This is a genomic window from Microbacterium sp. FW305-3-2-15-F-LB2 (genome assembly GCF_058787255.1).
The window spans coordinates 3,316,049-3,371,980 of the sequence record NZ_JBYSZO010000001.1; the positions used below are offsets into that span (position 1 = coordinate 3,316,049).

Consider the following 55,932-nt stretch of genomic DNA (forward strand, 5'->3'; position numbering starts at 1 on the left):
CCCGCGATCTCGCCGGCTTCCTTCGTCGCCTGACGCTCGGCGTCGTTGAAGTACGCGGGCACCGTGATGACGGCATCCGTCACGCTGTCGCCCAGGTACTCCTCGGCGTCGCGCTTGAGCTTCTGGAGGATGCGCGCGGAGATCTCCTGCGGCGTCCACTTCTTGCCGTCGACGTCGAACGTCCAGGTCGTGCCCATGTGACGCTTGACGGACGAAACGGTGCGGTCGACGTTCGTGACGGCCTGGCGCTTGGCGGTCTCGCCGACGAGCACCTCGCCGTCCTTCGTGAACGCGACGACCGAGGGGGTCGTGCGGAAGCCCTCAGCGTTGGCGATGACCTTCGGCTCGCCACCCTCGAGCACGCTCACGACGGAGTTGGTCGTCCCGAGGTCGATTCCCACTGCACGTGGCATATGTGTCTCCTTGATCATGAGCCGGGCGGATGCCACGACTCGGGCTTGGTGCAAAGTCTGCTGCGCGGGTTGAGCCGCGATGACTCAAGGCTAGCGCAGGGCGTTTCGGGCGTCAAGGAGACTTGATATGAATCGGCTCAACTTCTGCAGTCGACCGGGTGCCCGCCCGCGGCGCCGCGCGCTCGGCCGGTCGGTCGGTCGGTCGGTCGGTCGGTCGAGGCCCCTCGTCCCACTTATGACGGAACATGTCCCACCTGTTGTCGTATGGGAGCGCTCCAAACCGCAATAAGTGGGACGCGGTCGGGGTGGGGGACGCGGGCGGGGGGGGGGGACGCGGTCCGGGGGGCGAGGGCGCGCCTCGCGGGCGCGGCGCGGTCTGCGCACACGCCGACGCCCCCGCGACAGGAGAGGTCGCGAGGGCGTCGGAGGGATGCCGTGGGCTCAGTCGCGATCGCGATCGCGCCGCTGCGGCCGGTCGCTGCGCTTCGCGGAACGGCCGCCCTGGTCGAGGCGCAGGTCGATGAGGACGCCCGAGATGCGGGTGTCGGTGAGGCGGTTCAGCGTGTCACGCGACAGGTCGGCCGGAAGCTCGACGAGCGAGAAGTCCTGGCGGATCTGGATCGCGCCGAAGTCGTTGCGGCGCAGACCGCCCTCGTTCGCCAGGGCGCCGACGATCTGACGCGGCTCCACACGCTGCCGACGACCCACCGCGATGCGGTACGTCGCAAAGCGTCCGTCGCGTTCCCGCCGCGGCCCGCCGTCGCGGTCACCGTCGCGGGACGCGCCCCCACCGTCACGGGAGGGACGCTCCCGGTCGCGGTCGAAGCGCGGCTGCGAGAACGTCTCCTCCTGGAGGAGCAGCGGGGTGTCGCCCTGGGCCACCACGGCGAGCGCCGCGGCCACGTCGGCCTCGGGCACGTCGTGATGCTCGACGTAGTGCGCCACGACGTCGCGGAACGTCGCGATCGCGGCGGTGTCCTCGAGAGCGGCAGTGATCGCGTCGTCGAAGCGGGTGAGGCGCGTGGCGTTGACGTCGTCGACGCTCGGCAGCGACATCTCGGTGAGCGGCTGCCGCGTGGCCTTCTCGATCGCGGTGAGCATGCGCCGCTCGCGCGGGGTCACGAAGCTGATGGCATCCCCGGATCGGCCCGCGCGGCCGGTACGGCCGATGCGGTGCACGTACGACTCGGTGTCGATCGGCAGGTCGTAGTTCACGACGTGGCTGATGCGGTCGACGTCGAGGCCGCGGGCGGCGACGTCGGTCGCGACGAGGATGTCGAGCTTGCCCGACTTGAGCTGGTTGACGGTGCGCTCGCGCTGCACCTGGGCGACGTCGCCATTGATCGCGGCGGCGGTGTACCCGCGGGCGCGCAGCTTCTCGGCGACCGTCTCGGTCTCGTTCTTGGTGCGCGTGAAGACGATCATGCCCTCGAAGTTCTCGACCTCGAGGATGCGGGTGAGGGCGTCGATCTTCTGCTGGTACGACACGATGAGGTACCGCTGCGTGATGTTCGCCGAGGTCGTGGTCTTGGTCTTGACCGTGATCTCTTCCGGGTCATGGAGGTACTGGGCCGAGATGCGACGGATCTGCGCCGGCATCGTGGCAGAGAAGAGCGCGACCTGCTTGTCGGCCGGGGTGTCGGCGAGGATCGTCTCGACGTCCTCCGCGAAGCCCATCTTCAGCATCTCGTCGGCCTCGTCGAGCACGAGGTACTTCAGCTCGCTGAGGTCGAGCGTGCCCTTGTCGAGGTGGTCCATGATGCGACCGGGGGTGCCCACGACGATGTCGACGCCACGGCGGAGGGCCGACAGCTGCTGCCCGTAGCCCTGACCGCCGTAGACGGGGAGCACCGAGACGCCCTTGATGTGCGCCGCGTACTTCTCGAACGCCTCGCACACCTGCAGCGCGAGCTCGCGGGTCGGGGCGAGCACGAGGGCCTGCGGGTTCTTGTGGCCGGTCTCCATCTGCGACAGCACGGGCAGGGCGAAGGCCGCCGTCTTACCGGTACCGGTCTGGGCGAGGCCGACGACGTCGCGACCCTGCAGAAGGACGGGGATGGTGGCGGCCTGAATGGCCGACGGGGTCTCGTAGCCGACGTCCTTGAGGGCCTTGAGCACAGCGGCATCCAGTCCCAGATCGGCGAACGTGAGCTGCTCGGGGAGGGTGTCCGACTCGGCGGAGGGGACGGGGGTTTCGGATGCCATGACTCCACGGTAGCCCGCCCGCCCGGGAAACCCCCCGTTCGCGGCGGGTCGAGGGTCTACCCTGAGCGGACGCGCCGACGGCGGCGCGCCCGCGCGCGAGGTCTCCGCGCGTTCACCGAAGGGTCCTAACGTGAGCGACATGTCGTCTCCCGGCGCCGCGCCCGCGGCATCCGTCCCCTCCACCGATGGCCGACGCCCGGTCCTGGCCTGGGCCCTGTGGGACTGGGGGTCGGCGGCGTTCAACGCGGTCGTCACGACGTTCGTGTTCAGCACGTATCTGGCGAGCACGTACTTCGTCGATCCCGCGATCGTGGCCGCGGCCGGCGAGGACGACCGCAACCCGGAACTGGTGAGAGCCCTCGCCGACAACGCCAGCATCGTCGGCACCGCCCTGATGATCGCGGGCATCGCCGTCGCCCTCCTCGCCCCCGTGCTCGGACAGCGCAGCGACGGCACCGGGCGGCGCAAGCTGTGGCTCGGCGTGAACACGGGGGTGATCGTGCTCGCGATGGTCGCGATGGTGTTCGTCGAGGGCACCCCGGCGTACCTGATCCTCGGCGCGACCCTGCTCGCCGTCGGAAACGTGTTCTTCGAGTTCGCGAGCGTCAACTACTACGCGATGCTGTCGCAGGTCTCGACCCGCGAGAACATCGGCCGGGTCTCGGGCTTCGGCTGGGGCATGGGGTACGTCGGCGGCATCGTCCTGCTGCTCCTGCTTCTCGTGCTGTTCATCCAGGGGTTCGGGAACCCGGATGCCGCGGGCCTCCTCGCCGTGCCGAAGGACGGCGGGCTGAATGTGCGGCTGGCGATCCTGGCATCCGCGGTCTGGTTCGGGGTGTTCGCGATCCCGGTGCTGGTGCGGGTGCCCGAGATCCCGGCGCAGAGCCGGCAGGTGCGGGTCGGGTTCTTCGCGTCGTACGTGCTGCTGTGGGGGACGCTGCGGTCGCTCTGGCGCGACAGCCGGCCGGTGCTGCTGTTCCTCGTCGCGAGCGCGGTGTTCCGTGACGGACTCGCCGGGGTCTTCACGTTCGGCGCCATCATCGCGGCCCAGGTGTTCGGATTCTCTTCGACCGAGGTGCTGTACTTCGCGGTCGCCGCGAACGTCGTCGCGGGGATCAGCACGATGCTCTCGGGACGCCTCGACGACCGGTTCGGCCCGAAGCGCGTGATCGTGTTCTCGCTCGTGGGGCTCATCGTGCTGGGCAGCGTGATCCTGTTCATCGGCACGTCGCAGGTCGCGTTCTGGGTGGCCGGCCTCGGCCTCGGAATCTTCGTCGGCCCCGTTCAGTCGGCCAGCCGCACCTACCTCTCGCGGGCGACGCCGGAGGGTCGCGAGGGCGAGATCTTCGGGCTCTACGCGACGACGGGCCGCGCGGTGTCGTTCCTCGCACCCGGCCTGTTCGCGCTGTTCGTCGGGCTCACGGGCGATACCCGCCTCGGCATCCTCGGCATCGTGCTGATCCTCGCCGTGGGGCTGGCGCTCATGATCCCGGTGCAGAACCGCCCGGCCGCGATCCGCTGACGCGGCTGCGCCGCGGCCCGGCCGCGCGGGCGCCGGGCGCCGGGCGGGTGCGGGCGCCGAGGCGGGCGCCGGTGCGGGTGCGGGGGCCGGGCGGCGAGGCGGGTGCCGAGCGGGCGGCGAGGCGGCCCGAACTCCTGAGATTCGGCGCCTCGCCGAGCACGCAACGCCGCAATTCCCACGAGCAGGCCACGCAAACCGATATTTCTCAGGAGTTCGGCGCAGCGGAACGATGTGAGACGGGATGCCGTCGGCTCAGTCCTGCGGCCAGGCGTCGGCGAACTTCGCGAGGAGGCGCGCGAAGTCGGCGCGCTCGGCGTCGGTGAACGACTCCAGCGCGGAGCGCACGGCATCCCTTCGCCGACCCCGCAGGCTGGAGACGAGGCGCTCCCCCTCGGCGGTGAGGCGCACGCGCAGGCGCCGGGCATCGTCGGGGTCGGGCTCGCGCTCGACCAGCCGCATCTGCACGCCCTGTTGAACCAGGCGCGAGGCGCGGGGCTGGTCGACGCCGACCGCATCGGCGATCTCGCTGACCGACAGCGGACCGCCCGCCGCGAGGAGGGCGTCGAGCATACGCAGCCGGGCGACACCGGCGAACCGCCCCGAGCCGGGGTCGGCCCAGGGCGGGCCCCCGGGGAATCCGTGCGGACCGTGCCCGCGGTGCTCGTGCGGGTGGGGGCCGCCGAAGCCTCCGCCGAACGGGGGACGGGGACGCCGTCCGCGGATCTTCGCGAGGGCGGCGGCGATCTCGTCGGCGGGGTCGGCGGTCATGAGCCGATTTTACATGTCTCTTGACAAGCATTCGGAATACATGTCACAGTACATTCGTTGTCACATGACATGCAACGGCGGATCTCCCGCCCACGAAAGGAACCCCCCATGAACACCTCCACACCTCTGGATCCCCGCAGCCTCGCCCATCGCCTCACGACGGTCGGCCACGCGCTGCACCATCGCCTGTTCGCGCAGCTGCGCGACGGCGACCTCCACCCGAAGGCCGTCCTGGTGCTCCGCGCCATCGACGGCCGCATCGACGCCCCGTGGATCACCGAGCGCCTCGCCCGCGGCGGCAAGCGCCTCACCGGCCTGGCCGACCGCGGCTGGATCGAGCGCACCGACGACGGCTGGGCGCTGACCGCCGAGGGCCGCGCGGTCCTCGATCGAGTGGATGCCGATCGCGCGACGATCCTCGCCGACGTCCCGGCCGAAGAACTCGAACGTCTCGTCGCCGCCCTCGACACCGTGTCGGCCGCACTCGGCATCGACGAGACCGAACACCAGGGCTTCGGCCCCGGGATGCGCGGATCCGGTCGGGGCGCCCGCGGATTCGGACCCGGCTTCGGCCCCGGCGCGGGCTTCGGGCCGTTCGGGCGCGGGTTCGGCCCCGGCGCCGGCTTCGGGCCGTTCGGCCCCGGCGTGCGCGGCGGGTTCGGCCCGGATGCGCACGGCTTCGGTCCGAGCGGGCGCGGCCAGCACGACACCGATGCCGAGCGCCACGGCGGGCACGGTGAGCACGAAGGCCACGGCCACCACACGCACGGCGACGCCGACCACCACGGTGAGCACGAAGGCCACGGCCACCACACGCACCGCGACGCCGACCACCACGGTGCGCACGAAGGCCACGGCCACCACACGCACGGCGACGCCGACCGCCAGGGTGCGCACGAAGGCCGCGGCCACGGCCGCGGGTGCGACCCGCGTCGCGGCGGGCACGGACACCACCGCGGTCACGACGACCGCCGGGCGGCGCAGCGTGCCTACGAGCGCGGCTTCGACGCCGGTTTCAGCCGCGGCCGTGAGTCGTCGGCATCCGGTGAGCCCACGGCATCCGAGTGATGTCCGATAAACGCTCGCCCTCGCGAGAAACGCTCATACGCGGCGTTTCTCGCGAGGAACGGCGTTTCTCGCACGGTAACAGCCGTGTCAGCGCCCGGCGGAACCCGCGTCGATCGTGCCCACGTCGGTGCGGTGGAAGTTGAGCGCCGAACGCGACGCGGTCGGGCCGCGCTGACCCTGATACCGATTGCCGTAAGGCCCCGAGCCGTAGGGGTTCTCGGCGGGCGACGTCAGGCGGAAGTAGCAGACCTGCCCGATCTTCATGCCGGGCCACAGCTTGATCGGCAGCGTCGCGACGTTCGAGAGCTCCAGTGTGACGTGCCCGGTGAATCCCGGGTCGATGAACCCGGCGGTGGAGTGGGTGAGCAGCCCCAGCCGCCCCAGCGACGACTTGCCCTCGAGACGGGCGGCCACGTCATCCGGCAGGGTCACTCGCTCGAAGGTCGACCCCAGGGCGAATTCGCCCGGGTGCAGGATGAACGGCTCGTCGGGCTCGACCTCGATGAGCCGCGTGAGCTCGGGCTGATCTTCGGCCGGGTCGATGAACGGGTACTTGTGGTTGTCGAACAGCCGGAAGTAGCGGTCGAGCCGCACGTCGACGCTCGAGGGCTGCACCATGGCCGGATCGAAGGGGTCGAGCCCCAGGCGTCCGTCGGCGAGTTCGGCTCGGATGTCGCGGTCGGAGAGCAGCACGCGCCCAGCCTAGGGCGTGCGCACCGCGCGGCACCTGCCCGATCCGTGAGATGACACGATCCGCGCGAACGCCCACGATCGGGACGACCAGAACGTGTGCGCTCGCACGGAACGGGTGATATCGGCATCCACAGGGCATCTCGGCCGCCCGCATGGAACACGGATGCCACGGGCGACGCTGTTATGCTGGCGGAAGTGCCGTCAGGCGCTCGGGGCTGTAGTTCAATGGCAGAACTTCTGCTTCCCAAGCAGACAGCGCGGGTTCGATTCCCGTCAGCCCCTCCAAAGATCCGACAGGTCGGCTCCGTCGACGGGTGAGCCCGCGCAGCCACGTCCTTCCCCGGCGTTCAGTTGATGCCCCTGCACCGCGGGCAGCGCACCGAGACGGCGTTCCAGCCGGGCTTGCCCCAGAAGGCGCGGGCGCAGTGGCGGCAACGATGCGCGGCGGTGTACTCACCCGCGCGGGACTCGGATGCGGTGACGGTGTCCATGGTGTTCCCTTCGTCGACTCGATATCCGCTCTACCGATCCCCACCGATCCCCACCGATACCGCCGGGATCGGTTGAACGTTCTGGACCGCGTCGCAGACGGTCCAGGAAGAGGGACGGATGGCATCCGACGAAGTCACCACCTGGCTGGAAGGGCTTCTGACCGAACGGTTCGCGACCTTCGACCGGTCCCCGAACAGCCGAACGCTCGACGAGCTGTACATCCTCGTCGGCACGGCGAAAATCGCCGGACTCGACGATCGGTACGACGAGTATCGGGCGGAGCTCGTCCGCATCCGATCGCGCGTGCCGTCCGCCGCGGCACCGGAAGTCGCCCCGTCGCCGTCCGTCAGCGCCCCGCCGTCGCCGCGCAACGAGGACATTCGCGACGCCCTCCGCCGTCGAGTACGGGGCCAGGATGCCGCGATCGACCGGGTCGTCGATCGCCTGGCCGTGCGCCGGGCGGGGCTGAGCCTGCGGCCGCAGCGGCCGGCCGGGGTGTTTCTGTTCGCGGGGCCCACCGGCGTGGGGAAGACGGAGCTGGCGACCCAGCTCGCCATCGCCGAGTTCGGCACGGTCGACGCACTCATTCGCCTCGACATGAGCGAGTACGCCAACAGGGAGTTCGGGCTGTCACGTCTGGTGGGCTCCGCGTCCGGTTACTCCGGTCACAACGAGCCCGGCGGGTGGCTCACTACGCGCGTCATCGCCCGACCGCGCAGCGTGCTCCTCCTGGATGAGATCGAGAAGGCCGATCCGCTCCTGTGGAACACCTTCCTCCAGGTCTTCGACGCCGGCAGACTCACCGACGGTCGGGGGCAGACCGCGGATTTCGCCGAGACGACAGTCATCCTGACCTCGAACCTCGGTGTCCGCGAGTCCGCGACGCGGTCCGCAGGGTTCGGCGAACCGGCCACGACCCCGAAGATGCGGCAGCTCGCCGCGATCGAGGCCGCGCTTCCCCCTGAACTCCGCAACCGCATCGACGAGGTCATCGTCTTCGATCCGCTCCCGCTCGACACGATCGCCGAAATCGCGACCGCCGAGATCGACGCCCTCCTCGCGCGCATCTCGAGGCACGGGTGGCGGGTGACGGTCGACCCCGAGGTTCCGCGCTGGCTCGCCGAGACCGGGTTCCACCCCGACCTCGGCGCCCGCCACCTCCACCGAGTCATCGAACGCGACTTCCTCGGCCTGCTGGCGTCGCAGCAGGAGCGGGTCGTGCGTGTCGCTCTGGGCCTGGACGGGCTGATCGCGATCCCGCGGGGATGAGCAACACACGAACCGGCGTGGGCGCCTCCCCTGGGCATACCCACGCCGGTCGGTGACACGACGAGCTTCAGATCCCGCGGAGCGCGATCACGCGACCGCTCCTTCCGGCTCCATGGAGTGTCCCCTCGGCGCGGAGTCATCCGGCCGGGCCACGGGCATCCCGTCGGGCCCCTCGAAGCGGCGGCCCCACCCGGTGAGGACGGAGAACGCGATCACGGCCGTCAATGCGAAGGGGTAGAAGCACGTGAGGAAGATGCTCGTGGACGAGAGCGTGACCACGCCCTCCCCGTACCCTTGCGTGAGCTGGCTGGCGATCAAGAGGAAGATGCTCCCGATCGGCATGACGGACCCGATGCCCAGGGTGAAGCAGTCCATGACGTTCGCGCGGCGATAGGGATGCAGCTGCGCGACAGCGCCGACGCGGTCGGCGACGGGGCCGTACAAGAGCATCGCCGGGCTGTTCACGCCCGCGAAGATCGCGCCGGTGAGGGCGCTTCCCACGCCGATGATCAGCTCGGCCCCGAGCGGTGTGCGCGCCAGAGGCGACCGCGTGACCAGAGTCACGATGGAGTCGAACACCCCCGCCCCCTGCATCACGCCGATCATCCCGAAGATGATGATCCCGAGGCCCATCATGGGCAGCATGCTCTGCAGACCTGTCACGAGGAAGCCGCCGACGGCGCCCTCGGCGTTCGGGGCGATGATGTCCGCCGGGGTCATGAGGCCCGTGGCGAGACCGAGCACGATGCCGAGCACGATGCCGACCGTCGCGGCGAGGAAGAGGTCGCGCTTCCAGTACGCGACGATCAGCAGCGCTGCCACGGGGATGGCCATGACCAGGTTGAGCGGGTTCCCCGCGACGATGTCGGCACCGCCGGATCCGCTCTGCGAGGCCCGGACGACACCGAGCACCAGGAAGAGCACCGCGCTGATGAGAGCGGCGGGCAACGCGTAGCGGGTGCGCGCCCGCACCACGCCGCCGATGTCGGCGACGCCGCTGCGACGGCGGTACCGCTGCGTGGAGGCGGAGACGATCGTGGTGTCGGAGATGGGAGCGAGGTTGTCTCCGAACAACCCGCCGGACACGATGGCCCCCGCCAGGAGGAGCGGATCGGCTCCGAGCAGGACCCCGGCCGGGTAGAAGATCGGAAACGCGGTGAACATCGTTCCGAGCGAAGAACCCGTCGCCATGGAGACGACGCACACGATGATGAACGTGACCGCCACGAACACCCCGCCCCCGATCCCGACGCTCTGCGCGAGCCAGATGAAACCGGATGCCACATCCACCTGCGTGATGAGCGCCGAGACGAGCCCGATCGCGAGGAACAAGACCAGCAGACTCACGGACGTCGGGGAGGAGATGCCCTTGACGACCCACTCCCAATAGCGGCCGTACGAGCGCGAGAGGGGGGCGGCGAGGAACAGACCGACAAGCCCCGACACTGTCAGAGCGTTGACGTCGAATACCCCGAAGACCATGAAGAAGAGGACGACACCCACCAGGAATGTCGCCGGAGCCACGAGAGCCCCGAGGATGCCGATGGAGAAGGTGAGGGGCCCGGGAGCCCCGTCAGCGGGAACGAACGCCGCGTCGTGGTCGGGTGGGACGGGGCGGGGGTGATCGCGCAATTCGGACACAGTGGAACTCCTAACGTTGGTGAGGCCGGGTGGTGCTCTTCGAACGATGGGTGGAGCGGGGTTTCGCGACGTTCAGGCGGACGGGCTGTCCAGCCTGAGGCCACGGCGGAGTGCCTCGATGAGGCCGTCCATGACGCGGGCGCTGCTCTCGGCGAGAGGTGCCAGTTCCACGGAGCCGTGGAAGGTGCCCGGATGACAGTGCAGTTCGACGCGAACGCCGGCCCGTAAGAGGCGCACGGCGAAGTCGATGTGGGAGTCTCGAATGGGGTCGAACTCCATCGCGGCGATGTACGTCGAGGGCAGTCCGCTCAGCGAGCGCGCACGCGCGGGCACCGCATAGGGCGAGACATCGGGATCGTCCGGGCCGGCGTAGTCGGGGCCCAGATACGCGTTCCACACCCGTTCCGCCGTGTCGTCCCCTCCGAAGGGCTGGTCGGGGGACTCTTCGCCCCCCTGCCATCGATCGTCCGTCGCGGGACTCAGCAACAGCTGGAACAAGATTGCCGGCCCCCCTTCGTCTCGCGCCCTCAGCGCGGTGCCGGCCGCGAGCCCCCCGCCCGCGCTGGACCCGGCAACCGCGATGCGCGAGGGGTCGATCCCGAGCGTGGCCGCGTGAGCGAACACGTACGTCAGCGCCGCGAAGCAGTCATCGAGGGGCGCGGGATACGGGGCCTCGGGCGCGAGCCGGTAGTCGACGTTCGCGACGGTGATCCCCAGACGTCGCACGACCTCCAGGCAGAAGTAGTCGAAGTCCTCCGAGCGGCCCAGAACGAAGCCACCCCCGTGCATCGCGATGAGGACCGGGGTCGTGCCCTCGACGCCCGTCGGCCGCATCAACCGCAGCGAACCCGCCGCCCGGTCGTCCTCCGAGGGAAGGGCGACCCTCGTCACGTCCACTCCCTCGTACGACAACGCGGCGTGCAGCGGGGCGAGCAGCGCATCGCTGACCGCGCGCGCCCCGGCGACATCGGCGATGTCGAGGCGGGGGAGCAGGGCGGCGACGCACGCCACGTCCGGATCCATGGTCGAGGCATCCATACTTCTTTCCTTTCTTAATCTGCAACAATGTGCCAATGGACCGCGTCGATCTCGCAATAATCGAGCAGCTCCGCCAGAACTGCCGACAGACCAACACCGAGCTGGCGGATGCCGTCGGGCTGACGCCCTCGCCGTGCCTCCGTCGCGTTCGGCGCCTCGAGGAGGCCGGCGTCATCACCGGTTATCACGCGAGCTTCAACCCGGACGCCGTGGGTCGAGGTTTCGAGGTGCTCGTGGGCATCGAGCTCCAGGATCAATCCCTCGAGAACGCGGTCCGCTTCGAGGCCGAGCTGGTTGCCCACCCGGAAGTCATCGAGGCGAGGCGGATGTTCGGCTCACCCGACTTCGAGGTCGTCATCGCGACGGAGAACCTCGCCGCCTACGAGCACTTCCTCACGTCGAAGCTGCTTCGCCTGCCCGGGATCGGCCAGGTGAAGTCCCGCTTCCCGATGCTGCGCTTGAAGTCACGGACGGGATAGGCCCCGCCTCTCCAGAGTCGACATGAGCGGTCGTCACGTCGTCTCCCGTGCGGCCGTCAACGACTCGTCCAGGATCTCCAGTCCGAGATCCAGATCCTCCACGCTGGTCGTGAGCGGCGGGGCGATCCGAAGGATGCTGTTCACCCCGCGCATCTGAGCGATGTTCAGGTGCAGGCCGCGCTTGAGGCATTCCGCGGTGACGGTGGTCCCGAACTCGTCCGCGGGCTCTTTCGTCTGGCGGTCGGTCACGAGCTCGACGCCTTGGAAGAGTCCGCGACCACGGAGGTCGCCGATGTGTTCGTGCCGCGCTGCCAGTTCGACGAGACCGGCGCGGAGTCGCGCACCCTTCTCGCGCGCGACGAGGTCGTACTGCTCGTCTCGCAGGACGTTCACGACAGTGAGACCGACCGCGGCGGCGAGAGGGTCGGACACGTGCGTCGTGGTGAACATGAAACGACGCTCGGCGCACACGGCCTCGATCTCTTCGCTCGTGATCACGGCCGAGACGGGGAGACCCGCCCCCAACGTCTTCGAGATCGTCAGGATGTCGGGAGCGACACCCTGATGCTGGAATGCGTACCAGTCGCCGGTGCGGCACAACCCTGTCTGGGCCTCGTCGAGGATCAACAGCATCCCGCGCTCATCGCACTTTCGGCGGAGCGCCGCGAAGTAGCCGTCGGGCGGCACGATAAGACCGCCCGTTCCCAGGATCGGCTCGGCGATGAACGCGGCCAGGCTGCCGACGGATTGACGGTCGACCATCGCGAATCCGAAGTCCAGTTCCCCCTGCCAGTCGTGCTCGCCGTCGGCATTCCGGAACACCGACCGGTAGGGGTTCGGCGTGGGGATGATGAGGTTCCCCGGCGCGATCGGACCGTAACCGGCGCGAGAGAGGCTGTAGGTCGCCGCCCCCGCCGCGTGGGTGGAGCCGTGGTACGACTGATCGAACGAGACGATCTCGTGCTTGCCGGTGTACAGCTTGGCCATCTTGATGGCCGCCTCGTTGGACTCCCCGCCCGTGCTGAGCACCATCGTCTTGCTGAGGGTCGGGGGCAGCGTCTCGGCGAGCGCCTGCGCCAAGTCGACGACGGGGCGGGTGATCATGCCGCTGAACAGGTGATCGAGAGTGGAGATCGACCGGGTCACGGTCTCGACGACGGCGGGGTGGGAATGCCCGAGGAGCGAACTCATCTGACCGGACGTGAAGTCCAGGATGTCGCGCCCGTCCTCATCGAAGAGGTGGCTGCCCTCTGCCCGGTCGATGACGGTCGGCAGGAATCCGGCCGGGCCGTATCGGACGAGGTGGCGTCGAGCGGTGTCCCAAAAGCCCTCCGGATGCCGCGATGCGCTGACAGCGGGTGGCGTCGGGGATGTCATGGTCATGCGTGCGTTCCTCCGGTTTCGGTGTGATCGCCACGCTAGGGAGGAGGGCGCACAACGCGATTGCGATGTTGGGAGTGATCGCATGCCGGAACGCAATTTTCGTGCCGAGTAACGGCACTCTAAGCAATGATCCACTCAGGAAACACGCCGTTCACGCAAGAGTAACGCCGTCGAATCGAGCGAACGGCGAACCGGAGAGCGAACGCCCTGCACATCCCCTCAGTGATGAGTCGGGTGCCGGCGCTCGAGCGCGGCGCCCTCGACATCCACGTTCGGGATGACGCGATCAAGCCAACGCGGCAGCCACCAGGCGGACCGGCCGAGCAGGTGCATGACGGCTGGCATCAGCAGCATGCGGACGACGAACGCGTCGAAGAGGACTCCCGCCGCGAGGCCGAGACCCATGGACTTGATGATCACCGACTCGCTCGTGATGAAGCCGCTGAACACGGCGATCATGATGATCGCCGCGGCGATCACGACCGTACGACCGGCGCGGAATCCTTGCGCCACGGCCAATCGCGCGGGCGACCCGTGCACGAACGCCTCACGCATACCGGTTGCGAGGAAGAGCTGGTAGTCCATGGCGAGCCCGAACAGGATGCCCACCAGGATGACCGGCAGGAAGCTGAGGATCGGTCCCGGCTGATGGATGCCGAGCAGGTCGCTGAACCATCCCCACTGGAAGACCGCGGTCACCGCGCCATAGGTCGCGAACAGCGACAGCACGAAGCCTCCGGTCGCGATGACCGGGACCAGGATCGAGCGGAAGACCATCACCATGATGAGGAACGACAGTCCGACGACGACCGCGAGGTAGAGCGGCAGGACGGCGGCCAGACCCTCGGAGATGTCGATGTTGATCGCTGCCTGGCCGGCGACGCCGAGAGCGATATCCCCGTCGACCGGCGGGAGCGAACGGAGATCCCGCACGAGACGCTCGGTCGACTGGCTGTTGGGGCCTTCGCTCGGGATGACCTGGAAGGCGGCGAGGCGGGAATCGTCGGAGACCGCGACGGGGGCGACCGCCACGACATCGTCCTGCGCGGCCAGGCGGCGGACGACCTCGAGCTGCGCGTCCTGAACCTCGCCGTCATCGAGACCCTCGGGGAGAGCCGCGGTGACGAGGAGCGGTCCGTTGACTCCCTCACCGAATGCACTCTCTGTGACCGTGTAGGCGCGGTAGGCGGTGGAATCCTCCGCTTCCGAGCCACCGTCCGGAAGTCCGAGCCGCATCGACAGCGACGGGATGGCGACCACCAGCAGGGCGGCGACCGTCACGATGACCGTCACGACCGCCCGGATGCCGGACATGGGCCGCACGCGCGACCGCGACGTCTCGGCCGTCTCCGCTGCCCGCGCGGCACGTGCACGCGCCCTCTTGCTCAGCACCCGAGAACCGGCGAGGCCGAGGAACGCCGGGATGAGCGATACCGCGATGAGGACCGCGATCGCGACGCTGATCGCGCCGGCGGTTCCCATGAGTCCGAGGAACGGGATGCCCGTGATGTTCAGCGCCAGCAGCGCGACGATCACTGTGGTGCCGGCGAACACGACGGCATTGCCCGCCGTACCGTTGGCGAGCCCGATCGACTCCACCACGTCGGCCCCCTGGAGCAGCTGACGCCGATGGCGATAGAGGATGAAGAGTGCGTAGTCGATGCCGACGGCGAGGCCGAGCATGACACCCAGGATCGGCGTGACGGACGCCATCTGGATCACGCCCGAGAACGACAGCGTGGCCATCGCGCCGATGGCCACACCCACGAGCGCGGTGACGATGGGGAACGAGGCGGCCAGTACTGAGCCGAGCACGACGACGAGCACGATCGCGGCGATCGCGACGCCGACGGCCTCACCCACGCCGAGGATCTCGGGAACGCCCTGCGAGATGTCGGTCGAGATGCCCACCTCGACCCCGTCGATCGGGGCCGCCCCGAAGTGGTCGACGACGGCGTCCTTCGATTCCTGCGAGAGCTCGAGCCGAGGCTCGGTGAACGACACGTTCACGATCGCGGTCGACCCGTCCTCGGAGACCACGCGGATGCCGTCGGCGTACGACAGCAGTTCCGCCCCGCGCTCCAGCTCGGTCTCCGACGCTTCGAGAGTCGCCAGGCCCTCCCTCACCTGCTGTTCGCGGGCGTCCAGCTCGGCCTTCCCGGCGTCGATCTGCGCCTGCTGCTGATCGAGCGCCGCCAGCCCCGCAGTACGCCCAGGCTCCGGGGCCGCCTGCAGCTGCGCGCGTGCGGCATCCAGCTGGGCCTGTCCCGCCTCGAGGTCCTGCCGAGCGGCGTCGATCTGCTGCTGGCCGCTTTCGGCCTGCGTGCGCCCCGCCTCGAGTTGCGCGCGCCCGTCCTCCACCTGCTGGCGGCGGTCGGCGAGTTGCTGCGACGTCGCGAACGGGTCGATGACGTCGGCGACGTCGGGCAAGTCCCGCGCCGACTCGACGAGGGAGGTGATCTCACGACGCTGATCGTCGCTGAGGCGGGAGCCGTCGTTGGTCGAGAAGACGATGGTGCCGCTCGCACCGCTGAAGTCGGGCAGCTCATCCTCGAGTTGCGCGATCACGTCGCCCGAGGCCGTGCCGGGGATGTCGAAACTCGACGACAGACCCTTGAACCCGACGAGGAAGCCGCCGACGGTGACGGCGAGGATCAGCGTCCACGCGGCGATGACGACCCATGCGCGGCGTGCCGCGAACGTGCCCAGTCGGTGAAGAAGCTCGGCCATCGGCATCCCTCGGCTCGTAGACTCGGTGGCTCTGCGCCGGGACCATGGAGGGTGCCGGCACGCCGTCGATAAAGTAACACGGACCGTCTCGTCTCAACTGATAGGAAGCTCCATGGCGCAATCCCGCAGTGGACCCGTGCGGAGCGAAGCCGCCCGGCGGTCGATCCTGACCGCTGCCGCGCAGATCTTCGCCGAGCGCGGCTACGACCATCTGACGATCGAGGGCATCGCCGCGCGCGCGGGCGTGGGCAAACAGACGATCTACCGGTGGTGGTCGTCCAAGAGCGACATCGTTGCCGAGTGCCTGCTCGAAGGAGCCTTGCTCCCCGGCCAGCTCTCCCTCCCCGACACCGGCGATATCCGCCACGATCTCACCGCGTGGCTGCGGGCGATCGCCGCGGTCATGGACAGCGAGTCCGGACAACCCCTGATCCGTTCCCTGATCGCGGCCGCGACCGAGAATGCCGAGATCGGGCGTCGCCTGCGTGACAGTCTCGCCGACGCCGACTCTCTCGCGGACCGACTGCGTGTCGCCGCGGGCACGGAACCTAACCTCGCCGCCGAAGCACCGTTCGCGGAACTCTCCGAGGCCCTCGTCGGCGCCATCCTCTTGCGCGTGCTGAGCCGATCGCCGATGGACGACGCGGTCATCGACCGACTGCTCGTCGCGATCCTCGGCCCTGCGGCCGGCTAGCCGACGCGCCGCTGCGTGACCACCGACCGCGCCCGGAACCAGAGGGCCAGTTCGGCGAGCGCGCGAGCCGTCAGGGTCTCGTCTCCGGAGTCGAGGTCGTCGAAGCTGTCACGGAAGCCCGCGGGCGGTGGCGCGGTCGGCGCACCGATCGGCTCGTATCCCATCGTCCAGTCGGCGAACCGGCGCTCCTCGATCGGTTCCGAAACAAGGATCCGTAGGTCACGGTGCCGCGGATCACGGCCGATGCGGTCGATGGCATCCCGAACTGCCGTCTCCGGCCCCTCGAGGACCTGGAGGAACCGGCCCCCGCGGTACAGCAGCATGCCCGAGAGGTCGGTGCCGACGTTGGCGACGCGGCTGGACTCCAGAAGGCGCGCGAGGTCGCCGTCGTCGAACGGCACGGCCGCGGTGCTCGAGTACGTGAGTGAGTAGAGGTTGTCGATCAAGAGAGGACCCCCGATCCGGGAAAGGCATCCCGTACCTGACGGAGCTCGATCTCGGGGGCGGCGGCCGCCGTCGCCTGCGTGTAGGCATGGGTCACGGCCGCCATCGCCGCGACGAGACCGGGAAAGCGCCCGACCGGACGGGAGCGGCCGTTGTAGGCCCAGTAGGTCCCGTCGGCCTCACGGTCGATGTAGCCCAGGAATGCTCCGCGCGCGCTCGCGACGTGGAACCCTTCCTCGACGCGAGACCATACGATCCCGGCCCCGGGGCGATCGTCAGCAGTCATGCGATGTCCTTCCGCCCCGACAGAGGGACCCTCCGAACGTACCGGGGACCGCCGACACCCCGCGCCACTTGACAGACAACCGGGTCAGACCACAGCGGCCCGGATCGCCTCGGCGTCGTCGGTTCCGGATGCCTCGACGATGCGCCCGCGCACGACCCGGTACATCGCGAAAGAAGCGATGCTGACCCGTCGACGCGTCGGCGCCACGTGCCGGAACACTCCCGTGTGCGCGCCGCTTCCGCGGAGGTGGACGGCGAGGCGATCCTCCTCGACGAGCACCTGGATGCGTCGCCACTGCCAATCCGGGAAGCCGCGAAGCAGGTCGGCGTACTCGTCGAGCCACGCGTCCGCGCCGGCGGGGAGATGCGCACGGCGCACGCCCGGGTCGAGGAACTCGCGCAGCGCCTCGGGATCGTGGCGGTTCATCGCGTCGAGGAACTCCTGGAACCACTCGCGCGTCTCCCACTCCTCCACCTCTCGATTATCCGGGCGGTCGGGAGCGTGAGGGGTCACGCGTCACGCATGGCACCGAGCTCTTCCGCAAGACGGCGTGCGCCGCGGACGGCGATCGCGACGCTCGTGAGCGTCGGGTTCATCGTGTTCGCCGTCGGGATGAGGCCGTTGCCGCCGACGAGCAGGTTCTCGAAGCCCCACACCCGCGAGTACGGGTCTGCAACGGAGGTCTCGGGGTCGGTGCCCGCGCGCATCGTCCCCATGAAGTGCAGGCTCGACCCGTTCGGCAGGAGCCGCGGCTCGGCGATGAACGAGCCGAGCGCCGCGCCGGCGCGACGCAGGCGCTCGGTCGCCTCCGCGATCTCGGCATCCTCCCGCTCGGTCAGGGCGTACTCGATCGTGAAGTTCGGCAGACCGCGGTAGTCGAGTTCGTCGTCGCTGAACGTGACGCCGTCCTCGACGCGCGGGAACTTCCGCGTCCCGAACCCCATGTTGATGTACCCCCAGCGGTTCCCCGCGGCGGGGTGGGCGGGGTCGAGCGGGAAGGGCGGCGTCTCGGCGTACATGATCTGCGCCGAGTACGGGTGCTCGGGCTCGGAGAACGGGATGCGATTGACCGCGGCGACCGGGTCGGCGGGGTTCATCGCGCGCCGCGCGAGCTCGGCTTCCAGCTCGTCGTCGGAGACGAGTTCGCTCATGCGCTCCCCGTCGAGCACGACGGTTCCGATGACGACGTGGTGCTCGGTGAGATACCGGCCGAGAGGTGCGGGGCGGATGCCGGAGGCCCAGAGCAGCTGCGGAGAGCGGAACGCGTCGGCGGCGACCACGACCGCGTCGGCCGGCACGAACGCCTCCTCGTGCGTGCGGAGGTCTTCCACGACCACACCTCGCACGCGCGCACCGTCGTGCTCGATGCGCCGCACGAGGGTGAGGTCGCGGAGCTCGAAACGCTCCGCGGTGTCGGTGCCCGGCTCGATGAGCGGGCCCAGCACCGTGTCGGTCCCGGCCCAGCGCATGGTGCCGTCGGGCTGCGGGTCACCCGCGACCGGCAGCGTGCTCACGCCGTAGCCGTCGGGCAACTCGGCCCCGAACTCGCGGTCGAGGAGGGTGCGGATGGCCGCGCCCACGGGCGAGTCCGAGAACGCGGCGCTCTGCTTGTGGAGCAGGTCTTCGGCGGTGGAGATGAGGTCTTCCCACTCGTCGTCGCCGATGAAGTCGAGCTTCTCGCTGAACGCCGGCCGAGGGATCGCGCACGTCCAGTGCGCCCCCTGGCCCCCGACGTTCGTGGCGGCCGCTGCCGCCGGGAAGGTCGGGGCGTGCGCGGAGCCTTCCCCGCCGAAGTCGAGCAGGTGCGTCCCCTGGCGCGCCGTGAACATGCCCTCGACGATCGTGCCCGAGGGGAGGCCGAGCGAGTCGCGGTACTCCCCCGCCTGGGGCCCCTGCGACCGTTCGCGCGCGCGGGCCTTCTCGTCGGGGTCGACGATGTTGCGCACGCTCTCGCCGGGACGCTCGGTGACTTGAGGGCCCGCCTCGAACATGATCACGCGGGCGTGCGGAAGCGACTCCAGCAGCACTCGGGCGTAGGCGGCGCCGATGGGTCCGCTGCCGACGACGGCGATCGTGGGGGTGTCGGACATGTTCTCTCCTTCGAGATCAGGCGGGCTGAGAGATCAGGCGGGCTGACGGTCGACGTCGGACACAGCGGCCAGGGGCGCGGGCGCGTCGTCGGAGAGGCGCCCTCCGGGCAGCAGGAGCGCGAAGACGATCCCGCACGCGTAGACGAGCGCGAGCCCCAGGAACACCGGCGCGAACGTGTCATGGTAGATGACGGCGACGGCGTCCTGCACGTCCGGGGACGCTGCGCGGACCACCGCGGGGGTGAGGGTGTCGGCATCCAGACCGACAGGGAGGGACGCGGCGACGCCGAAGCCGACCACGCCGCCGACGATCGCCGTGCCCACGGCAGAGCCCACCTGGCGCACGAGATTCGTGGTGGCGGTGACCGCCCCGAGGTCGGAGCGGGCGGCCGCGCTCTGGACGACGGCGAAGATCAGGTTCGTGAACGAGCCCGTGCCGATGCCCACCGCGGCCATCACGATCATCGGCACCCACAGCGGCGCCCCGGCGGGCAGCGCGGCCATGGTCGCCAGACCCGCCGCCCCCAGCACGGTGCCGAACACGGGGTAGAAGCGATATCGACCCGAGCGACTCACCAGCCACCCGGTGAGCAGGTTGCTGACGAGCATGCCGAGCACGGTCGCGATCGGGACGAGGCCCGAGACGGTGGCGGTCGTCCGGTACGCCATCTGGATGTAGGTCGGCACGTAGGCGACGATCGCGAACAGGCCCGAACCGACGATGAGCGAGAGTCCGAGGCAGGCGAGGATCGTGCGGTTGCGCAGGATGCGCGGTGGCAGGATCGGCTCGGCCGCCCGCCGTTCGATGGCGATGAGGGCGAGGATGCCGATGACCGCAACCGCCGCGCACGCGAGCGCGGCCGGACGCAGCGCGTCGTCGCCGATCCAGGTCACGGCGAGGACGAGCGCGACGAGCGCGCCGGTGAAGACGACCGATCCGGGGATGTCGAAGCGGGGGTGGGCCCCACCGGGGAGACGCGGCACCGCGATGACGGCGAGCGCGAGAGCCGCCACCCCCACGGGGATGTTGATCCAGAACACCCACGACCATCCCCAGAAGTCGGTGATGAGACCGCCGACGACGGGTCCGACGACGATCGCGACCGGGAAGGCGGTGCCGATGATCGCCAGATAGCGGGGGCGCTGGCGGGGGCTGGTGACGCGGGCGATGATCGTCTGCGACATGAGCTGAAGCCCCGCGGAGCCGAGTCCCTGCACCACGCGGGCGGCGATCAGCCAGCCGAGGTCGGGAGCGAAGCCGCACGCGAGCGAGGCGACGAGGAACAGGCCGAGCGACGCGAGGAACACGCCGCGGGGGCCGACCACGTCGCCGAGTTTGCCGAGGACGGGCAGCATCACGGTGGCGGCCAGGGTGTAGCCGACCATGATCCAGCTCATGTGCTCGAGCGCGCCGAGATCACCGGCGATCGTGGCAAGCGAGGTCGAGACCACCGTGTGGTCGAGGGCGCCGATGAAGGACACCGCGAGCAGGGCCCCGACGAGAACGCGAAGGCGGAGGGGGGAAAGGACAGAAGGAGACACAGTCATCGGAAGAGGCACCCGTGAGACCAGGCGATCGACGCGACCGTGTGTGCCGCTACGGCTCCCTCACCGCGCGAACGGACCGTGCAGGCCCCGACGTCGCATTCAGCATACCCCGACTTATGTTTGTTTTCAACATTAGTGGGGAGCCGGTCGATGTGAACGACCTATGAACAGATCTGCCCCTGGCGAGGCATCTATGGTTCCCTGTGCGCAGAGCACGAGGACCACCGCCACCCCCCGGAGCAGTGGCCCGTCCCGCCCAAGGGGGCAGCCATGACCGACAAGGCCCTGAGCGACAAGGCGTTGGTGTCGCGCATCCGCACTTACATCCTCGTGATGGTTCTGAGCTTCTTCGTTCAGGGGTCATTCCTGGCGAACGCGCTGCAGTCCGATGACCAGGGATCTTGGATCCTCTGGGCGGTCAGTCTCGCCGTCGCCGTCATCCTCATCACGTACGCCTGCATCCGCGTCGTACCCCTCTCCCGCGAGCACCGCCGCCGGACCTGGGGGACGTAAAGGAGGAGCACCCTCCCCGTGGTCAGCGCCCGGCCGCGACTCCCGCGCCCGTCGCGCCCCCGGGGACGACGGAGTCGTGCCGGATCCGCGCCCGCGACCGTTCCCGCGCCCGCGGAACCGCCGGAGCGGACACACGCTCCCCCACGACGTTGACGATCTCGCCGACGCCCTCGATCACCATGCGCACCTCGTCGCCGGGTTCCAGCGGACGCGGGTCGAGGCCGCCGCGGCGGCCCCACAGCTCGCCGAGGCATCCGCCGTTGCCGACCGTCCCGGACCCCAGCACGTCCCCGGGGACCACGACGGAGTTCCGCGCGGCGTACATCACCAGCTCGGGGAACGGCCAGCCCATGTTCGACACGAGGTCGTGCCCGATGAGCTCGCCGTTGACGAACAGCTCCGCGCGCACCGCGAGGAAGCCCTCGGCGTCGAGGAACGGCTCGAGTTCGTCGGCCGTGACGATCCACGGACCGAGCGTCATGGCGAAGTCCTTGCCCTTCGCGGGGCCGAGCCGCACCTTCATCTCCCGAGACTGCAGGTCACGCGCCGACCAGTCGTTCATCACGGTGTACCCGAAGATGTGGGCGGTGGCGGCCTCGGCATCCAGGTTCTCCCCCTCCGAGCCGGGCACGCCGCCGATCACGGCGGCCAGCTCCAGTTCGACGTCGAGCCTCAGCGTCTCGGGGATGGCCACGACATCGCCGGTCCCACGAACCGTGTGCGGATTCGTGAAGTAGAACGTCGGCGCCTCGTACCACTCGGGCACGACTTCGCTCTTGCCGTCGACCGACGCGCTCACGCCCTCGACGTGCTCTTCGAAGGCGACGAAGTCACGGATCGAGGTCGGCACGAGCGGGGCGAGCAGCCGCACCTCGGCCAGCGACCGCGCCGCCGCCGAGTCGCGCCGCGCGAACAGCGCGCGCGCAGACGCTAGCCCCTGCGCGAGAACCTCTGCCACACGCAGCCCGTCCGGGAATGGCACCACGGTCTCGCCGTCCACGAACCCCTCGCCGATGTCGGCGCCGTCGACCCACCGCGCGATCCTCACGCGTGCACCCGCGTGCGCAGCAGCGCCTCGGCGTTGCCGCCGAGGATCGCGGTCACGTCGGCGTCGGCGAGCTCCGCGCCACGGACGAACCCGACGGGGTCGTCGAGCCCCATGTCGAAGGGGAAGTCACTGCCCAGCAGCACCCGGTCGGCCCCGGCCGCCTCGACGAGCCAGCGCAGCGCGCGCTCGTCGTGCACCACCGTGTCGAACCACAGCTTCGAGAGGTAGCTCGAGGGAGCGTGAGCGCAGCCGTGCGCCTCGGGCCGCACCTTCCAGGCGCGGTCCGATCGACCGATGGCCGTGGGCAGGTATCCGCCACCGTGCGCCGCCACCAGGCGGAGTCCCGGATGCCGGTCGAGCACGCCCGCGAAGATCAGGTGCGAGAGCGCGACGGCGTTCTCGGTGGGCTGGCCCACCGTATTCGACAGGTAGAACCGGTCGAGGCGCTCATCGAGAGAGCAGCCGAAGGGGTGCAGGAACACCACCGCGCGCAGCTCCGCCGCCCGGGCCCAGAAGGGTTCGAGCCGGTCGTCGCTGAGCTCGACATCGCCCGCGAACGACGAGATCTCGACGCCCGCGAGCCCGCGACCGAGCACCGCGTCGTCGAGAGCGTCGACCACGAGATGGGGGTGTTGCAGCGGCACGGTACCGAGGCCGACGAGACGGTCGGGCGCCTGGGCGACGTGCTCGGCGATGAGGCGGTTGGCCTCGCCGGTCGCCCACGTCGCGAGGCCCTCGTTCGCCCACGGGTAGAAGTGGTTCGGCGAGGGGCTGACCCACTGCCGATCCACTCCCTGGGTGTCCATGGCGGCCAGGCGCGCCTCGACCGAGGTCAGGCGCGGGAAGCGCTCGCCGATCATGCGGCCCGAGGCCTGCAGGCTCGCCAGGCCGTTACGGCGTAGCTCGAGGTCGGCCGCGGCCTGCACATCGTCGGGTACGCGCCGTTCGACCTCGGCGTGCAGTCCCGGCATGAGCAGGTGGGCGTGGACATCGGTGACGCCGTGCGCCTCGACGGCGCTCATGCGCGGGCCGCCGTGAGCTGCGCGACACCGAACATCAGACCGCCCATGTCGGCGTCGCGGACGCCGTCGAGCTGCCACTGCCCGAGCTGCACCGACGCGTCGACGATGGCCGTTGCCCGCGCCACGCGGCGCTCGTGGAACGCGTCCCACAGCGCCTGGTCCACGGCATCCCGCTCCACCAGCAGCTCGGTGAGCACCGCCGCGTCCTCGAGACCCTGCGCGGCGCCCTGCGCGATCGTCGGCGGGCAGCTGTGCGCGGCATCGCCGATCACGACGACGCGGCCGCGATTCCACGGCGCCTCGACGAGGTGACGGGTGAACCAGGTGTAGTTGGCGTCGGCGCCGGCCTCGATGTCGGCGCGGATGTGATTCCACGGCCCGTCGTACGCACGCGACTGCTCGACCATGATGCGCCGCGCTTCTTCGGGCGACACCTGTGAGCGGTCCTGCGCCGCCTCGACGAGGAACGCGTACATCGTGTCGTCGCCGGTGGGCGTGTACCCCGCGATATACATCGGGCCGCCGTAGTAGAGCTCGCTGCGGTCGACGTCCCGCGGCAGCGACACGAAGGTACGCCAGATGCCCATGCCCGTCTGCTCGGGAGAGACGTGGATGCCGATCATCTCGCGCACCGAGGAATGCAGGCCGTCGGCACCGACGAGGAGGTCGAACGTGCCAGCCGGTTCGCCGTCGATCTCGACCGCGACCCCGTCGTCGGTCTGCGAGAGGCCGGTCACGCGCCGGCCGAAGTGCACGCGCGCGCCGTGCGACTCGGCGGCGGCGAGGAGGATGCGCGCGAGATCGGGGCGCGACATGCCCATCGTCGAGGGGTAGTCGGGCCCGCCGGTCTTGAGGTCGGGGAGGGCGGCGACGACGGGCGCACCGGGGCCGGGGGCGCGGAGGTTGAGACCCTCGAACGCCTTGCCCGCAGCGGCCACCTCGCCCCAGACGCCGAGCTCGTCGAAGACGCGGAGCGCGTTGCCCTGCAGCGTGATGCCCGAGCCGCGCGTGGAGAGCGCCGGCTGGGCATCGTAGAGGTCGACCTCGACACCGGCCCTCGCGAGGAAGATGGCTGATGCCAGGCCCGCGACGCCGGCACCGGCGATCGCGACTTTCTGAACGGCGGTCATGTCAGAACCTCTCTGTTCTTTCAACGGTGATCAAGATCTACAGCAGCGCGACCGGGTTCACCGGCGACCCGACGGCACCGGTGATCGGGAGCGGCGGCGCCGAGAGAAGGAACTCCCAGCGTCCCGCAGATTGGCACGCCTCCGAGAGCGCCTCGAGGTTCCACATCTCGCCGATCGTGAGCCCGAGGTTGGGAATGACGACCTGGTGGAGCGGCTGGAAGGCGGGCACGTCGAACTCGTTCGGCCGCACCTCGAAGCCCCACGTGTCGGTGGCGATCGCGGCGATCTCGGTGCGGTGCAGCCACCCGGCGGTCGTGAGCGACAGCCCGGGCGCGGGTCCTCCCGCGTAGTCGCCCCAGCCGTCGCGACGCACGCGCGCGAATTGGCCGGTGCGGACGAGCACGATGTCACCCCGGCCGACGGTGACTCCCTCGGCGGCTGCGCAGGCGTCGAGGTCGGCGGCGGTGATCGCATAGCCGTCGGCGAGCTCGCCGGTCTCGGGCGCGAGGTGACGGCCGATGTCGAGCAGCACGCCGCGCGACACGATGACGTCGGCGGCGTGCTCGATGCCGGTGACGAGGTCGCCGTCGCTCGTGACGACGTCGCCCGCCCGGCGCCCGTTCCACGCGAATCCGTGGTCGAAGATGTGCCCGAGGCCGTCCCATTGGGTCGAGCACTGCAGGGGCATCGCGATGACGTCGTCGGCGCCGCCGATGCCGTGCGGGAAGCCCTGGTTGCCGCGCTCGGCATCCGTTCCCGTGTCGGTCATCGTGTGCACGGGATTGGTGCGCCGACGCCAGCCCTTTTGCGGCCCGTCCGTGTCGAAGCGCTGCGAGAGCGAGATCGAGCGCCCCTCCCGGACGAGCGCGGCCGCTTCCCGGCGCTTCGCGGCGTCGATGAAGTTGAGGGTGCCGAGCACGTCGTCCTCGCCCCACCGCCCCCAGTTCCGGTAGGCCTCGGCGCGCGCGCCGATCTCTGCCTCCGGGTTCTGCCGGTCGAGGTCGGCCGGGCTCTCCGACGGCGCGCTCACGCCACGTCCTCCGCGACGCAGTGCACGACCTGCGTGCCGAGCGCCCCGATCGTCCCCGTCATGACGTCGCCGTCGCGGAGGAACCTCTTCCAATGCTGGCCGTTGCCGGCCGGGCTGCCGGTGAGCAGCAGGTCGCCGGGCAGCAGCGGATGCGTCTGGGATGCCGCCGACACCAGCGCGGGCACGTCGAAGAGCAGATCGGAGGTGTTGGCATCCTGCATCACCTGTCCGTTGAGCTCGAGGCGCACCGGGGTGTCCGCGGGGTCGACGAACCGCGCGGGCACGAGGAGCGGGCCCGTCGGAAGGAACCCGGGCGCGTTCTTCGCGCTGTACCAGTCGGTGCCGATCTCCTTCATGTCCTTGCGGAACACGAGGTCGCGCGTGGTGATGTCGTTGACGATCGTGTACCCGGCGACGTGGTCGAGCGCCTCCTCGCGCGACACGCGGAACGCCTCGCGCCCGATGACGACCGCGAGCTCGAGCTCCCAGTCGTGCACGTCGCTGTACCCCGGGAGAACGAGCGGCACGTCGTCGCCGACGACGCACGCCGTCAACCCGATGAAGAAGTACGGCTCGCCGCTGCGGGCGCGCTCGTCCATCATGTCGGCGGCGAACGCCCGCGCCTCCTCGGGGGTGCGATCGGTGTTCTGCGTCAGACCCGCCGCCACCAGCTCGATGACGTGCTGGCGGTAGTTGGCGCCGGTCTGCAGCACCTGCCGCGGCTCGACGGGCGCCGTGAGAGTGACCTCCGACAGCGGATGCCACTCCCCCGGCGCCGCGGCGAGCGCTTCGATGCGATCCCAGTCGGGGTCGGCGAGGAACGCGTTCAGGCCACCGCCGAGCTCGTCGTCGGCCAGCGCGCGGATGCGGTCGCCGGCGACGAGGCCGACGCGCACGGCATCCCCGTCTCGGAAACGCGCGAGGGCGAAAGGTGCGGTGGTCATGGTGGTGCTCACTTCTCCCGACGGGGATCGACGCTCAGCCCCGACCCTGGACGGCGTAGGGGTTGAGCAGGGCGTCCTTGATCTCGTCGGGCACACCCTCTTCCGTGGCGCTGGGGCCGTCGGCGGGCGGGAACGACTCGGTCATCGACATCGGCATGGCGCCGTTGCGGTACATGTTGTTCGACCCGAGCGACGGCTTCCAGGTGTTGGCCTCCCAGTCGGGCACGTAGTTGCGGTAGCCGCCGGTGTTCAGCTCGATGCGCAGCGTCGAGGGCTCGCGGTAGTAGAGGAACGTCTGCTCGCCAATGCCGTGGATGTTCGGGCCGTACTCGATCGGGATGCCGTTCTCCATGAGGGTGTCGGCGGCGATGAGCAGCTCCTCGCGGGTGTCCACCCAGAAGGCGTAGTGATTGATGCGTCCGGCGCGGGTCGAGCCGTCGAGCACGACGCCGAGGTCGTGCGACTTCTCGTTCGTCGTCAGCACCGAGAAGACCGAGATCGGGGCCTCATCGAGGACGGTGCGCGCCATGAAGCGGAAGCCGAGCGTGTCGACGTACCACTTCACGAAGGCGTCGACGTCGCTCGTGGCGACGGTGACGTGGTCGAGCTGGCGGGGAGCGCCGGCGATCGAGCTGCGCTTCTCGGGGCGGTCGGGGAAGATCGAGGCCGTGTGGGGCTCGGGGCGGTGACGCTCGACGTCCCAGTGCAGCGTCATGTTGTGGCCGAACGGGCCGGTGAAGCGGTACGCGCGGCCGATGCCGCGTCCCTCGAACCACTCGCCCTGGATGCCGGTCGCCTCGACGCGCTTCGCGGCCTCTTCGAGCGCTTCGGCCGACGAGGTGCGCCAGGCCATGGTCTCGAGCGCGGGCTCGTCGCCGCGGACGACGACGACGGAGTAGGAGTAGTAGTCGCCCCAGCAGCGGAGGTAGACGCGGTCGTCCTCGCGCGCGACTTCGGTCAGACCCACGCGGTTGACGTAGAAGTCCACCGAGGCATCGACATCGGGCGTCGTGATCGCAACGAAGGACAGGTGCGAGAGAAGCTTGATCATCTTCGATCCTTTCGGTGAATCGGGCCGTTCCGACTCTTCTTCCACTATCCGACCGAAGTCCGTATCAGGGAAGCCGATCCTGTGGATGCCGACTATCGACGGGGCTTATTCGACGCCCAGGATGCCGTCGTCGTGGGCCAGCTCCGCGAGATCGCCCGGTCGCGCGCCCGCGATGATGGCATCCCGGAGCCTCCGGAGTGCCACGCGCTCGGCCACCTCCCGCTTCGGAGGCATGAGGCGCCGACCCTCGGCGTCGTCGTACGCGACCTGGATGGTCGACTCCGCGGAATCGATCCGCACCTCTACCCGGCGCGGCCCGAGGACGGTCGCCGTCAGCACGTCGCCGACCCCCGATCCGCCCAGGGCCCGCGTGACCGTGACGCCGACCGACCCCGCGGCGAGGGCGAGGGTGTCGGCGCTCGGGGTCGCGGCGTGGGCGAGGACCTCGAGTGGGCCGCCCGCGAGGACCCTCGCCCAACCGACGGCATCGCGGAAGAGCATCGCCGCCTCGGACGGCGACCCCCATGCGTCGATCACGATGTGCGCCGCGGGGACCGGCGCGAGAGCGGCGACCACGTCGGCGCGCAGTCGACGGCGGGCGACGACGATCGGCACATCCAGCGCGCGCAGCCGCTCGTGGGCTGCAGCGGGAGCGGGCTGCGGCTCGTCCACCACCACCCCGGCGGCATCGGTCAGGCGTTCCACGCGATCCCACCACGCGCCGCGGCCGTCGACGATCCTCAGCACGCCGGTCGCGTCGGCATCCGCCAGTCGCACGAGGGGGGCGAGTTCGGCGACGGCCGCGCGATACGCGGCGAGGTCGGTCCACACCGGCATCGCGCTCATGCGGCCACCCCCGAGCGAATCGCGGCGGCAGCGCCATCGGCCACGGCGATGACGAACGCGGCATCCGCGCGAAGCTCGTCGTACTCCATCGCCGTCTCTCCTCGCAGCAGTGACGCGAGCGCGCGCCATTCGGCGTCGTAGCCGTCGCGCCGGTCGATCGGATACACCGTCTGGATGCCGCGTCCATCGCGGACCGTCGTCCGGGCGCTGCCGGCGTGGACGAACGGCGGAGGGAACTCGACGTCGATGCGCGCGCCGTCGGTTGCGACGTTGACGCGCCATAGCGAGTCCGCACCCTCGGGACCCATCACGGCCGTGACACGGACGAGCGCCTCGGCGGAACGGAGGGCGAGGTCGAACCCGATCGGTGCGACCGCTCGCGCCCACACGACCTCGGTCGCATCGGGAACGAGGTCGCGGACGAGCGGCAGGTCGTGCACGGCCAGTCCGACGACGAGCTGGCGCACGATCCGGGCGTTGAGTTCGACGTCGTCCGGGTCGAGCGGTGACCGGACGGGACCCGGTGCCGTCGGGAGCGGCGCGCCCATCACGAGCTCGTGATAGCGACCGTTCGGGGCGAGGGACAGGGTCACCGACACCGACCGCACCCGGTCGCGCGTGGCGTGGAGGTGGTGAGTGGCACGCGACCACGCGGGATCGAACAGGTGATTGGTCCCCACCACCAGCAGCGCGCCGGCCTCGGCGCACTCGGACACGATCTGCTCCGCTTCGGCGAGGGTGGTGGCGAGAGGCTTCTCGCAGAAGATGGCGCGACGGCCCGCGGCAAGGCTCGCTCGCACGTGCGCGGCGTGGCGCTCGGGCGGACTGCACACCGCCACGACCTCGACGTCGGGGTCGCTCAGCAGGTCCTCGACGCCCGACGAGGACCGGGCGTCGAAGCGTTCGGCGATGGCGGCGGCGCGACCGCTGCCCGCGTCGCTGACGTGCACCACCCGGAAGTCGCCAGCCGTGCGGGCGAGCGTCGGCGCATGCAGAGCCGCGACCCCGGGTCCTGCCCCGATGATGCCCACACCCCAGGTCATGTCGCTCCTTCGCGCCACTTCAGCCCGAATAACGCTGAAGTCCGAGACTAATGAACCATAGATGGCGCGAAACCGGGAGCGGAGAGCCTTCGCTGTGTGAAGATCGAGCATGGCCAACGTCTCCACTCTTCGCTTCGGCGCACAGACCGACGAGGTCACCAGCCTGCTGCGGATCGTCAACATGGTTCGGCTCGGCGAAGCGGTGACGCGTCCCGAGATCGGCCGCGTCACGGGCCTCGGCCGCGGGGTCGTCGCCCAGCGCGTCGACCGCGCCGTCGAGATGGGGTTCCTCGAGGACGCGGAGTACGCACCCTCCTCGGGCGGGCGCGCCCCGCGCACCCTGCGGTTCCGCGCCGAGCGCGGGCGCATCGTCGTGTGCGCGCTCGGCGGATTGCACATCCATGTCGGGCTCACCGACCTCGACGGTGAGATCCGCGCCGAGGCGCACCGCGAGTGGGACATCGCCCGCGGCCCCGACGAGACCCTCGCGGTCGCGACGACCATGGTCGACGATCTGCTCGAGAAGGACGGCGACCCGACCGTCTGGGCGGTCGTGGTGGGAGTCCCCGGTCCCGTCGACTTCGAGACAGGTCGCCCGGTGGCACCGCCGATCATGCCCGGGTGGAACAACTTCGACGTCCGCTCCCGCTTCGAGGAGCGCTACTCGGCCCCGGTCTGGGTCGACAACGACGTCAACATGCTGGCCGCCGGCGAGCGTGCCCGCCGCCGGGAGGACAACCCCGACCTGATCTACTGCAAGGTCGGCACGGGCATCGGCGCCGGACTCGTGTCGCACGGACGCCTGCACCGCGGGGCGAACGGCGCGGCGGGCGACATGGGACACGTCCGCGTCCCGGGGGCGCGGCAGCAGTGCCGGTGCGGGAAGATCGGATGCCTCGAAGCCGTCGCCGGAGGCTGGGCTCTGGTGCGCGACGCGCGGGAGGCCGTCGCGGCGGGCGGCACCGGCGCGATCGCCGACATCGTCGCCTCGGGCGCCGAGCTGAACCCGGAGGACATCTCCCGGGCCGCCGAACGCGGCGACGCCCTGGCGATCTCGCTGATCCAGGCCTCCGCGCGACAGGTCGGGGAGGCCGTGGCCGCCCTGGTGAACATGTTCAATCCGAGCGTCATCGTCGTCGGCGGCGCCGTCGCCGCCGCGGGAGAACTCTTCCTCGCCGAAGTGCGCCACCGCGTGTACGAGCTGTCGCTCCCCCTCGCGACGCGTGACCTCTCGATCGTGACGAGCGTCAACGACCGGCGCGAGCCGCTGCGCGGCGGCGTCGACCTCGCGCGCGAGCAGCTGTTCGAGGCCACTTTTCCCCGGTGGTTCGCCGAGGGGCGCCCGACTCTCGCGGCGATCCGCGGCGAGGCCGCCTGACTCTCCGTCTCCGAGCCGGGCCTGCAGGACGCGTCGTCGTCCTACGACCGCAGCGAGGGCGCATGCGGGGGCGGACTCCGGAGTTCCGTCGCAGCGAGGCCTTCCGTGTCACGGGCGCCCGCACCGGGTGCGGTGACATCGGGCTCCCAGCGCAGCAGGTCACCGGGCTGGCAGTCGAGAGCGCTGCACAGAGCGTCGAGCGTCGAGAAGCGCACCGCTTTCGCCCGGCCGTTCTTCAGGACAGCGACGTTAGCGGGCGTGATGTCGATCCGTTGCGCCAGCTCGCCCACGCTCATCTTGCGACGGGCGAGCATCACGTCGATGTCGATGACGATGGGCACGTCAGATCACGTCCCCGAGTTCACCGCGGAGGCTGACGATCTCCCCCTCGCTGGCGATCGCCTGCCGGAGGAGCCCACGCAGTACGACGACGAGCAGGCACGCACCACCCATGACGACCGCGGCGCCGCCGATGAGACCCACGACCCCGGGAGCGATCTCCCCCGGCGCCAGGATCATCGCAAGAGCCGCCAGGACGATGGCAACGGTCGCCACCGACCACGCGATCGTATCCACCTCGCGGAAGGACGACTCGGCGAACACCACTCCCCTCCGGGTCTTCGACAGCAGGCGCCACACGCAGACCCCGCAGATCTGCAACGCGATCACGCCGATGGCCAGCAACCCGACGAAGACAGCGCGCAGAACCGGCGGCGCACCCTCGAGATCGCGATACACCGCCGGCAGGATGATCCCCTCGACGAGGATCGATCCCGCCAGCGCCACAGCGATGGCGGCCTGGGCTGCGCGGGTCGAGATGGCGTTCATTGCGGCTCCAATCGCCCGAGAAACGGTAAGAATCTATCGATTAACGATAGATTACACAAGGCGCCGTCGCGTGATCACCGATTCGCTTCTTCCTGTTTGCGACATTAGTAGGTAGTTTTAGGACTTATGGTCCCGACCGCGCTGCGCGATGATGCGCTGCACACCCTCCCCGACGGGTACGCCCTTCGGCTGTCCCTGCCGTGGATCCGCTCGCTCCCCCTCGCCTGCCTGGTCGATCCCGCGGTGCGCATCGACGGGCGCTCCACCCCCGCGACGGTGGTGCTCGGCGATCGCCGAGTCGACCCCGCCGATCTCGAGACCGAGACCCTGTGGTGGCACCTGCAGGACCGCGTCGCGCTTCACGTGACGGATGCCGGGAGCCCTGGCATCCACGAGGTGTCCGTGTCGTTCGGGCTCGAGGTCCCCTACCTCGAGGGCGGGCCCGACGGGCCCCTGCGTCTGCCCTTCTTCTTCACCCGCGCCCTGGACACGGAGACTCCGACGACGGGCGTCTCACGCGACGTCGGGAGCGACGTCGGGAGCCTTGCGTGAGCGCGCTGCCCGCGGGGTGGGCCCTGTCGGCCAGTGCGTTCAACCTCACGCCCGAGGTCGTGCGCGCCGAGCACACGGCGCCCGATCTCGCCCTCACCTTGGTCGAACGGGGCCTCGCCTCCGCGATCGAGGTGGAGCTGGGCCAGCTGTGGCGCGGCTACCCCGACGCCACGCTGGACGAAGCCCGAGCCCTCCGCGATCGCCTCGACGTGGTCGGCGGACGCGTGAGCATCGTCGGCATCAGCATCGACGAGTGGGACGGACATCGTCGCCGCACCGACGACGAGCGCCTCGCCTTCCTCGTGCCGCAGTTGCGCACGTCCGCCGCCCTCGGCGCGCACGGCGTGCGCATCCCCCTCGGTCAGGCCGGCGCGATCCTCGAGCGCACGCTGCCCCTGCTCGAGGAGCTCGACCTCGTCCTGTACGAGGAGGCACAGGGGCACCAGACGCCGGCCGCCATGCCGGGGGCCTACGCGCGGCTCGCCGAGATCGACAGCCCCCACATCCGTCTGCTGCTCGACATCAGCATGCTCATGCCCGCGCTGCCCGTGACCTACCTGGAGGAACTCGCGCGGGGCGGCGTCGACGACACCCTGGTCGCGCTCCTCTCCGACCACTGGCGCGAGCCGGCGACGCACGGGGCGGTCATCGACTACCTGCGCGCGGGGAAAGTGCCGGGTCCGGTGCACACGCTGTACATGAACCTGCTCGTGCGGTTCGGGCGCTCCGACATCGCCGACGTGGCATCCGTCCTGCCCCTCCTGGGCGCGGTGCACCTGAAGTTCTGGGATCTCGATGATTCCGACGACCGACTTTCCGACCCCCTTCGCGACGTGGGCACCGCCCTCGCCGCGACGGGCTTCACCGGCACGCTCTGCAGCGAGTGGGGCGGCCAGGAGTGGCTCGACGACGACCCGTGGGAGATGACCTTGCGTCATCTTGCGCTGGCCGCCGCTCTCCTCTCCGACCGTCCCCCATCCGCATCCCTTCAGAGAGCGAGCACCCCATGACCGACCGACCCCCCATCAAGTGGAGTTACATGGACCACTGGCGGGCCCAAGGTCCCGCCGGACCCTACGACCAATGGCAGTCGCGGCTGGCGATGAAGCGGTTCCTGCAGCAGGTGGCCGCCGTCGGCTTCGACGCGATCGACACCTTCGACTTCCGCATCTGGCAAATCTTCGAGCAGTACGGGTCGGTGGCCAACTACCAGGAGTTCGTGCAGGAGCAGGGCCTCGAGCGCATCGTCAACACCTTCCACGGCGTGTACTACACCCCCGACCGCTACGCGCCGGAGGTCCCGGCGACGCACGCGACGATCCTCGAGGACTTCCAGCGGACGATGGACATGTGGTCCGGCATCCAGCTCGACAACATCATCGTGATGCCCGGATCCCGCTACTTCGACGAGGCCGGCGTGCCCGATGACGGGCTCAAGCACGCCGCCGACGTGTGGGGCAAGGTGGGCGAACTGACGCAGCAGTACGGCGTCAACCTCACGTGCCACCACGAGTTCTACGCCGGCATCCGCACGCGCGACCAGATCGACCGCTTCTACTCGTACGCCGACCCGCGCTACGTGAAGTTCTTCGTCGACACCGCGCAGCACTGCATCGCCGACGTCGACCCCGTCGACGTGTACGAGAAGCACCACGAGCGCGTGACGGGCTTCCACTTCAAGGACACCCGGTTCACGGACACCAACGAGGACTATCGGATGTTCCCGGATGCCGAGGTGTCGGCGAAGACCACCGAGAAGTGGTTCTACGAGATGGGCACCGACGAGGGGCTCGTCGACTTCGAGGCGATGATGCGCTCGGTCCGCGACAACGGGTACACCGGGTGGATCAGCGTCGAGCACGACAAGGCCGACAAGCTCGGCGGCGACTACGCCGAGAGCACCGCGATCGCCCGCTGGTACGCCAAGAACGTGCTGGACGGCATCTACAACGAGGCGGTGGCGCGATGAGCGACGTGCGCTGGGCCTACGCGATCAACCAGTGGGACACCAACATCGACTCGTTCGTGCGCAAGCGCGAGCACGAGCGGGCGTTCAAGACCGCGTCGATCAGCGGCTTCTCGGGCGTCGAACTCACCGCGGTGAGCTTCGGCGCGTGGGAGCCGCTCGGGACGCCGCAGCAGATCGCCGATCTGTACGGCTCGGTCGAGAAGTTCGGAGAGTTCCTGGCCTCGTGCGCCATCGACGCCGTGAGCAGCTACGTCTACGACCCGGCGGTCGGGTTCGAGGTCGAGATGGGTCGCGGGCCCGACCCGCTGGATCCCGCGTCGGTCGGCGAGATCACCCGCACCGCGCGGTGGTTCGCGGATGCTCTCCGCCGCCTCGGCGGGAGCGTGCTCGTCGTGCGCGCGGCACCGTCGGCGTGGCAGACGGGGGTGCTCACCGACGAGCAGATCGGCGTGCTCGCCGACCTGTGGAACACGGTCGGCGAGGCGATCGCGGCCGACGGCATCGCACTGGGCCTGCACGTCGACTTCCTCTCCGCGCTGCGCCTGGGCGATGGCATCCATCGCCTTCTCGCAGCGACCGACCCGGGGAAGGTCGGCCTCGCGATCGACACCGCCGAGTACGCCATCTCGGGCATCGACCCCGTCGCGTTCTACCGTCAGTACGCGGATCGGGTCGTCCATGTGCAGCTCAAGGACGCGCGCGAGACCGTGGATGACGCGGAGGCGTCGACGCCGCACGCGGAGCAGTTCATCCGCACCGAAGGTGGGGCGCGCAAGATCCTGCGCTGGTTCTCCGAGCCGAGCGACGAACGCGCCCTGGTCGACTTCGAGGGCTTCGTCACCGCACTCGCCGAGCACGGTTACCACGGCTGGATCGTCGTCGAGTCCGACCAGAGCCCGCACCCCGCCGAGAGCACGATGGTCGCCGGGTGGTACGTGCAGAAGGTGCTGCAGCCGCTGCTGGGGTGAGGCCCGCTCGCCTGGGGGGTCGTGGGGGCTGCCGGCTCTCGACCCCTCACGCGAGGATTCGAGCTCGGGGTCGCGCGGCATCCTCTCCTCCCCATCACGTCGTCGCCCCGAGTTGTCCACGGGAGGCCCTCGAGGGCGGCGTGAATGTCGGAGGTCGTCGCTAGCATGCACACATGTCCTCTCCAGAGCCCTCGGCGACACCGGAAGACGGGGCCGATGCCCTGTCCGCGGTGCTGATCGAGGTGCTCGCGGCGGACTCGGGTGTCGCCGCCGCCGAAGCGCGGCGCACCCGGGCGCTGGCCCGTGCGGGGCACTTGGCGCTGCGAGAGATGGCGGGCCAGCGGGCTTCGTCTCGCATGGCGGAGCTGGCGATGCGCGAGGTGGCGTCCGAGCTCGCCGCGGCGACACACCTGTCGGATCGCACCGTGCAGGCGCAGATCTCTCGCGCCATGGTCCTCACCGACCACCTCCCGGTGACTCTCGACGCCTGGGAGGCGGGGCAGATTTCGCGCATGCATGTGCACGCGATCATGGATGCCGCGACGGCGGTGCCAGTGGAGCGGCGGGCCGAGTTCGACCTGCTCGCCGTCGCCACCGCCGACGGGCTGAGCCCGGGCCGGCTGCGCTCTCGACTCGCGATGCTGGCCGAGCGCGTGCAGCCGACGACCCTGACCGAGCGGCACCGGGCGGGGCGAGCGAGCCGCGGGGTGCGGGTGGTGCCCGGCGAGAACGGCATGTCCGACCTCATCGCCACCCTTCCCACCGTGCTGGCGGTCGCGGTGCACGACCGGCTCACTCAGCAAGCTCGAGCGATCATCGACGCCCGTGATGATCGGCCGGCTACGGCCGAGACCGACGCCCGTGGGGGCGGTGACGGCCCGATTCTGTCGGCAGTGGACGAGCCCGCCGCCTCGCCCGCTGTTCCCGTGGAACCCGACACGCGCACGATGGATCACGTGCGGGCCGACGTGTTGGCAGACCTGCTGCTGACCGCCGCTCCCGACGCCGACCCCACCCGCGCCGATGACGGCGCGGGGACGCTCGGCGCGATCCGCGCGCGAGTCCAGGTCGTCGTTCCCGCGCTGACGATGCTCCGGCCGGGGAGCGAGAACGTGAACCCCGCGGAGCTCGTCGGCCACGGCCCCATCGACGCCGACACCGCCCGCCGGCTCGCCCAGACGACGCGCGTTCCGTGGGACCGGGTCATCACTCACCCCGTCACCGGGGCGGTCTTGCACACGGACACGTATCAGCGGACGGCAGCGATCGACCGGTACCTTCGCGCGCGAGACCGGCACTGTCGGTGGCCCGGCTGCACCGTTCCGGCCATTCGCTGCGAGATCGACCACAACCACGACTGGGCTCGGGGCGGACCAACGAACGTGTCCAACCTGAGCTGTTTTTGCCAGAGGCACCACACGCAGAAGCAGTTCACGAGATGGAGGGTTCGGCAACTCGACGGCGGGGTGATGGAGTTCACCTCCCCCACCGGTCGGGTCTACACCGACTCCCCGCAGCCCTACGCACCCGGTGTCCGCTTCACCGAGACGCCCGCCGAGTCGCCGCCACGCCCTTTGCCGCCACCGGTCGAGCACGACCCCGCGCCCTTCTGATCCCGCGCGCTTCTGATACCGCGCCCTTCTGACACCGCGCCCTGCTCAGGGGTGCAGCGCCCGGCGAGACGCCGTTAGCACAGCACTCTCCCGCGCGCCGCCCCCTCGGGCGGCGACGCGAGTCGTGGAACCGTGCGCTCATGGCATCCCCTCTGACCCCACTTCGTGACGACTCCCTCTCGCTCCTGGTCCGCGGCTACGACTTCGGCGCTCATCTCTGGCGGCGGGCCGAGAAGGGCGCCCGCGCGGTGCCGTTCCGGCTGCTCGGGCGGCCGGCGCTGCTCGTCCGCGGCGAGGAGGGCGTCCGGCTGTTCTACGACGAGTCGAAGACCCGCCGCCACGGCGCGATGCCGATGTTCATCCAGGGCTCGCTGTTCGGGCACGGCTCGGTGCACAGCCTCGACGGCGAAGACCACCGGCATCGCAAGGCGACGTTCGTCGACGTGCTGTACGACGACGCCGAGGTCGACCGCCTTCTGCCCGAGCTGGAGCGCGAATGGGGCGACGAGGTCCGCGCGTGGGTCGCGGGCGGACAGCAGACCGCGTACGACGCGGCGGTGGGGGCGCTCGGCCGCGCGATCCTGCGGTGGGCTGCGATCCCGGGGACCCCAGCTGCGCAGACGCGCTGGGCGCAGCGCCAGGCGCAGATCGTCGATGGCTTCGGTGTGCCGTACTCGCCCGAGTACCTGTTGGCGCTGCTGAACCGGCGCTGGTCGGACCGGCACGCGGCGAAGCTCATCGAGGCCGCCCGCGAGCGGCGGCTGCACCCCGCCGTGGGCACCGCTCTGCACGCGTGGGCGCACCACCGTGATCGCGTCGGCGAGCTGCTCAGCGCGCGGCAAGCCGGGGTGGAGCTGCAGAACAGCTTCCGCCCGATGATCGCCGTCGCCCGGTTCGTCGCGTTCGCCGCGAAGGAACTCCACGATCGCCCCGAGTGGCGCGAGCGCATCGCCGCCGAGGTCGCCGAGCGGGGCCGGCTCGTCGGCGGGGAGCTGTCCACCATGTTCGCGCAAGAGATCTGCCGCACGGCGCCGTTCGTGCCGATGCTGCCCGCCTGGGCCACCACCGACGTCGAGCTCGACGGCCAGCGCGTGCCCGAGGGCGGCCGCGTGCTGCTCGACATCCTCGGAACCGACACGGACGCGCGGGAGTGGCCTCGGGCTTCCGACTTCGACCCGGAACGCTTTCGCGGGGTCGAGGACTACGAAGCGCTCGCCGCGTTCGTCCCGCACGGCGGCGCCGACGTCGCCACCGGGCACCGCTGCCCGGGCGAGAAGCTCGCGATCGCGAGGCTCGCGTCAGCCATCTCCGCCCTCAGCGACCCGCGGATACGCATCAGCGGCCGCGGCCTCGACGTGAACCGACGGCGGATGCCGACCAAGCCGCGGTCCGGCGGCCGGGTGCGTCGCGCCGACGCGCCGTCTGCCTGCCCGTTCCACCGGTCAGGCGCGTGAGTCAACGCGGCAGCAACCCGGCGGCGCGGTAGATCGCGTCGACCGTCCGCATCGTGCCCACCGCACGGCGGGCGTCGAGGATGCTGGCGGAGCCGGTGGCGAGGACGTCGCGCAGGTGTTCGAGCTGCCGGGCGTAGCTGTTCTCGGCCGGGTCGACCACGACCTCTCGCAGCACCGCGCCGTCGGGCGAGGTCACCGTGAGGGTCGCGCCCCACTGCGGCACGATGACGCTCGTCGCTCGGAGCGACGCGGCGCTCCCGAAGACCCGCACCTCCATCGCACCGGCGTCGTCGCCGAGGAACGACGCCCGGACCGCGGCCGGGATGCCACCGGGCAACCGCAGCTCGGCATCGGTCTGCAGGTCGATGCGGGGGTCGGCGTCGTACGTCCGCACCGTCGCCGCGACCACCTCGGGATCGCCGAACGCCGCTCTGAGCAGGTCGACCGCGTAACAGCCGACGTCCATCACGGCCCCGCCCGCGAGGTCGCCGTCGAGGCGGATGTTGCCCGGCTTCACGACGAAGTGCGGAATGCTGAAGTCCACCTCCACCCGCCGCACGTCGCCGAGGACCCCCGACCCGATCGTGGCGAGGAGCTCCGCGATGAACGGATGAAGACGGTAGTGGAAGCCGACGAACGCGCGTCGGCCGCTGGCATCCGCCGTGTCCGCGATGGCAGCCGCGGTCGTCCCGTTCGCCGAGAGGGGCTTCTCGCACAGCACGTGCTTACCCGCCTGCAGGGCCCGCGTCGCCCACTCGGCGTGGACGATCGGCGGCAGCGCGAGATAAACCAGGTCGACCCGCGGGTCGGCCAGCACCGCGTCGTAATCGCCCCACGCCGGCACATCCAGCCGCTCGGCGAAAGCCCGCGCCCGCTCGGGATCGCGTGCGCCGATGGCCACGACCTCGACGCCGTCGACCGTGCGCGACGGCTCGACCATGGCGCGTTCGGCGATGCCTCCGGCACCCAGGATGCCGACCCCGATCATGCCCGCGCCACGGAGAAACGCGGTTCCTCGCGAGACACGGCGAGACGCGCAGTGTCTCGCAACGGATCGCGTTTATCGACGCCCACGGACGGCATCACGCCTCGCCGTTGTAGTACGGCCAGGGGTTGATGCGTCGGTCGCCACGGCGGTCCGGACCAGTCAACGTCACCTCGCCGGTCGCGGCCCATTCGACGCCGCGCGGGAACATGCGGATGAACTCGATCCGCCGGAACGTGTCGATGTCGTGCCCGATCGTGATCGTGAACGACCGACCCGTGCCGTACTCGTTGATCCACGCGAGCGGTTGGTCGGTGTTGATGCCCGGCAGCGCCGCAATGCCCTCCGGCGGGATGTCGACGGGGTAGTGCGACATGGGCCACACGGGCGCCTTCTCGTACGCCTCGAGATCGTCGAAGGTCGTCAGCAGCACTCGCGCGCCCTCGTACATCTGAACGCCGACGAGGATGTCGTCGCCGGTGACGGTCCACGTCTCGTTGATGCCCTCGGTGATCGGATGCCGGGGCTCGGTGGTCCGCAACAGCGCCTCGCCCCACGGGCGGGGACGCAGACCCGTCTCCCACGCGCTGAGCTTGGCGCCGCGCATGACGTTGTACTCCTCGGGGTAGCCCCAGCGGTCCTCCTGTGCGGCGGAGCCGTGGAACCACACGATGCCCTTGCCCTCGTCGTGGACGAACCGCAGGATCGCGGCATCCGTCTCCGCCCCGAAGCCGGTCGCGATGTCGTGGTATCCGTCGCGACCCTCGAACACCACGATCAGCACGTCGTACTTGTCGATGACACTCGCCGGCAGCCCGCGCGGGTCCTCGACGACGCGGACCTTGAAGCGTCCGGTGTCCTCCAGGAGCGTCGTGATCCACTGGTTGTGCAGCCGGAAGCTGCGGTGGGCGTTGTCGTGCTCGACGGTCATGTGCCCCGAGAGGATCAGTACGTTCAGCACGGCTCAGTCCTTCCGAGAGAACGCCGCGTCGAAGAGCTGGTGCGGCGGGGTGATCTGGGCGAGCTTGCGGACGAAGGCGAGAGCCTCGGGGCCGCCGACGAGACGGTCCATGCCGGCGTCCTCCCACTCCACGCTCGTGGGACCGTCGTAGCCGATCGCGTTGAGCGCGCGGAACAGAGGCTCCCACGGCACGGCACCGTGGCCGGTGGACACGAACGTCCACCCGCGGCGCGGGTTGTCCCACGACAGGTGCGACCCGAGGACGCCGTTGCGGCCGTCGAGGTTGGTCACCGATTCCTTGCAGTGCACGTGGAAGATGTGGTCGGCGAAGTCCAGGACGAACGCGACCGAATCCAGCTGCTGCCACACGAAGTGCGACGGATCGAAGTTGAAGCCGAAGCTGTCGCGATGACCGATGGCCTCGAGCGTCTTCTTCGCGGTCCAGTAGTCGTACGCGATCTCGGACGGGTGCACCTCGAGCGCGAAACGCACGCCGACCTCGTCGAAGACATCGAGGATCGGGTTCCACCGTTCGGCGAAGTCGCGGTAGCCCGCCTCGATCATCGCCTCGGATGCCGGCGGGAACATCGCGACGTACTTCCAGATGCTCGACCCGCTGAAGCCGGTGACGGTCGATACGCCGAGCTTCGCGGCGAACCGGGCCGTGTTCTTGAGGTCTTCCGTGGCGCGCTGCCGCACCCCTTCGGCATCCCCGTCGCCCCACACGCGCGAGGGCACGATGTCGTGGTGCCGCTCATCGATCGGGTCATCGCACACCGCCTGACCGACGAGGTGGTTCGCGATCGCCCACACCTTCAGGCCGTTGCGCTCGAGGATGTCGAGCCGCGACTGGACGTAGTCGGCGTCGTCCCAGCGGGAGACGTCGATGTGGTCGCCCCAACAGGCGATCTCGAGGCCGTCGTAGCCCCACTCGCCCGCGAGGCGTGCGACCTCTTCGAACGGCAGGTCGGCCCACTGGCCGGTGAACAGGGTGATCGGGCGTGCCATGACGAAACCTTTCAAGCAGGAAGGGAGGATGAGACGCTCGTCCACGCCGCGTCGGCGGAGGAGCTGCGCTCGACTGCGTCGAGCACCCGCTGCACGGCGAGGCCTTCCGCGAACGAGGGGTGGGGGTCGGTCCCGCTGCCGATCGCGCCGACGAGGTCGACGACCTGGTGGCTGAACCCGTGCTCGTAACCGAGCATGTGCCCCGCGGGCCACCACGCCGCCACATAGGGATGCACCGGCTCGGTGACGAGGATCTGCGTGAAGCCCTGGCGGCCTTCGGGCGCCGTGCGGTCGTAGAACTGCAGGCTGTTGAGGTCTTCCAGGTCGAACGCGAGCGCGCCGCGGTCGCCGGACACCTCGATCGTCAGGGCGTTCTTGCGGCCGGTCGCGAACCGCGTCGCCTCGAACGACGCCAGCGCGCCGTTCGACAGGCGCCCGGTGAAGATCGCGGCATCGTCGACGGTGACGTCGCCGACGCCCTCGCCGGCGGCGCCCGACAGCCCCGAACCGGAGGCCTGCAGCGGTCGCTGCTTCACGATCGTCTCGAGGGTGCCGGTGACGCTCTCGATGCCGAGACCCGTCACGAACTGGGTCATGTCGATGATGTGCGCGCCGATGTCGCCCAGCGCGCCCGATCCGGCGTGCTCCTTCTGCAGACGCCATGCGAGCGGCATCCGCGGGTCGACGAGCCAGTCCTGCCGGTACGCCGCGCGCACCTGCTGCACGGTGCCGACCGCGCCCTCGGCGATCATGTCGCGCAGCAGCGTCACCGCCGGCACGCGACGGTACGTGAATCCGACCATCGACCGGATGCCGCGCCCCCGCGCCCGCTCCGCCGCCGCGGCCATCTCCTCGGCCTCGGCGACGGTGTTCGCCAACGGCTTCTCGCACAGGACGTGCTTGCCCGCCTCCAGCGCCGCGATCGCGATCTCGGCGTGCGAGTCCCCCGGCGTGACGACGTCGACGATGTCGATGTCGTCGCGCGCGATGACCTCGCGCCAGTCGGTGGCCGAGTCCGCCCAGCCCCACTTCGCGGCAGCGGATGCCACGGCATCCGCGTTCCGACCGACGACGACGCTCATCTCCACCGGGCGCGCCAGGTCGAACATCCGCGGCGCCTGCCGCCACCCGACCGAGTGCGCCGCCCCCATGAAGCCGTAGCCGATCATCGCCACGCGGAGGGGCTGGGCGGAGGTCATGCCAGCACCAGTTCGCGCTCGACGGGCACGCGGTTGGTGACGTAGCGGCCGGGACCGCCGTCGGCGCCCGGCATGATCTGCATGTAGAGCAGACGCATCGTCAGGACGACCTCGACGGTGACCGTCTCGCCCGCCGCGGGCGGGGTGTCGAGGTGGATCAGAACGTCGGGTCGGTCGGCGACGAACCACAGGGTGTCGGACTGCTCGGGCAGCTCCTCGACGCGGTATTCGCGGCCTTCGAGGGAGAAGCGCAGGTCCTCCGTCGGGACCTCGACACCGTTCACCGTGGCGGCGACGCCATCCACGGCCGACAGCCAAAGGCTGCGATACCACGGCAGTTGCAGCGATACGGCGAGCCCGTCGTCGGTGCGACGGACGTCCTTCTCGGCGAAGAGGGAATTGTGAGTGGCCACGGTGGCTCCTAGGCGAAGGTGTCGACGAAGTGCTCGTGCGCGACCGGCGGAACGGGCTCGAGCTTCTGCGTCGTCTCGGGGCTGTAGGGGTGGTTCTTCGACGGCACCGGCTCGTCGGCCGGGGGCATGAAGACGGGCTTGCCGTCGTCGCCGAAGTACATGAGGTCGAGGTCGAACGCGCCCTGGTTCTTCAGGCCGAAGCTCACCCAGTTCTCCTCGAAGGGGGCGCGGGCCAGCTCGTAGCAGCGGAACTTCCAGAACTTCCACTCGCCGTCCTGCTTGAGGAAGTCGATGGCGTACTTGCACCACACCCAGTGGGCCCAGACCTTCTTGCCGAGCACCTCGTCGGGCGAGTACATGTCGGGGAACGCCTCGGCCACGGTCGGGTCGGTCAGGCCCGACTCGGTGCCGGCCATCATCCAGACGCCCTTGGCGGTCTTGCCGTCGGCGGCGACCTCGATCACGGGCGTGTTCGTGGCGTGGAGGATCAGCTTGCCCTCGGGGTGGGGGCGACCGCGGTGGTAATCGGTGACGCTCTGCCACGTCGTGTACTGACCGGCGTTGGTGTACCGGGCGCGGATGCCCTCGGTGCCCTCCTTCACCCACATCGGGATGATCTGCTCGTCCTCGAACGCGTTGTGCAGGTACATGTAGCGGTTGAACAGGTTCTCGACCTGTCCGCGGTCCTCGGCGCGCTGCGCGAGGGCCTGGGCGGCCTCGACCTGCTCGCGCAGACGCGAGACTTCGGCGACGAGGTCCGAGATGGATGCCTCGGTGGTGGTGTTCGACACGGGTACTCCTTCGTGATGCGGGTGTCAGGCCGGCTGGCGCGCGGCGACGGTCTCTTCGATGGCGGTGCGCATGAGCGCGTGCTGCTTCTTCACGAGGTCGATCGGGTCGCTCTCGCCGAGGTCGCTGAAGGCGTGACCCTCCCACTCGCTCGAGAGATAGCCCTGGTACCCGCCCTCGACGAACTGCTTCACGATGCGCGGGATGTCCATGGCGGGCTCCTGCCCGTCGGCGCCGATGTCGTAGAACTTCGCGTGGACGTGGAAGATCTGCGGCATGATGTCGAGCCACTCCTCCGGCGGCACGAGCCCGTGCATGTTGAACGCGAGGCGCGTGAACGGTCCGAAGCGCAGGGGGTCGACACCCTCGCCCGAGAGGTAGTCCTCGAACTTCTGGTTGCGCACGTGCATGGGCGTCGGCTCGTGCCAGATCTCCTCCATGACGGGGAAGTGCTTTTCGTCCATGCCCATCTGGCCGAGCGTGCGCAGCAACGTCGGGGAGAGGGAGTGCATGGTCGAGGAGAAGTCGGCGGTGAAGCCGAGGCGGTCGGACTGCAGCTCGTCGTACATCTCGCGGATCTGCAGCACGTGCGGGTCGTTCGGACCCGACGGGGCGTGGATCTCATACCCGAGCTTCTGGTCGTACTTCTCGGCGAGCGGGAGGAGGCTGCGCAGCAGATCCTTGCCGTGCGAGCGGATGACGACTTTCTTGAAGCCGAGCGTGTGCGCGGCCTTCAGCTGCCGGGCGAGGAAGTCGTGCTCCTCATCGGGCGTCATGTCGCGGTCCTTGCGGCGACCCATGTCGAGGTTGGTACCGACCGCGCTGGCCTCGAGGCCGTACTTCTCGAGCGAGTCGAACCACAGCTTCACGAAGTCGTCATCGACGTCGGGGTACGACCGCAGCAGCTGCGCGAAGTTGAACTCCACGCCCGGTCCGATGCCCTGGTCGTGCACCTCGCGGATCAGCGTCTCGGGCGTGTACAGCCCCGCGGCGAACTCGCTCGTCATCGAATACAGGGTGGTCCCGAGCGTGATGCCGGTCCCGGCGATGCCGTCACTCATGGCGGGTGTCCTTTCAGGCGCGCACGGCGTGCGCGAGGTGGGTGTCCAAGACGCGCCGAGCCTCGGCGGCATCCGTGATCATGCGCGAGCCCGCGGCCTCGGCGGCCGTGCGCTGGATCGCCTGCTCGGCGCGGATGATCTCGAACGGGCTCTGCCAGTGATTCCAGTGCCAGCCCTCGTACTCGCTCGAGACGGCGCCGCTGTACCCGTTGTCGACGAGCAGCGTGATGAGATCGGCGACGGGCACCGAGGGTTCTTGACCGTTCTCGTCGATCCCGAAGAACTTGCCGTGCACGTGGCGCACCCAGGGCATGATCTCGAGCCAGTCGTCGACCCGGGCCGGGCCGAAGAGTCCGGTGCCGTTGATGCCGAAATCGATACCGAGGTCGGGGCGGCCGAACTGGTGCGAGAGCCCGATGAACCGGCCGAAGCGCTGACCGTGGTCGGCTTGATCGGCGGGCGGACCCTGCTCGTAGTACTCGTCCCAGAGGGCGACGACGGCGGCGAGCAGCTCCTCGGACGCGCCGCGGCGGCGGTACGCCTCGAGGAGCGACGGCGCGAAGCCGGTCACCGTGGCGCCCCAGTCCATCGTGAAGCCGAGGAAGGGCGAGCCGACCTTCTCGTAGCGGTCGCGGAGGGCGAGGATGCGCGGGTGCGAGGCGTACTGGTCGGCGTGGACCTCGAGCGCGAGCGTGACGCCGTACTCCTCGGCGATGGGCGCGAGCGCCTCCATCGAGTCGGGGGTCAGCGAGATCTGCACGCGCGCGATCGGGAAGCCGAGCTTTGCCGCCGCCGCGATCTGTTTGCGCATGTACGCGATGAGCTCGTCCTGATCCATGAGCTTGTCGGGACGCAGACCGATGTCGGCGTTGACCGCGAGCGACGTACGGACGAGGCCGACCTCGTCGATCAGATCGGAGAAGCGGCCGGCGAAGTGGTCGTCGATCTCGGGGAATCCGCGGAAGCTCGAGAACCCGATGATCTCCAGGCCCGGCCCGAAGCCCTCGGCCGCGGTCTTGCGGATGAGCTGGTCGAGGTCGTACTCGCGTCCGTGGAACGCGCGGGTGAAGCTGTACAGCGTGACTCCCTGGAGGGGCGTGCCCTTCTGCGCGGTCATGCGAAGGCCTCCTCGGCCGTGCGGACGGACATCGTCTTCGTGTCGTGCTCCTCGATGTGGAGCACCTGGTCGTCGGCGATGATGATGTACGGGATGTAGAGCTCGAGATCGACGCGCACGTCGTGCTCGCCCTCCGCGGCCAGCGCCAGGTCACCCGAGAGCACGGCCGAGTCGGTGGGGAACCACCACTCCCGGGTGTTCGTCTTCATCTCGGCGAAGGTGAACTCCTCACCGTTCATCTGCCAGCGCAGCGACTCGGCCGGAGCCTCGACGCCGTCGATCGTGAGCTTCGCCGCCGAGATGCAGGATGCCGGGAGCGCCCGGTACCAGGGCAGGCGGACTTCGACCGCCGCGCGTCCGTCGTGGGCGCTCAGCGTGCCCTGTTCGATGATGCGATCCGGGATCACCGGGACCTCCTCGTCGGTGCGACCGAAGCCGCAGACTTCTTTGTCTTGATTTCTACAGTCTATTGTCGGATTCCTGCATAAGCAAGGAATCAGACGAGGGATGCCGCGATCCCGCGGGCCCCGCGGACGGCCAGCGCCACGGACGTCAGCGTCGGATTGCACGCGGTCGCGGTGGGGATGACGCCGTTGCCCGCGACGAACAGCCCCGGCACGCCCCAGACCTGGCTGCCGGTGTCGCACACGCTCGTCCCGTCGTCAGCGACACCCATGCGCGTCGAGCCCTGGTAGTGCAGCGACGACCCGAGCGGGAGCGTGAACGGGCGGTCACCGACCGGGTCGCCGATCGCGTCGGCCAGCCGCGTGATCTCTTCGCGTGCCCGTTCGATCACCTCCCGATCACGATCGGTGAGGGTGTAGTGGATGCGGGGAGCCGGCATCCCGTATCCGTCGAGGTGCTCGTCGTCGAACTCGACCCGGTCGTCGGACTGCAGGTCCTTCGCGCAGAACAGCCCGAGACCGACGATCGACCCGGGGATGACAGGGTCGTCATCGGCAAGCGCGATGGGCGAGGCGTCGAGCTGCATGATCTGCCCGTGGAACGGGACGGCGTCGGTGAACGGAACCCAGCTGACGCCGCTGTACTCGGCGAGCCCCGTCGTCGGAGCGTCGTCCCCGAGGGGTGCGACGTCACGCAGCCGCGACGCGTACACCACCTGGGCCTGGTCGTTGAGGTAGCGGCCGAGGGCGGCGGGGCGCACGCCCGATGCCCACAGCAGCTGCGGCGTGCGCAGTGCGTCGGCGGCCACGACGACCGCCCGCGCCGCGATCTCGTGCTCCTGGCCCGACCGCAGGTCGCGCACGACGACGCCCGCCGCGCGCCCGTCGGCGAGCACCACGGAGGTCACGAGCGACTCGTCGATCAGCGAGAAGTTCGGGTTCTCGCGCGTGACGTCGCCGAGAACCACGTCCGACCCCGACCAGACGAGGCGCCCGTCGTCGCGTCGGTGCACGGCCAGCGGCATCCGCTGCACCTTCGTCGCCTCCGTGCGGTCGGCGTCCACCGCGGCCGCCAGGCGTTCGCGGACGATCCCCCCGAACGGGGCGGAGTCGAACGCGTTCCGCGTGACTCCGAGCAGACGCTCGGCCTCGAGGAGGAGTTCGTCCATGTCGGGGAGGAAGTCGATGCGCTCGCTCTCGTTCGGCCACGGGCACGCGCCGGTCCAGTGCGCGGCCATGCCGCCGACGTTGCTCGACATCGCCACGACCGGCAGGCCGTCCTCGCCGTCGAAGGCGTAGCCCTCGTCGAGCAGGAACGTTCCGGGGCGTGCGCCGCGCACCCCCGCTTTGGCCTCACCCGGGCTCGCGACCTTGGTCCCGCGCTCCCCCGGACCCTCCGACGCGGCCTGCGCGCGAACGCGCTCGGCGGGGTCGGCGATGTTCTTCACGTGGGCGCCGGGCGGATCCGACACGGTCGGGCCCACCTCGAACATGGCGATCGAGAGGCCGGGTGCACGCTCCGACAGCACGCGCGCGTAGGCCGCCCCGGTCGGACCGCTGCCGACGATGACCACATCGACGGATGCCGGGTACTCCCGCGCGCTCATGCCGCGCCCGCGATCTGCACGACGTGGGCGACGGATGCCTCCGACGCGGTGGTCGGGTAGTACTCCAGGCCGACCGGCCCGTCGTAGCCGCTGGTGCGCAGCAGGCGGAAACGTTCGGCCCAGTCGAGGTCGCCCGTACCCGGCTCACCACGACCGGGGGCGTCGGCGAGCTGCACGTACTTGATGAGGTCGCCGGCGTTCGCGAGCTCCGCCTCCATGTCCTCGCCCTCGACGGCCGAGTGGTAGATGTCGTAGAGGACACCGAACTGCGGGGAATCCACGCCGCGCGCGACGTAGACGGCCTCCGCCGTGCGGTCGAGCAGGGAACCCGGGTGGTCCACGCGGACGTTCACGGGCTCCAAGACGAGGGTGACGCCCGAGCCGGCGATCTGGGCGATCGCCTTCTGGTAGATCTCGACGAGCTTGTCGAGCTGAACCTGACGCTTCCACCCGCCGAAGCCCGTGCCGCTGCCGACGACGATGCGGGGGCAGCGGAGGTCCTGCGCGATCGCGACGCCCTCGTCGAGCTTGCGGTAGAACTCCGAGTGGTCCCACGGCGGGATCATGAACTGCGTGCGGGGCTCGGCCAGCTGAGCCGTGAGCTGCGTGCCGGTCTCTTCGAGCGCGGCCTTGAGGGCCGGGAGGTCCTTCGGCGTCGCCGGAGCGTCCGCGCCGGTCGGACCCCACATCTCCACGGCGTCGAAGCCCGCGGCGGCCGCCGCGCGTACACGGTCGTGGTAGTCGCCGGCCTCGGTGAAGAGGAGTTCGATGTTGGGAGCGAGCTGGTACATGGGGTCCTTTCGTTGTGCGGGCGCGACGACCGATGGATGCCGGGTGTCCTGGCATCCACGGGGACGCGTCTCAGCCCTTGAGGCCGCCGGCGAAGCCCTGGATGAAGCGCTTCTGGGCGAAGAGGTAGAAGGCGAGGATCGGCACCATCGAGACGATGACGATCGCGAAGATCTGGTTCCAGGCCGACACGAGGGAGCCGATGTAGTAGTACATGGCGACCGGGAGCGTCTGGTTGGCCGAGCCGCCCAGGAAGATCAGCGACGTGAAGAAGTCGTTCCACACGATGAGGCCGGCGAGGATCGCGACGGTGCCGGTGGCGGGCGACATCAGAGGGAGAACGATGCGGAAGAAGATCTGCGTGCGGCTGGCCCCGTCGATGGTCGCGGCCTCCTCGTATTCGGTTCCGAGGCCCCGGAAGAACCCGGCGTAGAGGAAGATCGCGAGCGGCAGCAGCATCCCGGTGTAGAGGATGATCATGCCCCAGGCCGAGCCGGTGAGCCCGAGCGATCGAGCCCCGATGTACAGCGGCACGGTGCCCAGCTGCGTGGGCAGCACGATCGCGACGAGGAAGAGGTAGTACACCGCGCGGCTCCAGCGGCGGGTGCTGCGGGCGATGACGTACCCGGTGAGCGATCCGAGCAGCACCATCAGCACGATGCTGCCGGCGGTGATCACGATGCTGTTGACTAGGCCCAGGACGACGTTCGAATTGCCGGTCGCGGTCAGCACCTTCACGAAGTTCCCGAAGTCCGGAGCCGCCGGGGGCGCCAGGGTCGACGACGTGATCACCTCACGGTCGGACTTCAGCGCCGTCGTGATGAGGAAGTAGAACGGCAGGAGGAACACCAGCGCCAGGAGCCAGAAGCCGAATTCGCGGAGCGCGGTGAGCTTGGTGTAGCGGAACATGTCAGGACTCCTCGGAGCGGCCGGCGGTCACGCGCTGCTGCACGACGGCGAAGACCAGGATGATGAGGGTGAGCAGGAGCGCGAGCGCTGCGCCGTAGCCGAAGTTGCCGAGGGCGAAGGACTGCTTGTACACCTGGGTGGCCAGGGTCTCGGTGGCCGCGGCGGGTCCGCCGCCGGTGAGGGCCATGATCTGGTCGAAGACCCGCAGGCCGTTGACGAGGCCAAGTGTCGTGGCGATCGCCACCGCGGGGCGGATGGAGGGCAGCGTCACGTGCCAGAAGCGTTGCCAGAGGTTCGCTCCGTCGATGGCGGCGGCCTCCTCGATCTCGACCGGCACGGCGGCGAGGCCTGCCATGTAGATGACCATCGCGAAGCCGATGTTCTGCCACACCAGCACGACGAGGACGGTCCAGATCGCCCAGGTCGGGTCGGCCACCCAGGCACGGGCGATGTTGCCGAGACCCACCCCCCGCAGCGCGAGGTTGAGCGGACCGTTGTAGTCGAAGATGAACTTCCAGATGTACGAGGTGGCCAGGGGGCTCAGCACCACCGGCATGAAGAAGAGGGTCCGCAGGACGTAGCGGGACTTCAGGCCGCGGTTGAGGCCGAGGGCGAAGGCCAGACCCAGGATGTTGCTGAGGATCACCGAGCCGAAGGCCAGGAACAGCGTGTTCCCCAGGGCACCGAGCTTGGTGGGGTCCTGGAAGATCTTGACGAAGTTGTCGAGGCCGATGAGCTCGAAGGCACCGATACCGGTCCAGTTGGTGAAGGCGAAGAACCCGCCGATGCTCGTGGCGACGTAGTGGATGCCGATGACGAAGAGGATGCCGGGGAGGGCCCACCACCAGTACCCGAACTTCAGCAGTCCGGGCCGTCGCGGAGCCGGGGCCCGGCGCCGTCCACGGCGCGGCAGGACCACCCGCTCGGTCTCGGTCCGAGCCGCATCGCTCGGTCGAAGGGTTGTGCTCATGACGTCCTCGTCTCCGTGGGGATGGGTGCGGCTCCGCCGCCCGGGACCTCTCGGGGTCCCGGGCGGCGGAGGAGGTCAGTTGCCCCAGGCGGCGTCCATGCTCTGGAGCACCTGGTCGATGGTCGTCTGACCGGTCAGCAGTCCCTGGCCGCCGACCTGCAGCGCCTCGTAGACCGAGGGGTTGGGCCAGATGTTGTTCGGCAGCGGCGTGTACTGCTTGTTCTTCAGCAGATCGGCCACGGGCGCGTAGATCGTGCCGGTGAGGTCGAGCTTGTCGAAGGCCGACACGGGCAGCTCGCCGGAGAGCTCGTAGTAGCGCTGCTGCTGATCGGGCTCCGCCATCCACTCGAGGAAGTCCTGCGCGGCCTCCTTGTTCTTGGCCTTGGCGTTGATCGACAGCGTGTAGTTGGAGCTCCCGAGCACCATCGGCTTGCCGCTCTTGGCGGGGAAGGGCTCGACGGCGAACTCGGCCTCGGCGGGCGCGGCCTTGGAGATCTCGACCGCGGCACCCGACGGGATGAAGCTGCCCACCGAGGTTCCCTGGGCGAGGCCGTTCGTGATGGCGTCGAAGCCGCCGCCCTCGGCGCCGGGCTGGAAGCAGCCGGCGTCCTTCAGGTCGATGAACGTCTGGAGGGTGTCCTTCCAGCCCTGGCTCTCGGCGAAGGTGACCTTGCCGTCGGCGCGCTGCTGGTTCCAGTCGGGCGTTGCCGAATACACGCGGGTCGCCGAGATGCCCTGGATGGTCAGACCGACGTTCGGGCCGGCGGCACCGGCGAGGGCGAGGAGCGACGCACCCTGGCCCTGCAGCGACGAGCACGCCGCGGTCAACTCGCTCATGGTGGTCGGGAAGTCGGTCAGGCCCTTCATCTTCGCCGTACCGAGGCTCGCGACGACCGCGCCGATCGTGAAGTCGAGGGGCTGGCCGTAGACCTTGTCGTCGACGGTGTAGACCGACTCGCTGCCGGGGATGATGAGGCTCTTCGCGGTGTCGCCGAGGGGCTCGAGGAATCCGGCCTCCGCGAGCGGGATGATGCCGCGGGCGTCGCCCGACCCCGGAGTGGTCTGGATGACGTCGGAGGCGTTCCCGGCCTGCAGCTGCGTGCGGATCGTCTCGCCGTACTTGTCGTTCGGCGTGGGGTTGGTGGTGATGGTCACACCCTCGTGCTGCTCCTGATACTCCTTGGCGAGGGTTTCGTACGGGCTCTCGAGGTTGTTGGAGGTCGCGAACGTGAAGGTGAACGACTTCCCGTCCCCCGAACCGGAGTCGCCGGAGGTGGAGCCGGAGCATCCGGCGAGGACGAGGGCTGCTGCAGTGGGAAGAGCGAAAAGACCAACGAGCCGCGTGACGCGACGGCGGGATTGGGTCATGGCCAGCCTTTCTGACGACGTTGTCGGCGGCCCCTTCGGTGGAGCGCCTGTGCTGTGTTCCTCAGTATCAAGTGGATGCGCCGAAAAAGCACATAAGTCTTGCGGATAGAGCACATAAGACCCGCCGGAGCGATGGCATCCATCCCCGCGATGCGAGGGGTGCGGCGCATAGACCCCGTGGATACACTGGCGGGACGCATATCCGAGCGAAGGATCACATCGTGGTGACCGATCATGCGACGCTGTCGCGCCTCGACCTCAACCTGCTCATCGCGCTGGACGCGCTGCTCACCGAGCGCAGCGTCACACGCGCGGCCGACCGGCTCCACCTCAGTCAGCCGGCGTTGAGCGCCTCGCTCGCTCGGCTGCGCACGCACTTCAACGACCAGATCCTCGCCCGACGCGGGAACACGTACGAGCTCACGCCGTTCGCGGTGCGCCTGACCGATCACACGAGCACGGCCCTCGAGGCCGCCCGCCGGGTTTTCGAGAGCCAGGCGTCGTGGTCGCCCGCCGAGTCCACGCGCGAATTCTCCATCTACGGCTCCGACTACGGATTCGTCACCGTGGGCACCGTCGTCTCCCAGCTCGCCGCCGAACAGGCCCCCGGGGTGCGGTTCCGGTACATGTTGCACAACCCGGGCATCGTCGAGGATGCCGCCAACCGCCTGCGCTCCGCCGACGGCATGGTCATCCCGCACGGCCCGGTCTCGGAGCTGCCGTACCTCGATCTGTGGCAGGACGACTGGCTGGCGGTCGTCGCCGACGACAACGACGAGGTGGGCGAATCGCTCACGATGGAGAACCTCGCCGACATGCCGTGGGTCCTCACGTTCCAGTCGCGCTCGGCCTTCACCTCCGCGGCGCGTCAGATCCAGCAGCTCGGGGTCGAACCGCACATCGAAGTGGTCCTGGAGAGCTTCCTCTCGGTGGGCCACTTCGTCAGCGGCACCCGTCGCGTCGGGCTCGTGCAGTCGGCGCTCGCCCCGCACCTGCTGCGCATCGGCGGCATCCGCGTCGTGCCCCTCCCCTTCGCCGCCACGCCCATTGTGAGCGCCCTGTGGTGGCATCCCTCGCACAACCGCGATCCCGAACACGAGTGGATGCGAGGCCTCTTCGCCGAAGCCGGCCGCCGGATCGCCGCGGGGCACGCGCCGCACTGAACAGCTGCTTCGCATCAGCGACAGTGATGGACGGCATCGGGATGCCACGGCGCCCATCGGTGCTCATCCCCGGTGTCCGAGCGCTACTTTCAAAATCAGAACCAACGTCCTGATTCTGCAAATCGTGCGTTCGTTCATCATCTCGACGCCCGCTCAGTGAGGAGCACACCATGGCAGAACCGTTGCGCATCCTGATCGTCGGCGCCGGGATCGGGGGCCTGAGCACGGCCTCCGCCCTGGCCCGCATCGGCGCGACCGTCGACGTCATCGACGACAAGCCCGAGATCAGCGTCGCCGGCGTCGGTTTCGGGCTGCGCATCAACGGCCTGCGCGCCGTGCGCGACATCGGCCTGCTGGAGGACGTTCTCGAGATCGGCCATCCCGCGCCGGGGATCGACAACTACGACGCCGACGGCAACTTCCTCAGCGCCATGAGCTACGGCACGCGAGACGAGGGCCTTCCCGGGTGTGTGACGATGTCGCGGATCGCTTTTCTGGAGATCGCCGCGCGGCACGCCCGCGAGCACGGCTCCACCTTCCGGATGAGCACGACCGTCGCGGCGATCGCGCAGGACGACGACAAGGCAACCGTCACCTTCAGCACCGGCGACCAGGTCGACTACGACCTGGTGCTCGGCTTCGACGGCCTCCACTCGCAGATCCGCCGCGAGTACTTCGGTGAGAAGTACGCTCCCCGCCCGGTCGGTGGGGTCGCGTGGCGCGCGGGGCTCCCCAACCGCCGCAAGATCATGCAGCCCATCATCTGCCAGGGCTACGGCGGCAAGATCATGCTCACGCCGCTGTCGGAAGACACGATGTACATGGTGCTCACCGTGGCCGAGGAGGGGCGCCCCCGCTACGACGCGAGCAGGATGGCGGAGATCATGCACGATCGCGCGGTCTCCCTCACGCGCGGATCGGAGTTCCTGGCCGACGCGCTGGCAGACGTGCGTCACGCCGAGAACGTCGCCTACACGCCCTACTCGACCGTGTGGGTGCCATACCCCTGGTTCCGTGGCCGCGTCATGATCCTGGGCGACGCCGCGCACACCATGACGCCGTACCTCGGGTCGGGGGCCGCCATGAGCATCGAAGACGGCGTCGTTCTCGCGCAGGAGCTCGCGAAGGATCCGTCCCTGCTCGATGCGCAGCTGAACTTCATGAAGCGCCGCCTTCCGCGCGTGCGCGCCGTCCTCGATCGCTCGATCGAGTCGATGCTCGAGGAGTTCGATTCCGTCACCGACGAGACGTACCGCGCGCGCATCGATCACCTCCGCCACGACGAGCCGATCGCGAACGAGTACGCGAACCGCCTCCTGCGGATGCCCTACTGACCCGTCGAGGAGACGCACGTGTCGCACACTTCCGCCACCACCCGCACCCTTGTCGTGGATGCCGCCCGCGAAAGCGCCTTCCGACCGCTGAACGGCGTCGGCGGCGTACCCGGACCTGTGGACGGCTACCCGGACTTCCCCGACATGACGCCGCTGTGGCGCGAGGCGGGGGTGACGGTCGTCCGCTCGTTCGACTGGGTCTCCCGACTCGACACGAGGGACAACCCCACAAGCCTGTTCCCCGACTGGAGCGCGGACGTCGACGACCCCGCGAGCTACAACTTCGCGGCCACCGACCAGTGGGTCGAGGCGGTGCACGCCATCGGCGCCGAGGTGATGTTCACGGTCGCCAGCTCGATCCCGAAGAACAAGCTCCCCACTGAGGACCTCGAGGTCTACGGGCGCGTCGTCGAGCACATCGTCCGCCACTACTCGCAAGGGTGGGCCGGCGGGCCCGCGAAACCCGTCCGCATCTACGAGTTCGGCGATCAGCCCGACTTCGGCCCCCTGCACTTCGCCGGGCGGCCCGAGGAGTTCTACGCCATGTACCGCGCGTTCTGCGAGGCGGTTTCCCGGGTGGATGCCAGCCTGACGGTCGGTGGACCGTCCCTCGCCTTCTCGCTCGAAGCGGGCTCTGCGTACCGCGAGGGTTTCCTCGAGTTCGTGCGCGAGAACGACCTCCCCCTGCACTTCTTCTCGTTCCTCTGGTTCACCGACGGAACCCGCGATCCGCTCGACTACCGCTACGTGTCGCGCGAGCTGCGGGAGGTTCTCGATCGGCACGGGTTCACCGACACCGACCTGACGCTCAGCTACTGGAACTACCTCGCGGTTCCGAGTAGCTCTGCGCCGGCTGGGGAGAAGGGCGCATTCCAGGCCGCCACGGCGATCTCCTTGCAGGACACGGTCATCGACCACGCCTTCTTCTTCCGCGCCGACAGCGGACGCGACCCGCATTACGGGTTCGTCGACCCGGGTGGCGTGGGCGACGTGGACGGCAACCCGGACGAGCGTTCCCACGCGCTGGTTCTGGCCGGCCGCGCACTCACCGGGCGGCGCCTCGCCGTCTCGGGCGGCGACGAATCGGGCCTCGCCTGCGCCGCCGGCCGCGACGGCGACACCGTGCGCATCCTGGTGGCGAACTACGTCGCGCCCGACAGTGCCCTCGCCCCCCGCGAGGAGGATCGCTTCACCTTCCGCATCCCCATCGGCGAGCAGCGGATCGAGCTGGGACTGACGCTGCCGCCTCAGCGGAGCGAGCTGGCATCCGCGGGAGTGGAGTCGGTTCGCGTCGAGGTGCGCAACCTTCCGTGGACGGATGCCACCGTCCACGCCACGATCGCGTCCCTAGACGGTGTGGTCGAGGGGCCGCGCCCGGTGCCGGTGTCGGCGGCGGGTACCCTCCAGCTAGACATCGCCCTGTCGGCCCAGTCGGTCTTCCTCGTGGAGCTCACGGCCTGACGGCGGGAGCGACGGGATGAGAGCGATGGGGGGACGACCGACCGTGAACGGGATGTCGGAGCCCAAGCAGCAGCGCAGCCGCGACTCGTTCGCAAAGGTGCGCGCCGCCGTCCTCGAGCTCCTGCACGAGCGTGGCACGGGCCAGTTCTCGCTCGCCGAGGTCAGCGCGAAGGCCGAGGTCTCGATCGGCTCGATCTACGGCCGGGTCGCCAGCAAGGTCGAGCTGCTGAGGGTGATCCAGG

55 protein-coding genes and 1 tRNA gene (2 of these 56 only partly in view) are annotated in these 55,932 nt (G+C 69.7%); 18 read left to right on the forward strand and 38 right to left on the reverse strand.

The window, feature by feature from the left end; genetic code table 11:
* Positions 1-413: the 5' portion of a molecular chaperone DnaK gene (gene dnaK, locus AC3WLZ_RS15960; RefSeq protein WP_492470720.1), read on the reverse strand. It extends 1,456 nt beyond the left edge of the window; only the first 413 of its 1,869 coding nucleotides appear in the window; it begins with the start codon at positions 411-413; its stop codon lies off the left edge, out of view.
* A gap of 441 nt (positions 414-854) precedes the next feature.
* Positions 855-2,618 (reverse strand): DEAD/DEAH box helicase, encoded by a 1,764-nt coding sequence (locus AC3WLZ_RS15965; protein ID WP_492470721.1) that lies wholly within the window; start codon positions 2,616-2,618, stop codon positions 855-857.
* 139 nt (positions 2,619-2,757) lie between these two features.
* Here AC3WLZ_RS15965 and AC3WLZ_RS15970 point away from each other — a divergent pair, with 139 nt between their 5' ends.
* Complete coding sequence (locus AC3WLZ_RS15970; RefSeq protein WP_492471001.1) at positions 2,758-4,140, forward strand: MFS transporter; 1,383 nt, start codon at positions 2,758-2,760, stop codon at positions 4,138-4,140.
* Positions 4,141-4,392: 252 nt separating this feature from the next.
* Here AC3WLZ_RS15970 and AC3WLZ_RS15975 read toward each other — a convergent pair whose 3' ends face one another.
* A complete protein-coding gene (locus AC3WLZ_RS15975) occupies positions 4,393-4,908 on the reverse strand; it encodes a MarR family winged helix-turn-helix transcriptional regulator (protein WP_412925906.1) in 516 nt (171 codons plus the stop codon).
* Between the two features lie 108 nt (positions 4,909-5,016).
* On the opposite strand from AC3WLZ_RS15975, the gene AC3WLZ_RS15980 reads away from it, so the two are divergent.
* Complete coding sequence (locus tag AC3WLZ_RS15980; protein ID WP_492470723.1) at positions 5,017-5,976, forward strand: MarR family winged helix-turn-helix transcriptional regulator; 960 nt, start codon at positions 5,017-5,019, stop codon at positions 5,974-5,976.
* 87 nt (positions 5,977-6,063) lie between these two features.
* Here the strand turns inward: AC3WLZ_RS15980 and dcd are convergent, their stop codons facing one another.
* Positions 6,064-6,669, reverse strand: a complete 606-nt coding sequence (gene dcd, locus AC3WLZ_RS15985; protein ID WP_492470724.1) for a dCTP deaminase — start codon at positions 6,667-6,669, stop codon at positions 6,064-6,066.
* 211 nt (positions 6,670-6,880) lie between these two features.
* Between dcd and AC3WLZ_RS15990 the strand changes: the two genes are divergently transcribed.
* Positions 6,881-6,954: transfer RNA gene (locus AC3WLZ_RS15990), tRNA-Gly, on the forward strand.
* Between the two features lie 62 nt (positions 6,955-7,016).
* Here AC3WLZ_RS15990 and AC3WLZ_RS15995 read toward each other — a convergent pair.
* Positions 7,017-7,160 (reverse strand): hypothetical protein, encoded by a 144-nt coding sequence (locus AC3WLZ_RS15995; RefSeq protein WP_412925909.1) that lies wholly within the window; start codon positions 7,158-7,160, stop codon positions 7,017-7,019.
* A 118-nt stretch (positions 7,161-7,278) separates the two neighbouring features.
* Here AC3WLZ_RS15995 and AC3WLZ_RS16000 point away from each other — a divergent pair, with 118 nt between their 5' ends.
* Positions 7,279-8,430: an AAA family ATPase gene (locus AC3WLZ_RS16000; protein ID WP_492470725.1), complete on the forward strand. Its 1,152-nt coding sequence runs from the start codon at positions 7,279-7,281 to the stop codon at positions 8,428-8,430.
* 87 nt (positions 8,431-8,517) lie between these two features.
* On the opposite strand, the gene AC3WLZ_RS16005 is transcribed toward AC3WLZ_RS16000, so the two are convergent.
* On the reverse strand, positions 8,518-10,071 hold the full coding sequence (locus AC3WLZ_RS16005) for a Na+/H+ antiporter NhaC family protein (protein WP_492470726.1): 1,554 nt from the start codon (positions 10,069-10,071) through the stop codon (positions 8,518-8,520).
* Between the two features lie 72 nt (positions 10,072-10,143).
* A complete protein-coding gene (locus tag AC3WLZ_RS16010; protein WP_492470727.1) occupies positions 10,144-11,109 on the reverse strand; it encodes an alpha/beta hydrolase in 966 nt (321 codons plus the stop codon).
* Positions 11,110-11,144: 35 nt separating this feature from the next.
* On the opposite strand from AC3WLZ_RS16010, the gene AC3WLZ_RS16015 reads away from it, so the two are divergent.
* Positions 11,145-11,588, forward strand: coding sequence for an Lrp/AsnC family transcriptional regulator (locus AC3WLZ_RS16015; protein WP_412925913.1), 444 nt, complete (start codon positions 11,145-11,147; stop codon positions 11,586-11,588).
* Between the two features lie 33 nt (positions 11,589-11,621).
* Here the strand turns inward: AC3WLZ_RS16015 and AC3WLZ_RS16020 are convergent, their stop codons facing one another.
* Together AC3WLZ_RS16020 and AC3WLZ_RS16025 are read right to left on the reverse strand one after the other, a co-directional pair.
* On the reverse strand, positions 11,622-12,971 hold the full coding sequence (locus tag AC3WLZ_RS16020; RefSeq protein WP_412925914.1) for an aspartate aminotransferase family protein: 1,350 nt from the start codon (positions 12,969-12,971) through the stop codon (positions 11,622-11,624).
* A 219-nt stretch (positions 12,972-13,190) separates the two neighbouring features.
* Complete coding sequence (locus tag AC3WLZ_RS16025) at positions 13,191-15,701, reverse strand: MMPL family transporter (protein ID WP_492470728.1); 2,511 nt, start codon at positions 15,699-15,701, stop codon at positions 13,191-13,193.
* Between the two features lie 112 nt (positions 15,702-15,813).
* Here AC3WLZ_RS16025 and AC3WLZ_RS16030 point away from each other — a divergent pair, with 112 nt between their 5' ends.
* The gene (locus AC3WLZ_RS16030) at positions 15,814-16,395 is read left to right on the forward strand and encodes a TetR/AcrR family transcriptional regulator (RefSeq protein ID WP_492470729.1); all 582 of its coding nucleotides are present in this window, start codon (positions 15,814-15,816) and stop codon (positions 16,393-16,395) included.
* On the opposite strand, the gene AC3WLZ_RS16035 is transcribed toward AC3WLZ_RS16030, so the two are convergent.
* From AC3WLZ_RS16035 to AC3WLZ_RS16055, 5 genes are all read right to left on the reverse strand, one after another.
* Positions 16,392-16,841 carry a BLUF domain-containing protein gene (locus AC3WLZ_RS16035; protein WP_492470730.1) on the reverse strand — a complete coding sequence of 150 codons (450 nt, stop codon included), beginning with the start codon at positions 16,839-16,841 and terminating at the stop codon, positions 16,392-16,394. The genes AC3WLZ_RS16030 and AC3WLZ_RS16035 overlap by 4 nt on opposite strands.
* The gene (locus AC3WLZ_RS16040) at positions 16,838-17,125 is read right to left on the reverse strand and encodes a hypothetical protein (RefSeq protein ID WP_492470731.1); all 288 of its coding nucleotides are present in this window, start codon (positions 17,123-17,125) and stop codon (positions 16,838-16,840) included. Before AC3WLZ_RS16040 ends, AC3WLZ_RS16035 begins: the two co-directional genes overlap by 4 nt.
* An 84-nt stretch (positions 17,126-17,209) precedes the next feature.
* The gene (locus AC3WLZ_RS16045; RefSeq protein ID WP_492470732.1) at positions 17,210-17,599 is read right to left on the reverse strand and encodes an ester cyclase; all 390 of its coding nucleotides are present in this window, start codon (positions 17,597-17,599) and stop codon (positions 17,210-17,212) included.
* 35 nt (positions 17,600-17,634) lie between these two features.
* Positions 17,635-19,215: a GMC oxidoreductase gene (locus tag AC3WLZ_RS16050; RefSeq protein ID WP_492470733.1), complete on the reverse strand. Its 1,581-nt coding sequence runs from the start codon at positions 19,213-19,215 to the stop codon at positions 17,635-17,637.
* A 33-nt stretch (positions 19,216-19,248) separates the two neighbouring features.
* Positions 19,249-20,763, reverse strand: a complete 1,515-nt coding sequence (locus tag AC3WLZ_RS16055) for an MFS transporter (protein ID WP_492470734.1) — start codon at positions 20,761-20,763, stop codon at positions 19,249-19,251.
* A 270-nt stretch (positions 20,764-21,033) separates the two neighbouring features.
* On the opposite strand from AC3WLZ_RS16055, the gene AC3WLZ_RS16060 reads away from it, so the two are divergent.
* Complete coding sequence (locus AC3WLZ_RS16060) at positions 21,034-21,276, forward strand: hypothetical protein (RefSeq protein WP_492470735.1); 243 nt, start codon at positions 21,034-21,036, stop codon at positions 21,274-21,276.
* A 22-nt stretch (positions 21,277-21,298) separates the two neighbouring features.
* Here AC3WLZ_RS16060 and AC3WLZ_RS16065 read toward each other — a convergent pair whose 3' ends face one another.
* From AC3WLZ_RS16065 to AC3WLZ_RS16100, 8 genes are all read right to left on the reverse strand, one after another.
* Entirely contained in the window at positions 21,299-22,324 is a 1,026-nt protein-coding gene (locus tag AC3WLZ_RS16065) for a fumarylacetoacetate hydrolase family protein (RefSeq protein ID WP_492470736.1), read from the reverse strand.
* A complete protein-coding gene (locus AC3WLZ_RS16070) occupies positions 22,321-23,346 on the reverse strand; it encodes an amidohydrolase family protein (protein ID WP_492470738.1) in 1,026 nt (341 codons plus the stop codon). The genes AC3WLZ_RS16065 and AC3WLZ_RS16070 overlap by 4 nt, the downstream gene beginning before the upstream one ends.
* Positions 23,343-24,476 carry an FAD-dependent monooxygenase gene (locus AC3WLZ_RS16075; RefSeq protein WP_492470739.1) on the reverse strand — a complete coding sequence of 378 codons (1,134 nt, stop codon included), beginning with the start codon at positions 24,474-24,476 and terminating at the stop codon, positions 23,343-23,345. The genes AC3WLZ_RS16070 and AC3WLZ_RS16075 overlap by 4 nt, the downstream gene beginning before the upstream one ends.
* 37 nt (positions 24,477-24,513) lie before the next feature.
* Complete coding sequence (locus tag AC3WLZ_RS16080) at positions 24,514-25,506, reverse strand: cyclase family protein (RefSeq protein ID WP_492470741.1); 993 nt, start codon at positions 25,504-25,506, stop codon at positions 24,514-24,516.
* On the reverse strand, positions 25,503-26,450 hold the full coding sequence (locus tag AC3WLZ_RS16085) for a fumarylacetoacetate hydrolase family protein (RefSeq protein WP_492470742.1): 948 nt from the start codon (positions 26,448-26,450) through the stop codon (positions 25,503-25,505). Before AC3WLZ_RS16085 ends, AC3WLZ_RS16080 begins: the two co-directional genes overlap by 4 nt.
* Positions 26,451-26,484: 34 nt before the next feature.
* Complete coding sequence (locus AC3WLZ_RS16090; protein ID WP_412925929.1) at positions 26,485-27,501, reverse strand: VOC family protein; 1,017 nt, start codon at positions 27,499-27,501, stop codon at positions 26,485-26,487.
* Between the two features lie 105 nt (positions 27,502-27,606).
* Positions 27,607-28,347, reverse strand: coding sequence for a hypothetical protein (locus AC3WLZ_RS16095; RefSeq protein ID WP_492470743.1), 741 nt, complete (start codon positions 28,345-28,347; stop codon positions 27,607-27,609).
* Entirely contained in the window at positions 28,344-29,390 is a 1,047-nt protein-coding gene (locus AC3WLZ_RS16100) for a Gfo/Idh/MocA family protein (RefSeq protein ID WP_492470744.1), read from the reverse strand. Before AC3WLZ_RS16100 ends, AC3WLZ_RS16095 begins: the two co-directional genes overlap by 4 nt.
* A 109-nt stretch (positions 29,391-29,499) precedes the next feature.
* Between AC3WLZ_RS16100 and AC3WLZ_RS16105 the strand changes: the two genes are divergently transcribed.
* Positions 29,500-30,768, forward strand: coding sequence for an ROK family protein (locus AC3WLZ_RS16105; protein ID WP_492470745.1), 1,269 nt, complete (start codon positions 29,500-29,502; stop codon positions 30,766-30,768).
* A 41-nt stretch (positions 30,769-30,809) separates the two neighbouring features.
* Here AC3WLZ_RS16105 and AC3WLZ_RS16110 read toward each other — a convergent pair whose 3' ends face one another.
* On the reverse strand, positions 30,810-31,109 hold the full coding sequence (locus AC3WLZ_RS16110) for a helix-turn-helix domain-containing protein (RefSeq protein ID WP_492470746.1): 300 nt from the start codon (positions 31,107-31,109) through the stop codon (positions 30,810-30,812).
* Between the two features lies 1 nt (position 31,110).
* The gene (locus AC3WLZ_RS16115) at positions 31,111-31,596 is read right to left on the reverse strand and encodes a DUF2975 domain-containing protein (protein ID WP_412925934.1); all 486 of its coding nucleotides are present in this window, start codon (positions 31,594-31,596) and stop codon (positions 31,111-31,113) included.
* Positions 31,597-31,722: 126 nt separating this feature from the next.
* On the opposite strand from AC3WLZ_RS16115, the gene AC3WLZ_RS16120 reads away from it, so the two are divergent.
* From AC3WLZ_RS16120 to AC3WLZ_RS16145, 6 genes are all read left to right on the forward strand, one after another.
* Complete coding sequence (locus AC3WLZ_RS16120; protein WP_492470747.1) at positions 31,723-32,148, forward strand: hypothetical protein; 426 nt, start codon at positions 31,723-31,725, stop codon at positions 32,146-32,148.
* A complete protein-coding gene (locus AC3WLZ_RS16125) occupies positions 32,145-33,158 on the forward strand; it encodes a restriction endonuclease subunit R (protein ID WP_492470748.1) in 1,014 nt (337 codons plus the stop codon). The genes AC3WLZ_RS16120 and AC3WLZ_RS16125 overlap by 4 nt, the downstream gene beginning before the upstream one ends.
* Positions 33,155-34,117 (forward strand): sugar phosphate isomerase/epimerase family protein, encoded by a 963-nt coding sequence (locus tag AC3WLZ_RS16130; protein WP_492470750.1) that lies wholly within the window; start codon positions 33,155-33,157, stop codon positions 34,115-34,117. The genes AC3WLZ_RS16125 and AC3WLZ_RS16130 overlap by 4 nt, the downstream gene beginning before the upstream one ends.
* A complete protein-coding gene (locus AC3WLZ_RS16135) occupies positions 34,114-35,085 on the forward strand; it encodes a sugar phosphate isomerase/epimerase family protein (protein ID WP_492470751.1) in 972 nt (323 codons plus the stop codon). Before AC3WLZ_RS16130 ends, AC3WLZ_RS16135 begins: the two co-directional genes overlap by 4 nt.
* A 173-nt stretch (positions 35,086-35,258) precedes the next feature.
* Entirely contained in the window at positions 35,259-36,698 is a 1,440-nt protein-coding gene (locus AC3WLZ_RS16140; RefSeq protein WP_492470752.1) for an HNH endonuclease signature motif containing protein, read from the forward strand.
* Between the two features lie 140 nt (positions 36,699-36,838).
* Complete coding sequence (locus tag AC3WLZ_RS16145; RefSeq protein WP_492470753.1) at positions 36,839-38,152, forward strand: cytochrome P450; 1,314 nt, start codon at positions 36,839-36,841, stop codon at positions 38,150-38,152.
* Between the two features lies 1 nt (position 38,153).
* On the opposite strand, the gene AC3WLZ_RS16150 is transcribed toward AC3WLZ_RS16145, so the two are convergent.
* From AC3WLZ_RS16150 to AC3WLZ_RS16215, 14 genes are all read right to left on the reverse strand, one after another.
* The gene (locus AC3WLZ_RS16150) at positions 38,154-39,140 is read right to left on the reverse strand and encodes a Gfo/Idh/MocA family protein (protein WP_492470755.1); all 987 of its coding nucleotides are present in this window, start codon (positions 39,138-39,140) and stop codon (positions 38,154-38,156) included.
* A gap of 94 nt (positions 39,141-39,234) precedes the next feature.
* Positions 39,235-40,098 carry a ThuA domain-containing protein gene (locus tag AC3WLZ_RS16155; protein WP_492470756.1) on the reverse strand — a complete coding sequence of 288 codons (864 nt, stop codon included), beginning with the start codon at positions 40,096-40,098 and terminating at the stop codon, positions 39,235-39,237.
* Positions 40,099-40,101: 3 nt separating this feature from the next.
* Complete coding sequence (locus AC3WLZ_RS16160; RefSeq protein WP_492470757.1) at positions 40,102-41,106, reverse strand: sugar phosphate isomerase/epimerase family protein; 1,005 nt, start codon at positions 41,104-41,106, stop codon at positions 40,102-40,104.
* A gap of 11 nt (positions 41,107-41,117) precedes the next feature.
* Positions 41,118-42,305 carry a Gfo/Idh/MocA family protein gene (locus tag AC3WLZ_RS16165; protein ID WP_492470758.1) on the reverse strand — a complete coding sequence of 396 codons (1,188 nt, stop codon included), beginning with the start codon at positions 42,303-42,305 and terminating at the stop codon, positions 41,118-41,120.
* Positions 42,302-42,718 (reverse strand): C-glycoside deglycosidase beta subunit domain-containing protein, encoded by a 417-nt coding sequence (locus AC3WLZ_RS16170; RefSeq protein ID WP_412925945.1) that lies wholly within the window; start codon positions 42,716-42,718, stop codon positions 42,302-42,304. The genes AC3WLZ_RS16165 and AC3WLZ_RS16170 overlap by 4 nt, the downstream gene beginning before the upstream one ends.
* A gap of 8 nt (positions 42,719-42,726) precedes the next feature.
* On the reverse strand, positions 42,727-43,509 hold the full coding sequence (locus AC3WLZ_RS16175; RefSeq protein WP_492470761.1) for a nuclear transport factor 2 family protein: 783 nt from the start codon (positions 43,507-43,509) through the stop codon (positions 42,727-42,729).
* 24 nt (positions 43,510-43,533) lie between these two features.
* Positions 43,534-44,568, reverse strand: coding sequence for a sugar phosphate isomerase/epimerase family protein (locus AC3WLZ_RS16180; protein ID WP_492470762.1), 1,035 nt, complete (start codon positions 44,566-44,568; stop codon positions 43,534-43,536).
* Positions 44,569-44,581: 13 nt separating this feature from the next.
* Positions 44,582-45,685, reverse strand: a complete 1,104-nt coding sequence (locus AC3WLZ_RS16185; RefSeq protein WP_412925948.1) for a sugar phosphate isomerase/epimerase family protein — start codon at positions 45,683-45,685, stop codon at positions 44,582-44,584.
* Positions 45,682-46,092: a C-glycoside deglycosidase beta subunit domain-containing protein gene (locus AC3WLZ_RS16190; RefSeq protein WP_492470764.1), complete on the reverse strand. Its 411-nt coding sequence runs from the start codon at positions 46,090-46,092 to the stop codon at positions 45,682-45,684. The genes AC3WLZ_RS16185 and AC3WLZ_RS16190 overlap by 4 nt, the downstream gene beginning before the upstream one ends.
* Positions 46,093-46,181: 89 nt before the next feature.
* Positions 46,182-47,696, reverse strand: a complete 1,515-nt coding sequence (gene carA, locus AC3WLZ_RS16195) for a c-glycoside 3-oxidase CarA (RefSeq protein WP_492470765.1) — start codon at positions 47,694-47,696, stop codon at positions 46,182-46,184.
* Positions 47,693-48,487 carry a TIM barrel protein gene (locus tag AC3WLZ_RS16200; protein ID WP_492470766.1) on the reverse strand — a complete coding sequence of 265 codons (795 nt, stop codon included), beginning with the start codon at positions 48,485-48,487 and terminating at the stop codon, positions 47,693-47,695. The genes carA and AC3WLZ_RS16200 overlap by 4 nt, the downstream gene beginning before the upstream one ends.
* Before the next feature lie 70 nt (positions 48,488-48,557).
* The gene (locus tag AC3WLZ_RS16205) at positions 48,558-49,394 is read right to left on the reverse strand and encodes a carbohydrate ABC transporter permease (protein ID WP_492470767.1); all 837 of its coding nucleotides are present in this window, start codon (positions 49,392-49,394) and stop codon (positions 48,558-48,560) included.
* Between the two features lies 1 nt (position 49,395).
* Positions 49,396-50,364, reverse strand: a complete 969-nt coding sequence (locus tag AC3WLZ_RS16210; protein ID WP_412925953.1) for a carbohydrate ABC transporter permease — start codon at positions 50,362-50,364, stop codon at positions 49,396-49,398.
* Positions 50,365-50,439: 75 nt separating this feature from the next.
* The gene (locus AC3WLZ_RS16215) at positions 50,440-51,732 is read right to left on the reverse strand and encodes an extracellular solute-binding protein (RefSeq protein WP_412925954.1); all 1,293 of its coding nucleotides are present in this window, start codon (positions 51,730-51,732) and stop codon (positions 50,440-50,442) included.
* A gap of 224 nt (positions 51,733-51,956) precedes the next feature.
* Between AC3WLZ_RS16215 and AC3WLZ_RS16220 the strand changes: the two genes are divergently transcribed.
* The 4 genes from AC3WLZ_RS16220 to AC3WLZ_RS16235 all read left to right on the forward strand — a co-directional run.
* Positions 51,957-52,895, forward strand: a complete 939-nt coding sequence (locus tag AC3WLZ_RS16220; protein ID WP_412926184.1) for a LysR family transcriptional regulator — start codon at positions 51,957-51,959, stop codon at positions 52,893-52,895.
* A 170-nt stretch (positions 52,896-53,065) separates the two neighbouring features.
* Positions 53,066-54,229, forward strand: a complete 1,164-nt coding sequence (locus AC3WLZ_RS16225; protein WP_492470768.1) for an FAD-dependent monooxygenase — start codon at positions 53,066-53,068, stop codon at positions 54,227-54,229.
* An 18-nt stretch (positions 54,230-54,247) separates the two neighbouring features.
* Positions 54,248-55,690: a GH39 family glycosyl hydrolase gene (locus AC3WLZ_RS16230; protein WP_492470769.1), complete on the forward strand. Its 1,443-nt coding sequence runs from the start codon at positions 54,248-54,250 to the stop codon at positions 55,688-55,690.
* A gap of 52 nt (positions 55,691-55,742) precedes the next feature.
* On the forward strand, positions 55,743-55,932 hold the 5' end (the start) of the coding sequence (locus AC3WLZ_RS16235; protein WP_412925957.1) for a TetR/AcrR family transcriptional regulator. 434 nt of this gene lie beyond the right edge of the window; only the first 190 of its 624 coding nucleotides appear in the window; the start codon lies at positions 55,743-55,745; the stop codon falls past the right edge of the window.

What these genes read in the sequence shown, in the direction of transcription:
- AC3WLZ_RS15965 (WP_492470721.1), bottom strand. Translation starts at nt 2,618, where the DNA reads ATGGCATCCGAAACCCCCGTCCCCTCCGCCGAGTCGGACACCCTCCCC.
- AC3WLZ_RS15970 (WP_492471001.1), top strand. Translation starts at nt 2,758, where the DNA reads ATGTCGTCTCCCGGCGCCGCGCCCGCGGCATCCGTCCCCTCCACCGAT.
- AC3WLZ_RS15975 (WP_412925906.1), bottom strand. Translation starts at nt 4,908, where the DNA reads ATGACCGCCGACCCCGCCGACGAGATCGCCGCCGCCCTCGCGAAGATC.
- AC3WLZ_RS15980 (WP_492470723.1), top strand. Translation starts at nt 5,017, where the DNA reads ATGAACACCTCCACACCTCTGGATCCCCGCAGCCTCGCCCATCGCCTC.
- AC3WLZ_RS15995 (WP_412925909.1), bottom strand. Translation starts at nt 7,160, where the DNA reads ATGGACACCGTCACCGCATCCGAGTCCCGCGCGGGTGAGTACACCGCC.
- AC3WLZ_RS16000 (WP_492470725.1), top strand. Translation starts at nt 7,279, where the DNA reads ATGGCATCCGACGAAGTCACCACCTGGCTGGAAGGGCTTCTGACCGAA.
- AC3WLZ_RS16010 (WP_492470727.1), bottom strand. Translation starts at nt 11,109, where the DNA reads ATGGATGCCTCGACCATGGATCCGGACGTGGCGTGCGTCGCCGCCCTG.
- AC3WLZ_RS16015 (WP_412925913.1), top strand. Translation starts at nt 11,145, where the DNA reads ATGGACCGCGTCGATCTCGCAATAATCGAGCAGCTCCGCCAGAACTGC.
- AC3WLZ_RS16020 (WP_412925914.1), bottom strand. Translation starts at nt 12,971, where the DNA reads ATGACCATGACATCCCCGACGCCACCCGCTGTCAGCGCATCGCGGCAT.
- AC3WLZ_RS16025 (WP_492470728.1), bottom strand. Translation starts at nt 15,701, where the DNA reads ATGGCCGAGCTTCTTCACCGACTGGGCACGTTCGCGGCACGCCGCGCA.
- AC3WLZ_RS16030 (WP_492470729.1), top strand. Translation starts at nt 15,814, where the DNA reads ATGGCGCAATCCCGCAGTGGACCCGTGCGGAGCGAAGCCGCCCGGCGG.
- AC3WLZ_RS16040 (WP_492470731.1), bottom strand. Translation starts at nt 17,125, where the DNA reads ATGACTGCTGACGATCGCCCCGGGGCCGGGATCGTATGGTCTCGCGTC.
- AC3WLZ_RS16050 (WP_492470733.1), bottom strand. Translation starts at nt 19,215, where the DNA reads ATGTCCGACACCCCCACGATCGCCGTCGTCGGCAGCGGACCCATCGGC.
- AC3WLZ_RS16055 (WP_492470734.1), bottom strand. Translation starts at nt 20,763, where the DNA reads ATGACTGTGTCTCCTTCTGTCCTTTCCCCCCTCCGCCTTCGCGTTCTC.
- AC3WLZ_RS16060 (WP_492470735.1), top strand. Translation starts at nt 21,034, where the DNA reads ATGACCGACAAGGCCCTGAGCGACAAGGCGTTGGTGTCGCGCATCCGC.
- AC3WLZ_RS16070 (WP_492470738.1), bottom strand. Translation starts at nt 23,346, where the DNA reads ATGAGCGCCGTCGAGGCGCACGGCGTCACCGATGTCCACGCCCACCTG.
- AC3WLZ_RS16075 (WP_492470739.1), bottom strand. Translation starts at nt 24,476, where the DNA reads ATGACCGCCGTTCAGAAAGTCGCGATCGCCGGTGCCGGCGTCGCGGGC.
- AC3WLZ_RS16085 (WP_492470742.1), bottom strand. Translation starts at nt 26,450, where the DNA reads ATGACCACCGCACCTTTCGCCCTCGCGCGTTTCCGAGACGGGGATGCC.
- AC3WLZ_RS16090 (WP_412925929.1), bottom strand. Translation starts at nt 27,501, where the DNA reads ATGATCAAGCTTCTCTCGCACCTGTCCTTCGTTGCGATCACGACGCCC.
- AC3WLZ_RS16095 (WP_492470743.1), bottom strand. Translation starts at nt 28,347, where the DNA reads ATGAGCGCGATGCCGGTGTGGACCGACCTCGCCGCGTATCGCGCGGCC.
- AC3WLZ_RS16100 (WP_492470744.1), bottom strand. Translation starts at nt 29,390, where the DNA reads ATGACCTGGGGTGTGGGCATCATCGGGGCAGGACCCGGGGTCGCGGCT.
- AC3WLZ_RS16105 (WP_492470745.1), top strand. Translation starts at nt 29,500, where the DNA reads ATGGCCAACGTCTCCACTCTTCGCTTCGGCGCACAGACCGACGAGGTC.
- AC3WLZ_RS16115 (WP_412925934.1), bottom strand. Translation starts at nt 31,596, where the DNA reads ATGAACGCCATCTCGACCCGCGCAGCCCAGGCCGCCATCGCTGTGGCG.
- AC3WLZ_RS16120 (WP_492470747.1), top strand. Translation starts at nt 31,723, where the DNA reads ATGGTCCCGACCGCGCTGCGCGATGATGCGCTGCACACCCTCCCCGAC.
- AC3WLZ_RS16130 (WP_492470750.1), top strand. Translation starts at nt 33,155, where the DNA reads ATGACCGACCGACCCCCCATCAAGTGGAGTTACATGGACCACTGGCGG.
- AC3WLZ_RS16135 (WP_492470751.1), top strand. Translation starts at nt 34,114, where the DNA reads ATGAGCGACGTGCGCTGGGCCTACGCGATCAACCAGTGGGACACCAAC.
- AC3WLZ_RS16140 (WP_492470752.1), top strand. Translation starts at nt 35,259, where the DNA reads ATGTCCTCTCCAGAGCCCTCGGCGACACCGGAAGACGGGGCCGATGCC.
- AC3WLZ_RS16145 (WP_492470753.1), top strand. Translation starts at nt 36,839, where the DNA reads ATGGCATCCCCTCTGACCCCACTTCGTGACGACTCCCTCTCGCTCCTG.
- AC3WLZ_RS16150 (WP_492470755.1), bottom strand. Translation starts at nt 39,140, where the DNA reads ATGATCGGGGTCGGCATCCTGGGTGCCGGAGGCATCGCCGAACGCGCC.
- AC3WLZ_RS16160 (WP_492470757.1), bottom strand. Translation starts at nt 41,106, where the DNA reads ATGGCACGCCCGATCACCCTGTTCACCGGCCAGTGGGCCGACCTGCCG.
- AC3WLZ_RS16165 (WP_492470758.1), bottom strand. Translation starts at nt 42,305, where the DNA reads ATGACCTCCGCCCAGCCCCTCCGCGTGGCGATGATCGGCTACGGCTTC.
- AC3WLZ_RS16180 (WP_492470762.1), bottom strand. Translation starts at nt 44,568, where the DNA reads ATGAGTGACGGCATCGCCGGGACCGGCATCACGCTCGGGACCACCCTG.
- AC3WLZ_RS16185 (WP_412925948.1), bottom strand. Translation starts at nt 45,685, where the DNA reads ATGACCGCGCAGAAGGGCACGCCCCTCCAGGGAGTCACGCTGTACAGC.
- carA (WP_492470765.1), bottom strand. Translation starts at nt 47,696, where the DNA reads ATGAGCGCGCGGGAGTACCCGGCATCCGTCGATGTGGTCATCGTCGGC.
- AC3WLZ_RS16200 (WP_492470766.1), bottom strand. Translation starts at nt 48,487, where the DNA reads ATGTACCAGCTCGCTCCCAACATCGAACTCCTCTTCACCGAGGCCGGC.
- AC3WLZ_RS16205 (WP_492470767.1), bottom strand. Translation starts at nt 49,394, where the DNA reads ATGTTCCGCTACACCAAGCTCACCGCGCTCCGCGAATTCGGCTTCTGG.
- AC3WLZ_RS16210 (WP_412925953.1), bottom strand. Translation starts at nt 50,364, where the DNA reads ATGAGCACAACCCTTCGACCGAGCGATGCGGCTCGGACCGAGACCGAG.
- AC3WLZ_RS16215 (WP_412925954.1), bottom strand. Translation starts at nt 51,732, where the DNA reads ATGACCCAATCCCGCCGTCGCGTCACGCGGCTCGTTGGTCTTTTCGCT.
- AC3WLZ_RS16225 (WP_492470768.1), top strand. Translation starts at nt 53,066, where the DNA reads ATGGCAGAACCGTTGCGCATCCTGATCGTCGGCGCCGGGATCGGGGGC.